Source organism: Microcoleus sp. Pol12B3, from assembly GCF_036701355.1.
GTDB lineage: Bacteria > Cyanobacteriota > Cyanobacteriia > Cyanobacteriales > Microcoleaceae > Microcoleus.
The window spans coordinates 1-57,671 of record NZ_JAUBQS010000043.1 but is presented as its reverse complement, the minus strand read 5'-3'; the positions used below and the strand labels follow the sequence as shown (position 1 = coordinate 57,671).

Genomic DNA, 57,671 nt, shown 5'->3' with positions numbered 1-57,671 from the left:
GACAAGGAGGCACTGATGGTAGCGCTGACTGAACGAGTCCAACGCAGATTGACGGTGGAAAAAGTCGAAATTGCCCCTGACACAACGGCAATTCGATGCCTGGACTGGGATAGAGACCGCTTTGACATCGAATTCGGACTCAAAAACGGTACAACTTACAACTCATTCATCATTCGCGGTGACAAAACCGCCCTCGTCGATACCTCGCACGAGAAGTTTCGCCAGCAGTACATGGAAACTCTGACGGGCGAAATTGACCCCAAAGAGATTGACTATCTAATTATCAGCCACACCGAACCAGACCACAGCGGTTTAGTCAAAGACGTGTTGGCGCTGGCACCCCAAGCGATTGTAGTGGGGGCGAAAGTAGCAATTCAATTTTTAGAAAATCTTGTACACCAACCATTTGAAAGATTGGTAGTCAAAAATGGGGACAAACTAGATTTAGGAAACGGCCACATTATCGAATTTGTATCGGCCCCGAACTTGCACTGGCCTGATACTATTTTCAGCTACGACAGCAAAACTCAAGTGCTGTTTACCTGCGATGCTTTCGGGATGCACTACTGTTCCGACAGCACCTTCGATGACGATTTAGCAGCAGTTGAGGAAGATTACCACTTTTATTATGAGTGTTTGATGGCTCCCAACGCTCGATCGGTACTCGCTGCGATGAAGCGGATGGCAGAGTTGGGAGAAATCGGTACAGTTGCGACCGGTCACGGGCCCTTGCTGCGGCACAATGTTGTGGAACTTACGGGACGCTACAAAAAGTGGAGCCAAGCACAAGCTAAGGCAGAAACTACTGTAGCGGTATTTTACACCTCCGACTACGGATTTAGCGATCGACTCAGCCAAGCGATCGCCCACGGTATCACCAAAACCGGTGTCGCCGTGGAAATGATGGATTTGAGAATCGCCGACTTGCAAGAAGTTGCGGAACTTGTCGGTAATGCTGCCGGTATCGTAATTTGTTCGCCGCCGAGTAGCGGTACTGCTGCTGCGAATGCCGAAGCTGCCATCAACACAGTTTTAGTTGCTGCTAACAACAAACAATCTTTCGGTTTGTGCGAATCCGGCGGTGGCGATGACGTATCTATTTACCCGCTGAGAAACAAGTTCAAAGAGTTGGGTTTAAAAGAAGCATTTCCCAACATTTTAATTAAAGAATCACCGACTGAAGCGAGTTATCAACTTTGCGACGAAGCCGGCACTGACTTAGGACAGTGGCTGACGCGGGACAAAGCAGTCAAACAGATGAAATCCCTCGACAGCGACCTCGATAAAGCTTTGGGACGAATCAGCGGCGGACTGTACATCATTACCGCTCAAAAAGGCGAGGTTAGCGGTGCGATGCTAGCTTCTTGGGTAACTCAAGCTAGCTTTAAACCGCTGGGTTTAACAATAGCAGTTGCGAAGGATCGGGCGATTGAATCGATGATGCACGCGGGAGATAAATTTGTTCTCAACGTGCTGGAAGAAGGCAATTATCAAACTTTGATGAGGCACTTTTTAAAGCGTTTTGCTCCTGGTGCCGATCGATTTGCCGGAGTTAAAACTCAACCCGCAACCAACGGTTCTCCGATTTTGACAGAGGCTTTGGCTTACATGGAGTGCGAAGTTGTCAGCCGGATGGAACTTTCGGATCATCATATCGTATATGCGATCGTCGATAGCGGCCGCGTCTCCAATCCCGATGCACTGCCTGCCGTTCACCACCGCAAGGTCGGAAATCACTATTAGGAAGCAAGTTCGGCAACGATCGGTGTACGGGGGGTTGAACGGATTTAACGGACTCTTTCTCAGGGAAGAAACGTGATTTCTTTTACGCAGCGACTCTCAAAGTAAGGTGCAACCTCAGCACCTTACCAGGCTCTCAAAGTAGGGTGCAATCTAAGCACCTTACCGGGCAAACCGTTGTCATTTTGACTGCATTTTAACTAGGGGAATTGCCAATGCCTGCCAATCTTTTAGAAGACCGAGATTACACAATTATTATTGCCAGAAGCGATGCCAGCCGAGACGCCCAACATCCTTGGTACGAGGAATGGGTAGAAGCACAGGCATCTCTGATAGACTTAGCAAAAAAATGTCAGGAATTTGACACCGACGGCATCACTCTTTACGAAGCTTCTACTCCTATGTGGAAGTATAAAAATTCCAATGTTGCCCGGTTAGCTGAAATTTTGCAGCGACAAAATACGGAACCGGATTCAGCAAAGCCGACTGCAATTAATTTGGAAGAAGCTCTTAAAGCAAGTTTTAGCGATTATTTCGCCAACAAAACAGATGGCAAAGGGAAGAAAGGAGCAATAATTGTTGCAGTCCTAGATCAAAAACCAGAAAATACCGCTGCAGTCGCTGAAATTCTTGTAAGTGCGGCAAATAAAATAGAGAAAGATGAAGAAATTGGAGTCAGCTTTATCCAAATTGGGGATGATTTGAAAACCAGGGAATTTCTGACTGACCTGGATACCAATTTACAGGGTAGAGGTGCAAGGTTTGACATTGTAGATACCAAGTTTTGGCACGAAATCAAAAGAAGTTCTGTAGTTCAGTTTCTCATAGGTGCAATTAATGACTAACACTTTGACTCCAAGACTGGCTTCTGATACCAAACCCCGCGACGTGCAGTTTATCCCGATCGCACTCGATACTTTTATTGTGCGATCGCGCACTTGGGATCGACTCAAATTTGAAGTCGAGTATTCGCTGCAAAAGGGTACGACAGCCAATAGCTATATTATTCAAGCTGACAAAACAGCTTTGTTCGACCCGCCCGGGGAATCTTTTACTCAAAATTACCTGGAATTTTTGCAGAAACGGGTGGACTTGACCAAGCTGGATTACATAATTTTGGGGCATTTCAATGCTAACAGGTCAGTCACAATTAAAGCTCTGTTAGAATTAGCTCCTCAAGTAGCTTTGGTTTGCACCAATCCCGCCGCAATTAGTTTACGAGCCGCTTTTCCCGACCAAGAATTAAACATTCTGATCGTTCGGGGAGAAGAAACTCTCAACTTAGGAAAAGGTCACGCCTTAAAATTCATCGCGACTCCGACTCCTCGCTGGCCTGATGAACTTTGCACCTACGATCCGCAAACTCGAGTTGTGTTCACAGACAAACTATTTGGAGCTCACGTTTGCGGCGACCAAGTATTCGATGAAGGGTGGAGCGTTTACAGCGAAGATCGGCGCTATTATTACGATTCCCTGCACGCATCTCAGGCAAAACAAGTGCTGGCCGCAATGGATAAATTAGCCGATTTACCAACAGCATTTTATGCTCCCGGTCACGGCCCGATCGTCCGTTACGGCCTTAATGAACTGAGCAATTTGTATCGGGAATGGAGCCAGCAACAAAATTCAAAAGACTTGACAGTTGCTTTGATTTATGCTTCGGCTTACGGAAATACGGCTACTTTAGCGCAGGCGATCGCCAAAGGAATTACTAAAGCCGGCGTTGCGGTGGAAAGTATCAACTGCGAATTTGCCGAACCGGGAGAAATTAAAGAGGCGATCGAAAAATGCGCGGGATTTATCATCGGAACTCCCACCCTAGCAGGACACGCTCCGACGCAAATTCAAACAGCTTTGGGAATTGTTTTATCTACCGCAACTAAGAGCAAATTAGCGGGGGTTTTCGGTTCTTTTGGCTGGAGTGGAGAGGCGATCGATTTAGTGGAAAACAAGCTGAAAGATGCTGGCTATCGAATTGGATTTGAGCCGATTCGAGCCAAATTCAAGCCGACGGCGGCGACGATTCACGAGTGCAAAGAAGCGGGAACAGATTTTGCTCAAGCTTTGATTCGAGCGCAAAAATTGCGGGCACCGAAACCGCAGTTAGCAGCAGGGAGCGATCGCACTGAACAAGCAGTAGGGAGATTGGTTGGTTCGCTGTGCGTACTCTCGGCGAAGCGGGGGGAGGTTAGCAGTGCGATGCTTGCTTCCTGGGTGTCGCAAGCAACGTTTAATCCGCCCGGTGTGACGATTGCGGTGGCAAAAGATCGATCGATCGAAGCTTTGATGTACGCCGGAGATAAGTTTGTGCTGAATATCTTAGCCGAAGGGCGACAGTTGCGGAAGTATTTCATGAAAAACTTTGCTCCGGGAGAAGACAGATTTGCGGGAGTCGAAACAATGGAAGCTAGCAACGGCTGTCCAGTTTTGACTGATGCTCTAGCTTATCTGGAATGCGAAGTGATAAGTCGGATGGAATGTGGCGATCACTGGGTAGTTTATGCGGCGGTTGAAAACGGTCATTTGCTGAAAAATGACGGGGTTACAGCGGTGCACTACCGGAAATCTGGGAGTCATTATTAAATCGAAACAATCTCGCAGAAACCTGTTGTTGTAGGGCGGTACCCTCGTACCCCCTCTTATTTCTTTTTACCCTGACCTTCTACTTCGCTCAGGAACCGAGACTTGACTGCTCGCGCAGCCGAAGCGCATTATTCCTGATGCTAAGATAGCTTTTTAAGTTCTTCTGCGGTTTCGTTGAGGAGTTGCGTACTGAGTTTAACTTGAGCAAGACTACTCCCAGTTTCTGTTGCTCCTAAATTAACATTGTTCATCGCCTCAAGCACTTGTTGAATTGCGACCGCCTGTTGGTTAGCATTCAGAGAAATCTGTTTGTTGTTCAAAAATACTGTGTCGATCGCATCTGCTACACCCGCAAAAATTTCTGTTGTCCCTTGAGCTTGTTTAATACCTTGCTCCGCTGTTTTTGCTCCTTCATTCGTTACTATCACCGTATGGTCGATCGCCACTTTAATTTCTGTCACCAGAGTATTAATTTTCTCGGCTGATTTTTTGCTTTCCTCAGCTAGTCGGCGAATTTCTGTCGCAACTACAGCAAAACCCTTACCATTTTCGCCAGCACGGACTGCTTCGACTGTGGCATTGAGAGCCAGCATATTGGTTTGGTTAGCGATATCGGCTACTAGGTCAGAAATTCCACCAATTTTAACAGCATTGTCGCTCAAATAGGTAATCTGTTTGGTGATCGCTCCTACTTTTTCTTGAATAGTTACTATCCCCTTCATGGTATTTTCTACGGATTTATTACCGGAATCAGCTAGTGTTAGCGCTTGATGAGCCGAGACTGCTGATGCTTCTGCTTGCTTGGCTGAAAGTCCCGAAGCAACACCTAACTCATTCATCGTCGCAGTCGTTTGATTCACAGCATTAGCTTGTTGAGACACAGTGTGTTCCTGCTGAGCCACGGCGGCGGCGATTTGCGTTGAAGAAGAGACAATCTTCCTCACAGATTGTACTATTGGGTTAACAATCTCACTGCTGACGATCGCAGTCAGGGATGCTGCGGACAACAAAGCGAAGATGAGAGTAAGCAGTAGCAGGACGGTCAAATGCCCAATCTTCGCTTCAATTTGATCGTGTTTTGTTGCGCCGACTTTTCGCTGAAGGTCGATTAGTGCTGAAAAGTTATTAACTGTTTCGGCACCGAAGGGAGTTGTCGTAGCTGCGCGATACTCTGCTGCTTCCTTAACTTTGCCTGCTTGCTGCAACTCAAACCACTTAGGTCTAGCTGCAACATACCTTTGATAAATATCTTGCACTTTTTTGAAAGCTGCTTGCTCTTCCGCTGTGAGTTCACCTTTAGCATATTCTCGCAGGCTATCGTCAATTATTTTGTATAACTGTGGCTCTTGCGCCAAAATTTCCGATCGCTTTTCTGGTTGAACTATAAACTGGGGGAAGCCGTAACGAAGCTTCCACAAAGCCGACTCGGCGTTGGCTAAAGCAACTGTCCCCTTAACTTGATATGTGTACAATTTCTCCGCATCTTCGGCTAGTTCAACTGTGTTTCGCCAACCAACAAACCCCACACCTGCGAGTAAGGCTATCAAAGCTCCAAAGCTAGCCAATAATTTAGCCCGAATCCCTAAGTTCATTGGATTTTAGATTTTATATTCAACAGAATAAGGAATAACGACGAACTAGGCTTTGTCAAGCTCAGCATTCTTTTCCGGCCACAGATAAATAGCGCCAGAAATCAAAGTTAAAGCCACAGAAACCCAAAAAGCAATTACTGCGGGAAAATTCCACGCTTCAGACAGAGGAGCAATTAAAAGTGCGATCGCCACAATCTGACTCACCGTCTTCAACTTCCCCCAAATATTAGCTCCCGAAATCGTAGTTTTATTAACACGCCACCCCGCAATTGTCAACTCTCTTCCCAAAATCAAAAACACTCCCCAAGCCGGGACTCTACCCAACTCAATCAACACTAAAAGCGGCGCGAGAATCAATAATTTATCCACCAAAGGATCGAGAAACTTACCCAAATCGGTAATTTGATTCAGCTTCCTAGCCAAATAGCCGTCCAGCCAATCAGTAGCCGCAGCTACCACAAAAATCGCGGTGCAAATCCAGCGGCTTTGAGCGCTTGGGTCGTACAAACCGTAGAGCAGGAAAGGTACTCCCAGCAAGCGAGAAAAAGTAATCAGATTAGGCAAATTCATAATAGATAGGACTAAGGCAAACTGGAAAATTAAACAAAGGTATGTAGTTGGGCTTTAGCGCTCTTAGTTTAGGAAAGAACCCTCAAGCGCAACTACCTACATAAAATTTAACGCTATTTGTGACAGTTGATCTTAATCTTCATATAAAGAATTTAGCCAACGAAACAGTGTAAGGTATTTAACGAATGTAACCTATCTCAGGAAGAAGTCAGAAGTCGATCGCGCAATTCATTAACTGTCGATCCAGTTCTATGATATAATCTCTGCCGTAAGATTGATTTTCTAATCCTTGTACCAAATTTTCTGGCAGGTCTTGGGCAATTTCACTGCTACAGGAACCAGCAGCTAAAGCAATAGTTGCTACTGTATCGACATCTCCCGAAAAGGCAATGCAATCTTGGAGAAGTTTGCTCATACTATCGTTTCGCATGACCGCAGTAATAGCTGCTTTAACACAGACCAAACCTTTAACGCTGACTTCTCCTTGCCAAGGTATCGACCACTCACCAGCTACGTGCTTTTCTAGAAAGTTTCCCAAATTCTTCTTTAAACCTAGCTGATAAATAAAGTAATGGGACATCAAGGCTGCTGCTATAGCTGCATTAATGCCATCAGGAGTGTTGTGAGTAATTGCAGCTTGAACGGTAGCATTTTCGATGACTTTTTCAATAGTAGGAAAAATGCCAATAGGACCTGCTCGCATCGCAGATCCGCTTTTATCGCTAGCGGAGTGAATTTTTTTTAAGAATTCTTTTCCGTCTTGAACTTGTAGCAAAAAATTGTAAAATTTACCAGCATAACCAAATCGCCGATCGCGGTGAAAAGCTGCAACAAATTTGCTGGCTAAAAGTTCCGGTGTCCAAGGTTCTCGGCTGACGATAGCTTCTGCGACGGCTAAACTCATCTGCGTATCGTCCGTGTAACATCCAGGCTGGATATCGTGACGGGGATGCTTGATGTAGCCGTTGAGATTGTTGTACATTTCGATCGTCTGCTGGTCAACAAATTCAAAACCCGCACCGTAAGCATCACCAAGCGCTAATTCTATTAACATATATTTAATCAGTTTCCAACTATTTCATCCCCGGTTTGGCCTAAAATTTAAAATCCAAAAACACCCCGAAACAGCAAGTCTATTAACACGCACCGTTTTTACTGAAGACAACCCAAATTGTTTGGCAAATCAGAGTGATGTCGTAAACAACAGACCACTTGCGCTGATAGTCGAGATCCATGAGTACAATCTCGTCAAAGTCTTTAACTCCAGACCGTCCGTTGACTTGCCACTCCCCAGTCATACCGGGTTTGACATTTAAACGTTGCCAGTGAAAATCGTCATAGGCAGCAACTTCATCAGGAGTTGGCGGCCTAGTTCCCACCAAACTCATGTCACCGACTAACACGTTCCAGAATTGAGGCAACTCGTCCAAACTCGTGCACCGCAAGAAGCGGCCGACGCGGGTAATTCGCGGGTCATTTTCATTCTTAAAAATGTGACCATTGGCTTGGTTCCTAACTAAATGTTTGAGGTTTTCTGCACCGACAACCATCGATCGAAATTTCCACATTCTGAAAAGCCGCCCTTTGAAGCCGCAGCGGACTTGACTGTAAAGCAGCGGACCCGGATTGTCCAATAGCATCGCCACTGCCACCGGCACCGCCACCGCAGCAGCAATTGCCAGTCCCAGCAGCGAGCCCAAAATATCGATTAACCGTTTTACCTTGCTAGTTACGGATCGGTGATGCTGTTTTTTTGATACACAGACTCTGTAAGTAAATTCTTGAAAAAATAAGGACAGCATTTCTGATAATGATGATTTCCACGAGGCACCCATCGGAAATTTCATATGATTTGTCTCAACTTTAACGATCTCTTACCTCCATCTTATTAGCCATCCCAAATCTGCAGAGCCTGAAATGCTGAGGTTTGCACAATCTTTAAAAATGTATAAAGTTTCTATGTGTTTTTTATAAGAACGTATAAAGTTTATATAAAGTTACGTAAATTTACAGAAAAAAGTTACTCCTGGACGCAAAAAAAACCTGGTTTCGACTAGGACTCTTCCCAAAAGACAGGGAGGATTCTACTGAGAAACCGGGTTTGTTGCCGTTTAGCGATAAATATCGGTGCCAACATCCCAAGCAAGTGTTAGCGGCTCTAACAATTTTTGCTGGCTGCTAGAGGCGAGTTTGCCTAAATATTCGCGGACAACAGAGGCGTGTTCGAGATTTAAACGATAACCCCGCGAGACATCTTCAAAGAACAGCGGCTCAGCCAAAATTGCTTCCCAATCAGGATTTTGTCTAGACTCCTCGGCCAACAGCATGAAATCTTCCTCCGCAGGCACAAGTCCCGCCGGCAAATTTCCTTCCAAAATCCGCAAAATCCGGGGTTCGCAGGTGCGGGTATTCACGCCCTGACGTTCCAACAACTGCAAAATTTCCTGAAAGCTCAAAGTTTCCTCACCCAAAACCTGCATTAATTCCCACAGCAGAAAAAAGTCGCTGTACTGCTGCTGCGACACATCCAAAATGTGAGGATATAGAGCCAAACTCGCCAACCCGCAGGCAACTCGACCAAATTTTTTAGAAAAATTGGTACTTTGAGATACAGAATTTAATGCAGAATTGTGAATCTCAAAAATATCTCGATCGACCTGCAATTCGTGGTCTTGAACTACGATCGCATTCGGCAACTTCTGCCGCAACCAGCGGGCGATCGCAGGCCAAGCACCCATACCACCCGCACAAATCGCCTGATTAATCCCCGCCGGCGACATTCCCGCGCGGCTGAGCAAAGCATTCAATTCGCGGTTTAACTGCTGCACAAAAGGCACTAAAACCAGACTTTCCAAATCTTTGCGCTTCACATCCCAATGCTGCTGGTCAATATCCAAAGCAAAACTTTTTTGATGTTGCAAAATAACTTTTATTTGCCTTGCTGCTTCTAACAATTGCAGGCCAAAAGCAGAACCTTGTAACCGCTGCTGCAATTGATAGCGACTCGGCAAATCTGGATGCCCCGGACGTGGCAAATCGATCGACATTCCCCAAGTTTCATTTTTAGCCAACAACTGACAGATAATATCCTGATCGAAAGCATCGCCAGCAAAACTAAAACTCTGGCAAGTAAAATCAGCACGAGTTAAATCTTGAAGATTCGACGGCAACTCAACTAAAGCTAATTCCACCGTCGCCGCCCCCGCATTCAAAATCAAAGTTCCCCCGCTAAAAGATGAAGCATTCACACTCAGCGGTGCAGCTTCTTCTGAGTCATTAGCAGAATCCACGGCTGACGACTCGACTTCCATGCCATTGTTCACAGGAGTTACAGCAGCCAGCAAAGTGGCGATCGCATCTTCCACCACAAAAATTTGCGAACCCGAAGCCACCAAAGACGCGCCCAAAACCGCCTCCCGCAGATTAAACATATAAACATCCGACCAGCCCGCTGGAGTCCCCAAAATGACACCCTGCAAGTCTAAAAGCGCCGCATCGAGAGTTTCTGGCGTTAGTCCCGAAGCCCTAGAGATTAAATTGGAAACTGGCAATCCTGCAAAAATCTCCCTTGGTGCAGAATCCAAAACTTCCCCCGATCCGTCAAATTTTTCTCCCCGCAAACTCGGATTCAAAGTAGCCAGCAGTGCCCGCACACTTTGCAGCGGCAAGGCGATCGAAAAAGCCTGCAAGGGCAACCACTGCAACAGCGGTTCGTACATCCCAGCAGCCTTCCGCTGATAAGGAATGCCCACCTTTAAAGGCAATTTAAAATTTTCCAGTAAAAATTCTCCTGCAGCCAAAGGCTGAGGTCGGAATCCCACCGACTTGACTGTCACCTCTGACCCTGGGCTTCCTGGGGCTGTTTCCGCCAGCACTGCAGCCGAGGGAACCCGAAAGCTGGCGTCTGCTGCCCAAGGCTCAACCTGCGACGCTTCCCAGTAAATTGGGTGCAACTGGCCGCTGGTGCGATCGAGCAAAGCTGCAGACAGGCCGCTGGAACCAAAATCAATGCCCAAATACCAGCTAGAATTCCGGCCTTTTCGGGATGGGGCGATCGCATCTGCTGCAGAATACCCAGCCGAGTCTTGCTGCTGTATCCCGGCAAACTCGCTAAAATCGGTTTTCCCCTCAACAACTCCTGCTTTACTCTCTATCGAAATTAGTTTTTTTTTTGACTTTCTGGAGGACTCGATCGCAGTTCGTTAGTTTCGGCAGTTTCTGGAGGGGAAGAATCAGTCGAAGGGCGATCGGTCTCGGTCAAACTAGCCAAAATCTCGTCTAGCGTCAAATTCGACTCGTCTTCCTCCGCAAACAAATCATCCTCAAGTTCGTTTTCCAAAACAAAGGGTTCATCATCAGATGAAAGTTCCAACACATCGGAGAACAAATCCTCCAGCGTTCCGAGTTCTTCATCTGCGGCCTCGGCAAAGGGATTTTTTGCAATGTCATCGGGAGAACTCGCCGATAAATCCAAGCTGTTAGCGGCTGAGAAATTCGATCGCCGGGAGCTAGTATTTTCCAATCCCTCCAGATTGTAGAGGTCTGCCTCCAAAAGTTCGAGAGTATTGTTGTCCAGATTTAGATCTCGATCGAGGTCATCTTCTAATGTCTCCACCGGCAGCAAATCCTCGTCCGGCGAAGCTTGGATGTACCCATCATCTAGCCGCTGCGAGGATGAGTCGAACTCGCCAGTTTGCGAGTCACCGACACTTGGTACAGCGGGCGTGGCACTGGGTCGGCGAGGGCTAATTTCTACAGGCGTTGTCAACGGCGAAGCTGTTGATTGAGGCACTGTAGCGCCGAACTGCTCGCTGATGTTTTGACCCGTTTCTATATTTTCTCGATCGTCCGCGTCAATTTGCACCTCAGCAGTTGAGGGTGATGCTTCTGAAACTGGAGGTACTGTTGCCTCTTGCGGTTGAAATAAATCTGCACTATCTAAAGTTAGACGCTCTACAGAATTCCGCATTACAAATTCTGAATTTTCCTCTACTAAAATCTCTTCCAGAGATTCGCTTTCATCCAGTAGATTTACAAACAAATCTTCAGTCAATTTTATCGATTCTGCATTTTCATTATCCGTCGCTGCTTGATATTCTAAGCCTTCTCTTTTTGTCTCAATTACATTATTTTCTACCGGAAAAGTTTCTATTTGTAATTCTACTTCAGGAACCGCTTCTCCAGCGAACAAGCTTGCATACAAGTCATCAACTTCTTCGTCTGTTTCTGTTACCCTGTTATCCAATTCACCGCCAGTAAACCGAGTTGCATTTCGAGATATTTCGGGTGTATCACCCAACACATTATCTTCCCCATCCGGGAGCAAACTTGGGGATTGAATGCGGTCGCGGTCGCGCCTCAACTTTCTGAATTGCGGAGAAATTTCTGTACCGGCATAGGGAAATCTGTCTTGGTCTCCGAATTCGCCGGTCCGAATTTCCTGCACCGATTCTCCCGCCAGAGTCTCTGGAGTATTTGAAAGGGCGGGAGCGATAGGAGATCGATCGGCTGCGGTTGGGGTGACGGTTTCGAGATTATTTGCTAAATCGATCGGCTGTTGAACGTAGGAAGATGCTTCTCGCCCCAACTGTGAAGCCAAATGGTTGAACAAAGCTGCGAACATCGCCTCGCTCTGCTGGCTCAAACCGTACATATTTTCGAGTTCTTGTCTCAAGGAAGCTTGATAGCTTTGCAGATTTGCTTGCAAAGCCTCGAACACGATAGCCATCCTAGAATCGAGACTCATCAGCAGACTGTCAGCACGAGATTGGAACAGTTGCATTTGCTCCAATCTCTGAGCCGGCGTCAGCAGCGGGTGTTCTTCTGAGGTTTGTCGGTTCAGTGTGACATCAATAGCCGACTGTTCATCAGGCGCACTGCCCAAAGAGTATGGTGCTGCGCTGCTTTGCAATAACTGATTTTCTAGCGAACTTAGAATTTGGGAGAAATTGCTAGTCAAGGTTTCTTCCAAGCGGGCAGTTAGTACCTGCAAGAATTCAGCAATGATTTGCTGTTGGTTGGCTTGTTGTTGAGCTAGGGATTGTTGCTGCTGCCGTTTTGCTTCTAGCTGTTTGATTTCTTGAATTAGAGCTTGCTGCTCTTGCCGCAAAGCTTCTATGTCTTCTTGGAGCGGCCCTGTCAGGCTTGAACGCAGATGGCTGATTTCTCCGGTTACGGCAAGCATGATTTGCTCTGCAGCTGAGGGGCGAGGGGCGGGCAGAGGCACTTTGGGCACTGGAACTGGTTGCGGGGGCACATTTGGGCGGGCGGGGGCCTTTGGGACTGTTAGCTTTGAGTCTGAGGAAACCAGATAAGCGCGCACTCGCTCTAAAAGTTGGCGCTGGTGGACAGTATCTATCGAACCCGTCCAAGGCAAGCGGGGTGCGGGCTTGCTGAGTACCTCGTCTATCTCAGCAATCAGTGCTTGAATTTTGTACTTCTGAGAATTCAAGGGCGGAACCTCTGGGAATGCGGCTTGGGAGAAACTTTACCGACAAAAGACTGAAGTCAGGCGGCAGCGATGCCAATAGATAGAATAATCTGAATGCGAGTCCGTCAATAATTTACTAATATTTTCTGACAACTGTTAATTAACCTTTTGCCTTCGGAGCGCTTCTATTGCCTATGATAGGTTAGTCGGTACTTCCGCACCAAATGCCCGCTTCTATCAATTCCAAGTGCTTTCAAATTCTGCGACTCAGGGCCGAGTTTCCCTGCCCGGAGGCTGATTCCTGCTCGGAATAGCTGCGAGCCCGACGAACTTTTGCCTTCACCTGCTTGAACGGCGGGCCGCACACTGTCACCGCGAGTTTCATTAGCATGGTGGCGCGCCAGTGTCTGTTCATTTTTCACCGACTTGGAAAAAACCTCAAACAATTTGGGCTTTGGGATACCGAGATTGGGGATTGTACCCGTAGACTGGGTTTGAGTAACCTTTTATCATAGCCTTTTATCTATATTCATGGCTAGATACTAATGGTACAATAATTTTGGGGTAGCAGAAAAGTTTGCTGGGAAGTGGGTGGGTTTAGCTCGCCAAGAGCGCCAGTCTTTAGGCTCGCAATGGCTGTGGATTTTGCCGATCGTGCTGACATTTGCCAGGTTCTAGGTAGTTGCTCGGATTTGGTAGCTCTCTACCTTGCTTGCAGGCTTGTACTCGTGGATTCTACCTTCTCGACAGCAGGGCCTAGTGACAACAAATCTCTCAGCAGTGTTAAGCTTGTCTTCGCGAAGTGCTTTCAAAGGTAATTCGATCGGCTCAGTGGTTTGCCACATTGCTAAAATTTTGTTAATAAAATTTGCTCAGTGGTATATATCTAAAAAATTATGGTATATTTTTTAGTTTCTAGCTCCCAATCAGAGCTTGAGGCTATTAATTCCCATATTGAGCCTTTGACCGCAAAACTTTAGAGGTAAAATTTCCGATTTTAGATCCTTGATTTTAGATCCTTGTTTCTCAAATCTTGAATCTCAAATCCAATGACTCGGCTGCAAGCTATTTGTAACTGCCCAGCGCAGCTCAAGCGCATAAATTAAAATGATGGCCTCATGGAAGACCGCTTTAACACCCGAGATCCGAATTCTAATATAAATCAATTGATAGTTTCTACTCCTTTTTTTGCAGGATTACCCGATTCTGTAATCGAGAGAGCAACTGTCCACATCGTTACCCGCAGTCATCCGTCAAATCAAGTGATTTTACTCGAAAATGACTGGGGAACATCAGTGTATTTTATATTGGATGGTTGGGTGAAAATTCGCACCTACAACCTAGACGGAAAAGAAGTAACACTGAATATTTTAGGGAAAGGAGAATTATTCGGGGAAATGGCCGCGATCGAAGAAGCACCGCGATCGACAGATGTGATCACCCTAGCCCCGACACTGATCGGTAATATGCCATCTCAGGATTTTGTGCAGCTTATTCATACCGAGCCGCTAGCAGGTATTCGGCTAGCTCAACTAATGGCCAGGCGCCTGCGACAAGTCAACCGCCGCCTGCGTTTGCGAGAGTCCGACAGTACCTCGCGAGTAGCAGATATTCTCTTATTTTTGGCCGAGGGGCAAGGCAAAAAAATCTTGGAAACAGGAGGTACAGAAATACCGAACCTGCCACACAGAGAATTAAGCAGCCTCAGCGGGCTGGCTCGCGAAACAGTAACGCGAGTGCTGAGCAAGCTGGAAAAAAAAGGAACTATTCAGCGCGAACGTGACGTTTTGTGCATTCCCGACCTGCACGCCTTAGAGCGTCTGTTAGTCTAGAAGTATCAGAGGTTGCTTTTATTGCTTCTAATTCAAAAGCACTCTCTGTTAACTAACTGATATTAATGATTTCACGCAGGAGGTAAAGCTGTGAGTTTTAAGAAAATTTTCGCCGCCTTAGATGATTCTGAACTTGGCCACCGCGTCTTCACTCAAGCTTTAGAATTAGCTCTGAGCGATAGCGCCCAGGTAATGCTATTTAACTGCGTTACTGTGAGCACGGTGGGTCAGACGGCAGTACCAATTCCAGTAGATTTGGGAATGAATGTCGAGTTAATGGATCAAGCTTATCAAGCTCAACGTTTGCGGCTGGAAAGCGATGTAAAACACGCTTCGGGTTTGCTAAAAAATTACTGCGACGCCGCAGCAAAAAAAGGATTGCAGGTGGAATTTGACTGCAAAATGGACGGAGATCCGGGGCATTGTATCTGTGAATCCGCCGAAAATTGGGGCGCAGATTTAATAGTGTTGGGGAGGCGCGGCCGCACGGGGTTCGCAGAAGCTTTCCTCGGCAGCGTCAGTAATTATGTAGTTCACCACGCATCTTGTTCGGTTTTGGTAATCCAGGAAGTCAAAATCGAAAAATAAATAATCCTGCTGAAAATTTTGGCTGAGAAAATCCATCTAACATAAGACTTGCGTTCCTACCTAAACCGGGTTTCTGCGAGCAATATTAAATTTGGTGGCGAGGCATCCAAACACTGAAACCGGGAATCAGCCGTATCGGGCGCAAGTCCCGTAAAATCTAAAATCTAAAATCTAAAATCTAACATCGGGAATCAGCCGTATTGAGCGCAAGTCCCGTAAAATCTAAAATCTAAAATCTAAAATCGGATGAGTGATTTTTTGTCAGCAGATGCTGCCTCTAATTCGGGTAGTTCACCCAATACAAATAACGAGCCACAAACCGCCGATATTTCAGCAATGGCTGGCGATCGCACCAATCCCGATCGGGAGAAGCGCACCTCTGGGGAAGCGCCTTTAAGGCTGGTAGAAACGGCTTTTTTGGCAAGTACCGCTAGCTTAATTTGGCTGGTAAATTATTACTTTCCGCTAGGGCCTTTGCTGCGGGTTTTTTTCCCCATACCCATCGCCCTAGTTTACTTGCGTTGGGGCAACCGAGCAGCTTGGATGGCATCTTTGGTATCGGGTTTGCTGCTATCGGTACTGATGGGCCCGACGCGGAGCATTTTATACGTGATGCCTTTTGGAATTATGGGAGTTGCGCTGGGAGGACTTTGGAGGCGCAAAGCGAGTTGGTCGCTCTCTATTAGTGTGGGCGCGCTAATTGGTACTGTCGGCTTCTTTTTTCGGTTTTGGCTGCTGTCAGCGTTGGTGGGTCAAGATCTATGGGTTTACGTAACCGCCCAGGTAACAGAGATGGTGGAATGGGTGTTTGTGAAGCTGGGCTGGCTTAATGTACCGAGTTTGAACACAATTGGGGCGATCGCCGCCGGGATGATTTTGGTTAACAATATTGTCTATTTATTTGTAGTGCATTTAGTAGCTTTGCTGCTATTAGATCGTTTGGGAAATCCAATTCCGCGGCCGCCAAGCTGGGTGCAAGTTTTGATTGATTATGAAGAGTAGTTATTGGGAATTGTTGACTGTTGACTGTTGACTGTTGACGGATAAATGATGACTAATAACTAATGACTAACTATGATTGGTATTTATACAGAAATTGAACAGGCCCAGCGGTGGCTCGATCGCTATGGGGGACGAAAACCGATATTTGCCTGCGTGTTAGGATTTACCGCTACTGGCTTAATTCCGGGGATTTCAGCAGCAGGAGCAACTCCGCACGATCGACAATTTACTTGTTTAGCCGATGCAGAATTTTTGTATAACGGCCCCCAACCCTCGCCCCAATATCCTTTGCCGCCCCTAGAAGCGGGTGCATCGCCGGTACTGATATCTCGCGCTGTAGTCGAAGCTTTGGAACTTCCCCTTTACCTATTTAATTCTGGTTTGCCCCTCCCACCTCCCGTACCTGCAATTGATTTGGGCGGCACTCCGGCAAAGTGTGTGATTTCTGGAAATGCTTTAGAACTCGAAACTGTCAAACATTTGCTCGAACAAGGATTAATTTGGGGAGCTAAATTGGCTGCTCAAACTAATGGCAGCTATTTAATTTTAGGAGAGTGCGTAGTTGGGGGAACGACTACTGCTTTGGGCGTGTTAATGGGTTTGGGTATTGCAGCGGCGGGCAAAGTTAACAGTTCTCATCCTCGCTGCAATCACGCTCAAAAATTGGCTGCGGTGACAGCGGGACTCAATAATGCTGAGTGGGAAATTAACGGAAAAAACAGCACTCCCCTGGAATTGGTAGCGGCGGTGGGCGATCCGATGCAAATAGTGGTGGCGGCAATGGCGATCGCCGCGAGTCGGACTTGCGGGGTGCTTCTGGCCGGGGGCACGCAAATGCTGGCAGTGTACGCTTTGATGCAAGCTTTAGCCCGTGAATATGCTCTGCTATGGAGTCCCGAACAAGTCGCGGTAGGGACTACGCGCTGGGTGGCAGAAGACCCTACAGGAGACACTGTAGGACTCGCTAAAGATATCGGCGGTGTGCCTCTGTTGGCCGCGCAGCTAAGTTTTGCTGGATCTCGCTACGGGCAACTGCAAGCTTACGATCGCGGCTATGTTAAAGAAGGTGTCGGCGCGGGAGCCTGTGCGATCGCCAGTGGCCTGACTGCAAATTGGACTCCTCCTCAACTCCTCCAAGCTGTTGAAGCTTTAGCCTCGCGGTGTGAAATTAAACATTAGAGAGTCCTGGAGGCAAAAAACCTGGTTTTTACTGAAAATATTGGGGTTTTGCAGGGACGAATACACTCGCAAACCGGATTTTTAGTTTTCTGGGCGTCCACGAATCTTAGGAATTAAACATTAAAAATTCAGATGCGGAACTCTAGCTGCGAACATGGTTGTGCTGCTCACCCAGCTTCCTTTTGGCTGAATAATTATATCATTTTCTGTAGCATTTATGCTCTCAGATTTACATAGTTTTCTACACAATATCTGGCTTTGATGCAGTATCCCCCCTGCTACTTGCGGGAGATAAAAAACTCTATGCAATGAATCTATAAGTAGACGAGCATAAAGCAACGCAACTTGTATTTTTTTTGATTAGTACCCGATCCCTGCTAGCAATATTTAATTAGGCCCGCCTAGATGTTGCGAGTGCATTCTTTTGGAGAGCAATTGTTCTTCCAAGGCTGCAATTCGATTGTAAGCTGCTGTTAGCTGAGCAGTTAAGCGCTGGATTTGAATCTCTGCACTCAGCTCTTTTTCTAAGCTTTGAGAATTCTTGTCGAAATAGCTGTCATCTAACAGTATGTCCTTGTGTTCGAGGAGGCCGTCGAGACTGCTGTAGCTTGGATAGGACGAGGTTTTGTCATTTCCTACCGTTCCAGAGCGATCGTTTCTCTGTTGCTGGGTCAGCTTCGTCTCCGTGGCAGACGCCAAGAGCTTTTCATTAAGGTTTTCTATGAGTTTGTAGAGGGCCTCGACTTGTTGGCTCAATACTGTAACTTGCTGGCGGAGCGCTTCCATACAATCATCCTTTGGCTCGTAACTTATATCTTTATATTTTAGGTAAATCTTTACATAACTTGGATTTATCACTAAATTATTTAATTTTTGACGTAATTGTTGTGTTCCCAATCCTGACGGTAGATTTAGGGAGGCAGCTTGAAGATAATCGATCGCCATTCGTGAGTCGATTGTAGATTGTAGATTTTAGGTTTTACATAGTCTTGGACACAGGAACCGAGTTGGTTAACCCCTATACTTCGTTCAAGCCTTCAATCAGAGTTAAAACGTCTGGTTTCTGAGAGTGGGATTGCAGAGCGTCCTATTAGATTGACTTCGCTCTCGCCAGTGCTTTCAGGATTCAGATGAATGGATTTTTAGTTTTTTTAGTTATTAAGCTGTCGCCGACTTAAAAAGGATTTTTCACTTCGGTTGTGTAAAAAGCGTCATCCAACTGCAAATGGCAGCGCTCTCTTTATTTCGTTATATTAAAAAATGTAACACAGATACAGTCGATCGACCCCGCTGGCGAACACAACTGGCTCAAAGGAACTTGGAACAGAGAAATTAGCCGTTAAGTTGACGGAGTTTTCGGCATCGGAAGGTCGATCGACAAGCTAGAAGGTAAAATCAGGGCAAGAGCAAAACAGACTCTTTTGGCAGCAGAACCGAGTACAATGGCTCTGTGTTTGAGGAAGAAATAAGACAAATCGGCGCCAACTACCGGACTCGACAAACAATTATTTCCCGGGCTGTAGAACACAAAACGATCGGTCAATATTTAGAAAAGCGGATTCACAGGTGAAACGAAGGTCTTTGCTATTGGGGGCCGCCACCCTAACTTTAAGTCAATTGGCGGCAGGGTGCGACTCGAAGCCGATTCTCAAAATTCGATCGCTCAAAAACGGTATTCCGGCCCAACTGGTAAGCAAATTTAGCCGCGATGTACAACCGTCTCCGCTTTTGCAGGTAACGCAAGAAGGACAATTAAAAGAATTATTCGCCCTGTTGCAGGAGTGGAAACGGGTTCCCCAATCAAAAAATCAAGCTAACTTGGTGATGTTGGGAGATTACTGGCTGACTTTGGCAATTAGGCAAAAATTGATTAAGCCGATCGATCCTGCTAAGTTTGCTAATTGGCCACAATTGCCAGAAAGATGGCAAAAACTCGTCAGGCGCAACGATGAGGGTAAATTAGATCCTGAAGGTAAAGTGTGGGCTGCACCTTACCGCTGGGGAAGTACGGTAATTGCCTATCGAACCGACAAATTTAAGGCTTTGGGGTGGACTCCGACAGATTGGAAAGACTTGTGGCGAGTCGAATTGCGCGAGCGAATTTCTCTGCCGGACAGTGCCAGAGAAGTTATCGGTTTAACATTAAAAAAAGTCGGAAAATCTTACAATACGCAGCAATTAGATCGAGTCCCAAATCTTAAAAAAGAACTCGCAAATCTGCACCAACAAGTTAAATTTTATAGTTCTGACGCTTACCTGCAACCATTAATTTTAGGCGATACTTGGTTGGCAGTAGGTTCATCTGGAGACTTGCTCCCACTGCTGCAAACTCAAAAGGATATTGCTTTAGTAATTCCAGTTTCGGGAACTGCACTTTGGACAGATTTGTGGGTACAACCAGCATCAGGCAATCCAGTTTCTTTAGTGGAAAAATGGATTGATTTTTGCTTGCAGCCTCGGGTTGCTCCTCAATTATCTTTGCTGGCTAAGGCTAGTTCGCCGATAATTGTCGGCATGAAACCGGAGGATTTGCCGGAAGCTGTTCGCACTAATTCTGTGTTGTTGCCGGATGCTAAGATTCTTGCTGCTAGCGACTTTATGCTGCCGTTTGGGGATGCGGGGATTGCCCAATATCGATCGCTCTGGCAAGAAACTAGGCAAGTAGTGAGAAGTTAAAATGTAGGGTGCGTCAGCTTTTGATTTATCCATTATTCATCAAATTACTCGCTGCTGGTGCACCCTACTAAAATCCTTTCACCCTTCCTCGAATACCTGGATTTGAGAGAGATTCTAAATCAATCCGACAGAAGCGCCGATCGCCCTTGCACGAATAAACTGCCAAAGCCGTGCCTTGACGGTTGCAAACTCGCACATTGTAACCGTATTCGCTGGCAACAGTGCCAAAGCGGTTGACAAACTGATAGCGTTCCATATAATCGAGCAAACTCCAAAGTTGGCGGTTAACTATGATAATTACCCAAGTATTGCCTGGATCTACAAACCAGCGATCGAGCAATTTCCCGCCATAGAGTTTTTGAGCTAACCACAGACTCGGCACACTTTTTTCGGTTTGCGAAAGCGGGGGCGACGGCAAATTAGCAGCGTTGCCAGTCGGGCAGCTCGGCTGCTGGGAATATGCGGCAGATTGTCGCCACAGCAAGGCTCCGAAGCACGCAGAACCGGCAATCAGGAACAAAAATAAACTTTTTGTCAAAATGCAATTCTTGCGGGTATCAGCATCGTATTTCATAATTATTGTTTGCTTTTTTATATATTTTCTATAGGTGCAGGTTTTACCAATCATTCATATAGGAAAATCGCCATCTAGAAAACCCGTCCCCGCATAGGATATAATCTACATCAACCTTACATTTTATTATATGCAAAAGATGTACATGGCAATTTTGTGTTGTGTGGCTGCGGGTTTATAAGATTGTTTGTTTTTGCTTTTATTATTGGTAAAGCCCGCCCCTGAAGTCATGTTAAAATTCCGATCGCCTAAACAATGAAGCAGGCAGACAAACAGTAAAAGTAGAACCGCAATCTAAATCGCTAGTAACTTCAATATCGCCGCCCATCATCTGACAAAAACGCTGACTGATAGTCAGTCCCAAACCAGTACCGCCGTACTTGCGAGTAGTTGAATTGTCGGCTTGAGTAAAAGGTTGAAACAGTCGCTCTTGCTGCTCTTTTGTCATGCCGATGCCCGTATCCGTCACTCGGAAAATTAAAAATTCTGCATCCAAAATTAACAGTTGAGCAACTCTCGGTTGATATTTATTTTTTAATTCTTCACTGGTAATTCTTTCGACAGTAAGCACGATCGTCCCATTTGCCGAAAATTTAGCAGCATTGCTGAGCAAATTCAGCATTACCTGCCGCACTTTCATCAAATCGCCGTGCATCGCGCCGATATTGTCAGAAGTCAATACTTGCAAAGTATTGCCGTTTTTATCCATGAGCGGTTTGATAGTTGTTAACACCTCATCGATTAAGCCTCCAACATCGAAGCTTTCGAGGTAAATCTCCATCTTGTCAGCTTCAATTTTGGAGATGTCGAGAATGTCGTCAATTAGCCGCAGCAAGTGTTTGCCAGCAGTGCGAATTTTGTCTAAATCCGAGACAACCTGTAAGTTGCCTAACTCTTCGGCATCTTCCACCAGCATATCGCTGTAGCCGATAATCGCATTCAGGGGAGTTCGCAACTCGTGGCTCATGTTTGCCAGAAAAGCACTCTTGGCGCGGTTGGCGAGTTCTGCGGCTTCTTTGGCCAACTGCCACGCTTCCTCAGCGTCTTTGCGTTCGGTGATATCTCGCAGTGTCGCCACCACCGCTTCGACGCTGCCGTCTGTCGCACAAACCGGGCTGAGAATGTACTCGTAGTCGCGGGTTCCCCAGCTTGCGGTGGGGACAATTACTTCGCCTTTCTTGGGCTCGGCTGTGGCAAATATGCCGTGGCATTCTTGGTGAACTCGCTGCATAATTGTTGGCGACCAGCCTAATTCCTGCCAGGTTTTGCCAATCATTTCTCTGGGGTTCATGCCGGCAGCTTGAGCGGCGGTGCGACTGACATAGGTGTATTTTCCCGATCGATCCACTAGAAAAATTAGGTCAAGAGAAGCGCCGAGAATCCCGTCAACTGTTCTGGCGTGTCGGGCTACCTGAGCACTCATTTGTCTGACAGCGATCGCCCCCCGGACTTTGGCTGCGAGTTCAAACTGCAAGAGTTCGTTGGTTTGTTGGAGGAATAGGGTGCGCTGTTCGACTTCTCTTTCTAGTTCTGCTTTGGCCTTTTCTAGGGTGAGTTCGGCAAGTTTGCGATCGCTCACATCTGTAGAAATTGTACCGACTGCATAAGCTTTACCTTCGGAGTTGCAGAGGGGAAATTTCAGAGAAATATAAGTGTGCGGGCCGTCGTCTTGAGGGATGATTTCTTCGAGGGTTAGGGGCGAGGAGGATTCGATAACTTTCAGGTCATTTTCTCGCAAGGCTGCTGCTTTGTCTTGGGGAAAAATATCGCCATCGGTTTTGCCTGTTATTTGCTCTTTGGCGATGTCGAACAAATTGTCAAAATGGCGGTTGGTGAGCAGGTATTTTCCCTCAACATCCTTGATGTAAATTACTGCTGTTGAGTTGTCTAAAATCGCTTGCAGCAGTGCTTCGCTCTTTCGCAGGGCTTTTTGAGTGTTTTGGCGATCCAGTATTTCTGGCTGCAATTCCAAGTTGAGGCGATTTAAGTCTTGCCAAGCTTCCTGGACTAGATTTAAGGCGATCGCACTTTTTTCTAGTTCTGTATTTACGTGCCGCGACTGATTTGAGACGGAGTTTTCTGCCAATTCTAGGGGTTGGAAAGCGAGCGGGGTCTGGGGATTTGCGATCCTCTTCGAGGGCTTCGCTAACGGGAGAGCGCCCGGATTTTTTTTATATCGAAAATCGACCGCTAATTTACCGTTTAAACTCGATTTTTTAGGGAATAAATCTGGAAATTCGCCTAAATTTAAATTGTCATAAATTAAATCCAAATTCCGGGCTCGCTGCTGCGGTTCGGCAGAGGAGTTAAAGGCCCAATTCCCCTCTGCTGTTGATAAATCCGAGTTACCGGGTTTGGCAATCCGGCGGGTGACAGCAACTGCCAAAGCGAAGGGGACAACGGCAGCAGCAGACAGTGCCAGCAGCCAGTTGTTGCCCCACCAGGTTTCGATCGAGGTTGTGGGGATGAATCGCACTAAAATTGCTGCGGGTTTTCCGGCTAAATTGCCGAGGGACTTGGCAGCTACTGCATGAGTTTGACTGCCTGTGTGTACGTTTCCGGCGACTAATTTGCCGTCGGCGGCGAGTGCAGATTTTAGGAGAGATTTGTCTATTGAATTTAAGTCTGGCAACTGTTGGTTTTTTGTAACTGCTTGCGAACCTGCCAAGACAAATTTGCCGTCAGCCAGCGGTATGTAGATAGCGTGATATCCGCCACCCTGTAAATTGAGGGTTTCGCTGTTAGCGACTGCCGACGTTTGGCTGATAATTTTTCTTAAGACTAAAGCAGCAATCACTGTCTGATTTTTGGGATCTTTTACGGGAATTGCTGCGTAGCGGACGAGCACAGGGCGATCGACCTTTCCGGGCGACAAAGATCCCAATTGTTCCTGAACTTCGGATTTGGCAATGATTTCGGTAGCTGTAATGGGGTTTTTTGCACCAAATGCTCGATCGACTATTTTTGGCAGGTTAAAACTTTTTTCCTTCTGGTTGGGGTTCACGCTAACAACTATCTGTCTGTTTTTTCCAACTAAGACCGCGCTGTCTATTTCCCCTGTCTTGACTTGATTTTCTAGAATTTGCTTGACAGATTTTTGCAAATCTGATATTTTTTTTCCGCTGTTGTAAGCTAAGGCTGTTTGGGCGATCGTTTTGCTGTCAGAGGAGTTTTGCAAACGGTCGGCGGCGCGATCTAGTTTGAAATTGTAGTTAATTTTACTAAGGCTCAGTTCTGATTTAGCTTGATTTTGCAGTTCGTTGTTTCCAACTGCCGATGTTAGCCAAAGTGCTGCTCCCGTTAGTCCGACTGGCAAGATTGTTTGTAACGCCAGCAGTCCAATTAGCTGTTTTCTGGTAACAGATAAGTTATAGGTGCACGGCTTGAAAGCTGCTTTCACTCTTCTTTCGGAAGTGGCAACTTTAGTTGGCTGCGAACAATTTGGCTTGCTGCCCTTTAACTGAGTTGGAGCCATAGTAGTAGATGAATCGGTAGTAGATAACAGGCGATAAATTAATTTGGAAAACAATCAATTTTAGAGTTGAGATTTTAGATAGAGTTCGGTTAATCAATCTTCATAAAATTCTTCGCTATCGTCAGGTATAACAGAGTAAGAAAATGACAGGGGTATTTTCCAAAAAATCAGTTTCTCGCTGTTAAATCAGATTTTTTTATTGAGTTGTTTTTACATATACTGTCGCATCTATTTAAAGTGTGTTGCGAGAATCCAAATGGGTGCTTCCACAGGAGTGTTCGCGCTTATATGTAGGCTTGGCTGTACAGGACGATCGCACTTCTGTGAAAACGCTTTTTGCAAAATCGGGATGCTCCAGCAGACAGTCGCCAGACTAAGTAATTTTTCGAGCGACGGTATCGTAAATTTACTTAAACCAAAGTTTAGCCTAATTATTGCAAAACTTTAGATAAGCTCGATCGCCTTTTGCCTTCATCACCTTTTTTTCAATCCCACAACCGCCTGCCTGCTTTGCCCCCAAGTCGCTGGTGAGTATCTTTGAGCAAGGTTGGGATGTCTAACTCTTCGGGACACCGAGGTAAACATTCGCCGCAATCGGTGCAGCGGTTGCCTTTGCTGCCGGGAAACCAGTGTCCGGCATTTTCAAACATGGCGTAGCGGTATTTGCCAAAGTCAGTCATGTCGCACCCGACGGCGAGATTGCGGAGTCGCAATACTTCGGGAATGTTGATGTTTTCCGGGCAAGGCAAACAGGCATAGCACTGGCTGCATTTGTCGGTTTTCAAAGTGTCTGCAATAGCCGATTCTAGCCGATCGAACGCAGCGATTTCGACGTTGGTGAGGGGAAAGTCGCGATCGCAATATTGCAGGGGTTGCTCTAATTCTGTCGCATTTGCCGCCCCCACACTCAAAGTCCCAATCCTAGTATCGCTAAGTAAAAACCGATAATTTAACTCTAAGGGCGAGAAAGGCGAGCACAATTGTGCGAGAGTTTCCGGGGGCGTGTAGAGTTGCCCTCCTTTATCGGCTGGGGAAATGATGAAAACGCCCATATCTTTGTCTTTGGCGAGTTCAATTGCCGGGGCGTTGCGCTGAAAAAAATAGTAGTAATGCAGGTTGACAAATTCAAACAAATCTGTATTTATTGCATCCAAAATCAGATCCAGAGGCCCGTGAGTCGAAAAGCCGACGTGCCGAATTCGGCGATCGGCCAGGGCTTTGCGTACAGCTTCCATGCAGCCTGTGGTCGATCGCACAATCGCCAAATGTTCCCAAGTATTCAAACCGTGAATTGCCAGACAATCGATATAGTCTAAATTCAGGCGTTTGAGGGATGCGTCGATGCAGCGTTCCATAGCTGCTGCATCCTCCGTTGGGGAAATTTTTGTAGTGACGTGAAGGCGCGATCGATCGACCGACAAACCAGCCGAAAGGGCCGCGCCAAGATATTCCTCGCTGCAACCGTAACCTGCAGCCGTTTCCAGGTGATTGATTCCCTGAGACAACGCCTGTTGTACAGTCTGACAGGCAGTTTCCTCAGAAGCCAAATAGCGCATGGTTCCCAAGGAAAATACCGACAGGTGCAACTCCGTTTTGCCAAACCGTCGATAGCGCATAAAGTTTAGGAAGTTTCGCCCGGGCCCAAGCCGCTTCTCTTAATCAAATCCTCTGGACGGAGGTTTGAGATAAATTCCCGGAAGGCCCGGCGTTCGGCCTCATCAGCATCTCGATCGACAGGTATCGAAGCATCGGCGACGACTTCTTCCATCACCCAGATGGGGCAGTTCGTTCGCAGGGCTAAGGCGATCGCGTCGCTAGGTCGGGCATCGATCTCTTTTTTAACTTCTCCCTGACGGACGATCAGGACGGCATAGAACGTGTTATCTTGCAGCGAGTGAATAACTATGCGCTCCAAGGTAAGACTCCATGCCTCTAAAAAATTGACCATCAGATCGTGAGTTAAGGGCCGAGGAGGCTTGTGGCCTTCGATCGCGCTAATAATAGCCTTTGCTTGCTCCTGACCGATATAAATAGGCAAAGCCCGTCGCTCAGTAGCGTCTCTCAATAGGACAATAGGACTGCGCGTGGCTGCATCTAAGGCAATTCCAGCGACTTTCATTTCAATCATTCGATCGGCCTCATAGAATTAAGAAACTGTAAGGCAGTAGAGAACTTGGACATAAAGATCACCTAAATCCAGTATGACTTGATCTTCGCCTGAATCAGCAACTGATCGGGGACTGTCGATTTTAGATTTTAGATTGACTCCGGGGGACAGGGAGACGGCAAAACCTCCTGTCTCTGGTTTGTCCCTGTGATTTGATGTAAATAAGCGATCGACTAAGGAAAAATACTTATGTTTACAGGACTAATTCAATCTCTCGGAAAGCTGAAGTCGCTAGGCAACGATTATTTCCAAATTTCCTGCACATCAAACAACTCCTACCAGATTTTACAAGATTTAGCCATTGGGGACAGCGTAGCCGTGGATGGAGTCTGTTTGACCGTGGTGGAAGTTCTGCCCCAAGGTTTTGTCGCCGTCGCTTCCCCGGAAACCCTGCGCCGTACTACTTTGGGAGCATTCCCCGATGCTTGGGTCAACTTAGAAACCTCCCTGCGCGCCGGTAGCAAATTGGGGGGACATTTCGTGACGGGACACGTAGATGCGATCGGCACTTTAGCAACCTCAACCCAAACCGCCAACGCTTGGGAGATGCGGTTTACTGCCCCACCGGCAGCAAATTCGGGATGGCAACGTCAAATCGCACCTTACATCGTTTCCAAGGGCAGTATCGCCGTCAACGGCATCAGCTTAACCGTGGCAGATTGCGATGCTGACGGCAATTGGTTTGAAGTTGCTGTCATTCCCCACAGTTTTGGTGAGACAAACCTCAGCTATTTGCAACCAGGAAGTTTAGTTAATTTAGAAGCAGATATTCTGGGTAAATATGTCGCCAAATTTCTCCGCAGCGGCTCAAAATCCCATCCCGAACCGTGGGAAGAAACCCCCACAATCAACAGTTTGGGAACAATTACACCAGAATTCTTAGCAGAACACGGATTTATTTAATCTTCGGGTGCGCGCGGCGCACCTTGCTAAGATAAAACTCGGGGGTTGAAAGCTACTACACAAACGAACTCCTAATTGCAAGCTCATGAAAATTCCATCATGGCCCGCGTGGTTTCCTTATCCTATCTCATGGTTAAGGGGTTTTGGACTTGTCTACATTCTCTCCGCCCTGGTCAAATCTCAACTCCAAAGTGGTGACAACTTTTTAGTCATTTTCATTGGGGCTTGGCTTACAGTACCGTTTGTATTCACCTTTTTCCATTGGGCGATCGCAGCGACAGTGAAGTTTCTACTGACTTATTTGCCAGCGCACCCAAAACTCAGCTCTGTCCGCCAGTACCTAACCGATCGCTGGACTGGACTAGAGCGGTCACACTGGAGAGAAGGACTGAACGCTTTCATTGTCAGCTTTGTAGCTTTTCTCATTTCAGTTTTGGTAATAGCGTACCTGCTACCAGTTCCCAGTAAAGCTGAAGCGTCGGAGTTCGACACTTATTTATTGAGGCGCAACATTCTCGTACTCAGACGCGATCTAATTCCGATCGGCATGCTCCTCCTCTCACCCTACCTTTATCAGTACGATTTGTGGGTTCGACATCGGCGGGCGGTCAAATTGGCTGCCAAAGCTAAAAAGCAGAAACCAACAAAAACGCGATCGCCTGCTGCCACAAACTTACCCGCTCCAAATCCAATAGAACAAGAACTCAATCAACTGAGTGCCGATGCTGGAGCAACTCGGATGCGACCTGCGAGACTAGCAGCCCCCGAAGTTGATAACTGGTACGTGTTCCGCTCTGGTAAAGCCGAGGGGCCGTATACCGCATTGCAACTGTGGGAGATTCAGAAAATTACGGCTCGCACAAAAGTCAGGCGAGGAGAGGGTGACTGGCAACGCGCTGGTGAAGTTTCAGAACTGACCAAATATCTTACACAACAATAGACCTCTTGCACAATAATCTTGTGCTATTAAGGAAAGTTTAGCCAATTTTATAATCTAGCAGGCTGGGCAAGTTTAAGGAGATGCCAATCAACCCAATAATTCAAAGTTTGACTTAAACTTGAGCCTAATTTTAAGGATAACACATATTTTTTTTGCAAGAGGTCTAAAGAATAAACTTGTAGTTGTAGGGTGCGTAATCCGCGAATTATTTTATCAATAATTGACGACTAAAAACAGACGCACCCTACTAACTCTTAATTCTCTCTCTGCGTTCTCTGCGTTCTCTGCGGTTCAATAATCCCACTCTATTCCTCAACAAAATTGTTTTTCTCCCAAAACAACCCCGCAGCAATTCCCGCCTGAGAAACTAAAAACAATGCAGCAATTAATAGCTTTTGAAAGCCCGGTGCGTGGAAAAATGGATAAGTTAGCAAATTCAAATAAAATGACGGATGTTGTAGTTTCCCATTAGCCCCGCGTTTCGAGATAATTTGCTGAAACAAAAAAGCACCTCTACCATAATTGAATTGCTGTTTCCAAAATTTGCGAAGAGTTAGTGCATGGGAGTGATAGACTATAACTTCGGGAGCGTAAATGGCGGCATTGCCCGAATGCAACCACCGATCGCAAAATTCGCGGTCTTCTCCAGCCGCTAGAGAAAAAGTCGTGTCAAAGCCGCCGATTTTTTGGAAAGCCTCAGCGGGAAGGGCAAAATTGTTAGAAGTGAAAAATTGCGCGCGATCGCCAATAGCATTATAGTAACTGTAAAGGTAATCGATCAGTTGCTGGCTGGCAGTAGAATAGATGTTATCCGGCAGCGCGTTTACAGTTCGACCTCCGATTAAGCAATCTGGTGTTTCCACAAATCGCTTTTCCAGATTTTGCAGCCAATCTACCCCCACAGTACAGTCATCGTCTGTAAACACTAAAAATGTGCCTTCTGCTGCAAAAGAGCCAGTATTTCGCGCCGTTGCAGGGCCGGAGTTTGGTTGTGTCAGAAGTGTGATATTTAGCTGATTTTTAAAAGGCAAAATTGTATTTTCTACAGAGATTTCGGTGCTATCGTTGACCACGATAACTTGAAATTTATCGCGCGGATATTCAATTTCAACAAAAGACTGAATACACGCCGCTAATTTATCGGGGCGATTGTAGGTCGGAACAATAATTGAAAATAGAGTTTTAGCTTGGTTCATGGTAACTAATAACTTTTAATTTTTCAAGCGATATAGCACCGACTCAGTATTAAAATCTTTACCGAAAACTGGTTGCAGCGGGCCCTGAGCACTTGTCAGCCAAGATAAAGATTTTCTGGTAGCTGCGTTTGTCTCAGTCAGGGGCCCGAATCCCACAGTCCTAATTTTATTTTGCCGCAGGTTGTCAATCCATGCCGAAAGTCGATCGGCTCTAAATGGTACATATAAAACTTGTCTGTCCAAATTTCTCCCGTAAAACAGGTAGCTGCGCGAACTTAAAAAGAAGCCTATTCTTTCATCTGGTAGTGTATTTTTATCAATATATTCGTAAATACCGCGATACAGTTCGGTGCGTGCAAAATCTCGCTTCTCCCTCCAATGACCAATTACTATCAATCCTATGCACACAGCAATTATTACTATATAAATTGATTTTTTGCGACTTGGAAATAGTTGATTCAGCCATCCGAAGCTTGGATTTATTTTCAACAAGCTCGCAGCCAGAGTCAGTGACACAATATAAAATATCGGATCTAGCAATATATCTTGCCAACTCGGAGCTAATATTTTCCAGATACTATTAATAGCTTCTACTGGATTAGACTTAAAATTATCAATCAACAAACTCCCCCAAATAATACTATCTCCGGTGAAAGAAGCATTTTTAATATAATCAAAAATTTTGTTGCTAATAATTCCGCAAAAACCGCTAATCAAAACCACTGCCAGAACAACTTGGTTTTGAGTTTTCAAGAGAGTTGCTGTAGCTGCTGCGGCGATGGCGAGTACGCTTAAAAAGGGAAATCCGTATCTGAGGTTAAAACCGAGTATAGGGCTGAGTTTACCGATCGACTCTCCGACAGTCCCGGAGGTGTAAGGTGTAATTAAATACAGAACTGCTGTGCTGGCGAGAAGTATAATTAAAATAATATTATTTTGATTAATTATTCTACTTTTACCCTGAATAAATGCAAGAGGTGCTGCCAATACCTGAAGTGCGATCGCCAGAAAGGGCAGTTGCAATCTAATGATAATTTGTAAGCCGACAGTTTGCCAGTGGGAAAAATTGCTGGGATTAAATTGAGCTGCTAAAGTGCTTTGCCAAATCTTTAGAAGTGGCGAAGCGGGCGGCTGCTGTACCGGAGGTGTTGGCCCAGGTACCGGAGGCGGTAAGGGAACAGGCTCTAAAGGAATTTTAATATCCCCGACTTCGCTGACAGGATAATTGATTTGCAGCAAGTTTCTCGCATACCAAAAACCTCCTAAAAGCAAGCAAAAAGCTACGCCGCACAGCAAGACTGGTTTGAGAAAGTGGCGAATCCTAAAATTAGCAGGTGTAGATTTTTTATTAACCGCGAATCTTTTAATTTCTAATATTGCTAATCCTCCTAAAAGTGATGCTGCATAGACTATTCCAGTGATTTTTATTCCGGCTAGCATTCCTGTGGCTGCCAAAAATAGGGAGAGTTCCGAGTGCGATCGGCTGCTGTGATAGGATAAACCAAGATACAAACCTACTGTAAATATTGCAGCTAGCGGTAAGTCTGGGTGAATAGTGTTAACTTGGTTGAGCACCATCGGTACTGTCAATACTAAAGATGCTGCTGCCATACCGTGAATTCGGGTTGCTCCAAATTTTACGCTTAATAGATAAACGGCAATTCCCTCAAGTACCCACGCAATTAGCAGGGGAAAAGCTGCGAGAAAATCTTCTCGGAATGGGAGTACACACAAAGCAGATAAAACGTGCCAATTGTAAGGATATACTCGGGCTTGTTCTTGTTCAAAAATCCAATTTCCGGCCGCATCTAATAAGGTAAATGAATGGGTTTGATACCATCTGGCGATCGCAGGTAGGTGAAACCACAATGAATCATAATTGGTTGTGGGTTTGGTTGCGAGAATTTGTAACAGCAAAAATCCTGCAATAGCGGTGGCAAAAATAATTAGGCGTTCGGATTTTGCCAGAGGTTGCTTGAGCTGGGGAATCGGCCACTCGGAGAAGGTAAAAGTTTTGTGATTTTTTGTATAAATCAGGATGAAGCCGATCGCACCCATCAAAATTTCTGCTATAATCACCGCAGCAATATTTAGGCGATCGGCACTTCCTAAAATCAAGCCGATACAAACTTGTGCAATACTCCATCCCGTCAGGAGTACAAGGAGAAAATGGGGAAATGAATAGTTATTGTTTTCTTTCTGATTCTCAAAGGCCAGAGACAAGCTTAAGGGAATCGGCCCGACTAGAATAATCAGAAATAAAATTAATTCCCACAAATGCTGCGCTATTAGCATAAGCTCCAAGTTACCATTTTTTATCAGTTTTTCCTCCTTACCCGAAAGAGCCTGGTAACGAGGAAAAGCAACGAGTTCGCCTGTTCGTTGCACCAAACATAAATTTTCTTGTGGGCTGGGCTTTTCGACCGTTCCACAAGAAAATTAATTTAGGCAATCCCTAATTTTTACCTGTTAGCTTGCTTCTGAGGTTTGGGTTTGACTGCTTCAGTATCTTTGGGCTTAGAAATGTCAGCTTTTAAAAGTTCGGGGAATGGCGGCTGGAGGTTGTGAACTTCGATGTCCATTCCCAGCGGCAGAGGTGGAAGCTGGGGCAGATCGTTTTCCAAATCCTTGAGTCCGCTAGCGGTTTGTATTTCCACCATTTTCGGCATTTGCGGTACTTTGGCGGTTTCCAAACTGCCGATCATTTTTGCCAGAGCGAATTCTAGCTGAGAACCCGGATCGATCGCCACCCAACCCTGGTCAGTCATTTGCCGAACCTCGAAGTGGAGGTGAGGCCCTGTAGACATTCCCGTACTGCCGACGCGGCCGATAGTCTCTCCCTGTTTCACCCACTCTCCCGGTTTCACAAACAGTTCCGAAAGGTGGCCGTAGAGAGTTTCCTGAGACTTTTTGCTGTGGTTGAGAACCACTGTCAAACCGTAGCCGCCCAACCAATCGGCGATCGCCACTTGACCCGCATAGGCCGCCAGTACGGGCGTTCCCATCGGGGCTCCCAAGTCAGTTCCGGTGTGAAACCTGCCGTAGCCCATAACCGGATGAGTCCGCCACCCAAAGGGCGAAGTAATTGCCGAAGCAATAGATAGCGGAAACAGCAAGCTGGTGTTGCCATTTCCGGGGAGGCCTGCGGGACGCGGCGTGAGATTGTAGTAAGCAAAACCGGTATTGCTGCCGCTGCTGACACTAACGGCACCGACTTGAATCGGCCCGAGTCCCATGCTGGGCGCTGGAGGGCCGCCGCCGTAAGATGCAGATCCGGCATAATACCCAGCGTCTGCGGAGTATCCAGGGTTAGCCGAGTAGCCGATGTTAGCAGAGTATCCAGTGTCTGCGGAATATCCTGCGTCTGCGGAGTATCCAGGGTTAGCCGAGTAGCGCGGGGGTGCGTAAGCAGATTCCGGCGGGTTGGAACTCCCCCAAACCTGGCTGCCTATTTGTTGAACGGCTTGACCGATTTTACTGACAGGATTTCCGCTACTATTTCCTGCCACAGTTTCCCGAACATCGCCCGGAAGGCTTTCTGGCAGATTTCGAGGAGGAGGGGCTGCAATATAGCCGTTGCCTGCGCTCGGAGTTTCCCTGCTGTAGCTTGGTTCTCCTGCATCTGCCGTCACCGGCTCGGAAACAGGAGGAGGCGCGCACAAATCGCCACCTCCTTCGCAGCCAGTCGATCGTTCTGCAAACTCTATTCTGGTTGGAGCTTCGTACTCGTTGGTAGCACCAACACTGTAGTCTGTTTGGTCGATTTCAGCGTGGGCTGGGTTAACTGGCGCTTCAAAAGGCGGCTCCTGGGCCGTCGCTTCTGGCAGGGGAATCAGCGCGGGTTCTGGCAGATAATATTGGGTGGGAGGTGGTTCGCTGGCGTACTCCGGCTCACTGGGCGGTGCGGCATCGAAAGGCTCGGACGGCGGAACTTCTGCCTGCGGTTCAGGGTATGGTTCGGGCGACCCTTGGCTGTATTCGGGTTCCGGGGGCGGGAGAGGAGCTTCAAATAATGGCTGGAGGTCTGCTGCGCCGGGGACGGCTTGTTCTGCTAGCGGAGTTTCGGCTTGAGCCCAAACTAGGCCTTTGCTGAGCAGTCCCAGACTGGCAAGGCAACCCAGTCCCACCAGCAGTGAGCGATCGGACAAAAGGCGCGATCGAGTTCGGGTGCCTGTAGGGTTCTTTTTTTGCTGTTTGGTGTTCAAAGGGGCTGTTATTTGCTTGTCTGGAACTGGTTTCACGATTTTTTTTCCCAACTCAACAGGGGGCACAAGGATCTCGAAGTCAGGATCGAATGTATGGCAATCCTTGTCTTTATATACAGGCCTAACTGATTTTACCGGGCTTGAGGCAATTTTTTTTGCACATAGAACAAGCTCAAATGCCTTACGCATTCACTCGCGATCGATATCCGGTTTTTTTGATCCCGATGGCACTTGCCTAGAAGTCTGTGACGGCCACACTGATGATAGCGCTTTGGCGTTCGTCTATGTTAATTAGTTGCCTATATTTCTGGGGTTTTGCAAAATTTGTGCGCTGTCGGTCGTCCTCAAACCGCAGACCGAGCGCGATTTTTTCCTAAAAGCTAGCCCGGCTTTTAAACTTCGCGGACAAAATTTTTGATTGTTTAGAATACAAGCTAAATGATGCGCTTGGGTAAGGATAGGTTTCATGACTGTAGCTGGCGATCGCTTGACAAATTTTCCTGAGTCTGAATGTGCCGGAGGACCTGACGGTATCAGTTGGGACTGGCAGAGTTCTGAAGGCTTGCCTTATCTGACTTGCAGCTTGCTTTCTCGCTGGTCTCACGGCTTTTTTACGCGCGATTTCTCGCCCCTGGGGCCGATCGATCTGACGGCAGTTCTCGAACCGGGAGCTAAAGTTTACCGACTCCAACAGGTACACGGCAATGCGGTAATCAAAACGAGTGATTTGTCCCCGGTTGTGGCTCCGGCCCCGGAAACCGCTGCCCCAAGCTATGCTGAGGCTGATGGCTTGGTTGCCGATCGAGAATTGGAGGCGCTCTGGGTTTGCTCGGCTGACTGCGTGCCGGTGCTGATTGCTGACGATCGCACGGGACTCGTTGCTGCAGTTCACGCGGGTTGGCGCGGGACTGCTGCTAAGATATTACCAGAGGCGATCGCTCAACTTGTGGCACAAGGCAGTCAACTAGAAAATCTGAAGATTGCTATGGGGCCGGCGATCGCTGGAGAGGTTTACCAGGTATCTGTGGAAGTAGCAGCGGAACTGGGAGCCACCATTGCTCCTAAGAGTGCCGTTAGTGCGACAGCCGACGGCATTCTAGAGTTTTTGCACCAACTCCCGGAAACGCCTGTATTAGCGGATCCAGAACCGGGAAAAGTACGCTTGGATGTTCGCCTCTGCAATGCTCTGCAATTGCAGCAGTTGGGAATCGATCTTTCTCAAGTGGCGATCGCTCCTTTCTGTACTTATTCTGACTCGGCTCGCTTTTTTTCCTACCGCCGCGATCGACTTAAAAAAGTCCAGTGGTCGGGAATTGTGAGTGCCTGCGGGAAAAGTCCCTTCTGAGGGCATTTGGCAGAAGGTAAAATTTTAGACGGCCAAGATAAAAATAAAAATCTTTGGATTCATTATTTTTTATTTACGAATGCCAAATGCCTTCTAGTTTCTATTTTCGTAAGGTTTGCTGGTTCCTGTTTTAAACCACCAAAAACTAGCAGCAAAACTTTTGGGAAAGCGGCCCAAGCCCCCGCCCCGCTTTCCTCTCTTGTTAAGATTGCTCTATAACGAGAGTCTTCAGCGGGTTATTACCATGAGTGAGCCAACTCCCTATCAACTGCTTGAAGTCGATGAAGATGCTTCCTTTGATGAAGTGCAAGAGGCCCGCACGCGCCTAGGTGAGCAGTACAGCGGTGACAAGAAACGTTTGGAATTGATCGAAGCAGCTTACGACGCGATCCTCATGGATCGCCTGCGGCAGCGACAGGAAGGTAAAATTAAAGTACCCGAACGCATCCGCTTTCCCGAACGGCTGACTCCGCCACCTCCAAGCTTTACTCCCTCTCCTCCTAGTGGCAGCCCAGCTTGGTTGCAGCGGCTAATCGATACTCCTAGTAAATCGGACATTTTGTGGCCGGCTGGGGTATATGTGGGGTTAGGCGGACTGAGTATTTATCCGGCGGCTAATGATGGTTTACTACAGTTGACTCTGGCTCTTGGGGTCGGCTCTTGTCTTTATTTTGTTAATCGCAAGGAACAAAAATTTGGTCGGGCTGTGCTGCTGACTGTGGCTGGCTTGGTTATAGGCTTGTTGCTGGGAGGCTTTTTGGGTTCTTTGGTCAGTCCGGCATTTATAACAACAGAGAAATTTATCGCTTTGTTTACGTTTTTAATTCTGTGGCTGGTCAGCGGTTTTCTGCGATAGTCAGCAGTCATTAGTCAGCAGTTATTAGTCAGCAGTTATTAGTCAGCCGCCAACCACTAATAACTGTGGGATCAAGACCTCCGACAAATAACCTCAGCTAACAATTAATAACTAATAACTAATGACTAATGACTAATGACTAATTTTTGCGACCTAAAATAATCTCGACTGCTTCGCTCAAATTGTTGGCAATTAAATCCGGTTGGTGCATTTCTAGTTGGGTACGATCGCGAATTCCGCACAAAACACCAATTACCTTGACACCGTGCGTTTTTGCTGCGATAATATCCGCCTCCGTATCGCCAACCATCCAAGTGTCAGAAGTCGGCGGCAGTTCGGCGAGAGCTTTTGCCATCAACAGCGGCTTATCTTTGACATCCCCGGTTTTAACGTAATCGTTGGGGAGGCAATAGCGGCGGTTTTCTGGGAAAAATTGCCCTAAATTGCAGCGGTTGAAGGCTTCATCTAGTTCCCTAACGCGGCGCATGGTCATCACCGCTAAGTCTACTCCAGCGCGCTGCACCTTTTGGAGGGTTTCCAGAGCGCCGGGCGCTGGTCGATCGTAAACCATGTAGGGTAGGGTGTGGACTGTTTGACGGCGTTTCTGAGCAAAATCGCGGGCTTGATCTGCATCTAATCCTGAGAGGATGCCAATTTCGGTTTCGGGAACCCGCGCGCGCTTCATGTCCCAAAACTCGGCTTTGGGGAGTTCGCGCACTGGTTGGTCCGAACGCTTAGTCTCGGCGAGACAATACTGGTAAACTCGGTAGTAGCGATCGGACACGTCCATGATCGGGCCGTCAAAGTCGGTAATAAGTCTCAGCATTTAGCAGAGTATTTTTAAGCTTTTATACAAATTCTTCGATACTATATCACTTAAAGTAACACTTTCTTTACAAAAATTGACACAAATACCCAGGGGAGGTAAGGTCTATAGGAATGGTGCTAATTAAAGGAAACATTTGAATTAAACTGTGCTACTTCTTAACTTTAGCGGTTGTCAGCCATATCGCGGAATTTAAAATTAAAATATGCCGCACAAATAGTGCAAACCGCTACGTATTGTTCATAAATCTCAACCTCAATAGAGGATGATTGTGACTGCGCTTTCTCAAAAAAAAATTGGCAAAATTAATATTTTGCCTCATTTTTAAAATAAGCAAAAAACTGCTTGGAGAATCCAAAGTGTACTGTTTGCATAAATTAGCCAGCGGTACCAGATGGTGACATCTGCCAGTATAAAAATTTATATGAGAAATAGCAGCCAAAAAACAACTAACTTTACCTGCTAATTTTTGAGATTGATGCTCTACAATAACGAGATGCTTCCAATATTAACTGTAGAGAGCAGCCCAAGAAGTATTAATATTCTTCTTTATAAGCTGTTATCCTTACGCAGGATTGAATACCTCACAGTCGATCGAGAACTTAAGATTCAAGAAATATCTTTGAAACTGCAAGAGTTTGCCGACATTCATGAGGAAGTAGGCGAAGGAAAAGACGTGCGCGATAGTTTTCCCGAACTGATTGGAATTGAAGAAATCCTTGAAGGTATTATTGAACAACGAGAGCAAGACTTTCAGTTAAAATCAATTACCAGAGTTCTCAAAGACGGCTCTTATTTATATCTAGATTTGTACATCTTTGGTTATCATGGAGAAGCCAATGCTGACAGATTGATTATTTTATGCGAAGATGTTACCGATAGCATTGCAGCTCAGCAAAGAATGGTTCAGGCTGCCAACGAAAACAGTATTAAAGTCGATTACTTAGCTGCGGCTGGCGATTATATTGACAAAATTATTAATTCCCTAGGCGATGTTTTGTTAGTAACAGCAAAGTCGGGAAAAATTAAAAAAGTGAATCAAGCTGCACAGCAATTATTTGGATATACCGAATCGGAATTAATCGGCCAATCCATATCCATGATTACCGCGGAGGAGGAATTGTTACGCAAAGTCAGCCAGCTACCTCCTGCACTTAAAAGCGAATATTGGCCTCAAGTAAAAGTAGCTTGCAAAACGAAAATAGGTTTAAAGGTGATTGTGGCGTTTTCATGCTCTACTTTCGAGACAAGCACAGGAAGCAAGTATGGAGATAGCGAGGTTATACAAAATTTTGTTTATATCGGCAAAGATATTACCAAGCAACAGCGCATAAAAAATTGTCAAGAAGCACAGTATGCTGTTACTCATATTCTGTCAGAATCAACTTCTCTAGATAGCGCAACTCCGAGAATTTTGCAAGCTATTTGCCAAAGTTTTGGCTGGGATATTGGCGAACTTTGGACGCCCATAGAGGGGGAGAAAGAAACTAGATTTGGTGCGGAAATAAAACGCGAAAAACAGCCGCTTTTGTGCCTGCCACTTTGCTGTCCGATCGAAGAAACTCCTGGTTGGCGGCGGGTGGTTGTTTGGCAGGCGGCGGAGGAAGTTAGCGAGTTTGCCGAAAACCACCAGCAGATTACTTTTGCTGCGGGTGAGGGTTTACCGGGAGCGGTTTCCAGTAGCGGTTCTCCGCAGTGGATTACTGATATTGTGGGCGATCGCAATTTCGTGCGATCGCGCTTGGCCGAGGAAGCCGGACTGCGATCGGGATTCGGTTTTCCCATTCACGCTAGGGGTCAAGTTGTAGGAGTAATGACTTTTTTTTGCCGGGAAGAACTGCCGCCGGATAAAGATTTACTTCAGATAATAGCTGTTGTAGGTTCTCAATTAGGGGAATTTGTCAAGCGCAAATATGCGGAGCAAGAATTGCAAGAAGCTCAAGCTTCAATCAGATTTTTGTACGAAGAAGAAAAACGCCAAAGTGAAGAATTAGCTCGGCAAAATTTAGCTTTAGAACAAGCAAAATTAGAATTAGAAGGAGCTAACAGGGAATTGCAGCGGCTCGCTTCTGTGGACGGATTGACTCAAATTCCCAACCGCCGCTGTTTTGACAAAAAATTAGAGTTAGAATGGCAGTGGATGGAGCGAGAACAAGAGTCGCTGTCTTTAATTTTGTGCGATATCGATTTTTTCAAACTTTACAACGATCGTTACGGGCATCAAGGAGGTGACGAATGTTTAACACAAGTGGCCCAGATTTTAGCTAGCAACGCTCAACGGGCAGGAGATTTAGCCGCCCGCTACGGCGGCGAAGAATTTGCGGTAATTTTGTCGCGAACTGATATGCAAGGAGCAATGCGGGTAGCTGAATCAATTCGCAGCGATTTGAAAGCTGCTGCAATTTTTCATGCTGCTTCCCAGGTAAGTAAGTTAATAACTCTTAGTATGGGTATCGCTACTACGGTACCTGCTGCTGGTTTATCGATCGAGGAGTTAATTGGACAGGCCGATCGAGCCCTGTATCGAGCTAAACTAGAAGGGCGCGATCGTATAGTTTGCCTAGAGTTGAAAAGAGAATTTCAGGGCCCGAAAGGAGTATTTTCTGATGATTGTGAGAGAAGCTAAAATCGCTGACGCACCTGCAATCGCACGGGTTAATCTAGATACTTGGCGGACAGCTTACCGAAAAATTGTACCCACAGATTACTTCGCGCAACTGTCCTATGAAAAAGCAGAAAGCCGCTGGCAAGAAATCCTGGCAAACGTCAAAAATACTGGGGTATTTGTCTGCGTTGCTGAGAATGACTCCGGACAAATTGTGGGTTTTGCGGCAGCTGGTGACGAGCGGACGGGCAAATATGTATATCAAGGAGAATTATTTGCCATCTATATTTTGGAGGAATATCAGCGTCAAGGAATTGGACGGCAACTCGTGAGAACAGTTGCAACAAAATTGGCAGAATTAAGTTTGAACTCGATGCTGGTTTGGGTACTAGGAGACAATTCAGCCTATAAATTTTATGAATTTTTAGGAGGTGAAAAAGTAGACGAACAGCAAACAAGTAGAGCCGGAGTTGCACTTAAAGAAATTGCCTACGGGTGGAAAGATATCGCATGGCTGATTAACAAGTCTGTATGACTTAAAAACTGGAAGTTTTGTCAATCATCTATCAAACTTCCCCTATTCATTTGTTCGCGTTCAATTGCCTCAAACAAAGCTCGAAAATTCCCCGCCCCAAAACCTCCAGCTTGCACCTGTTTGCCGTTCACTAAACTAACTCGGCGTTCAATAATCTCGAAAAAGAAAGTCGGTTCTGCAAAAATTGGCTGGGTAAAGATTTGCAGCAGCATCGCGGCGGGAGTATCTTCTTGCCAATCGGCTAAAACTTGACAAGCTGCAATTTCTTGCCAATCAGCAGGCAAATAGTTTTGCCGCTGCTGCAATTGGGAGTAGTATGTTGGAGGAACCGGCAGAAAAGGCAAACCGCACGATCGCAAATCGGCAACAACACCCACAATATTATTAGTTTGCAAAGCCATGTGCTGAATTCCCGGCCCCCGATTTGCGCTCAAAAACTCTTGAATTTGAGAATTAGCTGATGCCGGTTCATTAATCGGGAATTGCACCCCACCTTCAGTGTGTACCATAACTTGGCTCCGCAAAGCCGATTTCTCAGTCTGAATATCAAAATTTTGTTGCGGTTGAAAACCTAATATTTTTTGATACCAACTAACAGCACTTGATAAATCCCCAGATTCAACATTTAACACTACGTGGTCAATCCGGGTAAACAACTGCAGCTTATCCGAAGCCGATAGCAGTGAATGGCTGCCAATTCGCTCCACGAGCGTATGGCTTAAATCTCCCCAACCCGCGATTTTTGCCCGCTTAAAATAGCCTCCTGCATTTAGGTCTTCTTGAATCGGTTCCAGGATTTTAGCGCCTTTAGCAGCCGCTCTAGCTACCGCTAATTCAATATTGTTTACCCGAAAACCCACATCGGCAATCCCTGGAGGATGAAACTTCAACCAACTAGCAGCCGGACTAGCGGGTGTCAGGGGTGAAGATAAAACAAAACATACATTGCCACTGCTGACAACTTCAGTGTGAGTGTGGCTGTTGGCATAACCTGCTGTTGATTGAAAGCCTAACTGGCTGACAAACCAGTCGCGGGATACTTTAGCGTTTTCAACGTAAAATTGAATGCGATCGAACTCCATAATCAATAATTGAAAATGGAAACTGAAAAATGGAAAATCTGCTGATTTTCAAGGCGAAATTGCAAGGGAGAGACTGAGTAATGGATATTTTTCATACTTTTTATTGCGCGCCCACTTAATAATAACCTAAAGATTGAATCTCTTAGCTCCCTCTGAAGGCAGAAATAAGCCGGCACTTAAAAAAAAACCGTGTCTGCGATAACTTAGCTTTGAGCGCTAGACCATCGCCGATAGGACTAAGGCAAAAAAATGGTTTGACGCACTACTAATATGGGTAAGGTGCGCGAACCCCTGCACCTACATAATTAAGTGCTGTACAAGTTCTCAAACCTAAAAATATCATAATTTTTCTTTCCTTCAGCTTCCGCTGCCTTCTGCCTTAAAATCACTCCTCAATCGCTAAAAGAACAAATGACTTTCTGGCTGAATATTAATCTCCATCGGCACAGCTTGCGGGTCAGCCGAAAGAGCAAACATAATCGCATTGGCTGCAGTGTCGGTAGTCAGCATTTTTGACCTGTCTACCTTCAAACTCACATTATCCCAAAACGGAGAATCCACCCCGCCAAAATAGAATAGCGTAAACTTAATACCGTAGCGCCGCAGCTCATCTGCCATGCACTTGCTGAAACCAACTACCCCAAACTTTGAAGCGCAATAAGCCGTTCCCATCGCCATCGAATGCTTGCCCAAAATCCCGATGACATTGCAAATGTGGCCGGATTTGCGCTCTTTCATCACATTCGCCGCTGCTTGAGACGTGTAAAAACTGCCTTTTAAGTTCAAGTCAAGCATTGCATCTAAATCAGCCGGTTCTAACTTGTTCCACTGCTTGAGAATTCCGGCACCGGCGGCGTTTACGAGGGCATCAATTTGTCCGAAATTCCCCTCAGCTTTGTGCATCAGCGTCTCGACTTGCGGTAAATCGGTGATATCTGTTGGTACGCACAGTACCTCTGCTGTCGAAAGTTCGCTAGCTAAAGCGTCTAATTTACTGCTGTCTCTGGCGGCGAGCACTAGCCTCGCACCCGCATCAGCGAGTTTGCGGGCTACCGCTGAACCGATGCCGCCAGTTGCACCCACCACAACCACTACTTTGTCCTGCATATCCCTTTACATTTCTTTACGTCCCGATTGTATGATAACTCAAGTTGCTAGTAATGGGGAGGTTGATATATTTTAATTTTTAATTAATGGAGGGAAACTTGCCAGCCTTTTTCGGCTTTTTTTAGCTGGAGAGAAGCGCAGGATTGCAAAAACTTAGTAAATTTTCTACCGAGATTAAAATCTTTAATTATTTGGGTAATTTGTTTGCCGTATTGTCGGTGAAATTCGCTGCCTACATTGGAGAGAAATACAGAATTGTCAGGAGAGTTGTCTGTTAAGTCACCAACTATTTTGACAAGAGCTCTTTCCAAGTCTTCCAGAGAATTAATATCTGTCAAAGTCGCAGGTGCTATCTGGTGGTTGTTGGTAATTTCTTGGCTAAGTATGGGCGGTGGGGGAGATAATCTTACTTCAAAAAGAGTGACATAAGTTTGAGAAGTTTCTGATGGTTTGTGGAGTACAAAATCGGTAGGATATTTGAGAAAGATATCCCTGGTTTTAGTACCTAGCAAATGATTGACAACAACTTGATTGAGGACTAAGCCGTAATTTTCCCTAAATAAAGCTGAAACAGTAGAAACTTTGATCCACTGAGTTGAGGTGCGCTTTTGCTCTTTTTTGATTAATTCTTTTAGTTGAATAACTAATTGTTCTAAAGGTGTAATTTCCGGTATGGTTACAAGCGAATGGGTTTCCATTTGTCCGGTTTTGCTGTTTAAAACTATGATTTTATCTATTTGTTTGCGGACTTGAAATACTGTTAGTCCGTGGGCTTGCAGTGTATTGCTGAGGTGAGTGAGGGCGCGATCGGACGAACAGACAAAAATCTCTTTGGCTGTGGGATAATGTACGAAAATCGATGCGCCGACTGTAGCCATTTTTAAGTCGGCGCTGTCTTTGCCGGGCGGGACGTGAATTAGTTGATAGCCGCGCTGGTGAAATTCGGCATCTTTTTTGCCCATGCTGCGCCAGTTGGCAAAGGCAACTTTGATTTGGATTGGATAGTGGCAAATTCCCTCTAGGAATTTTTCGGTTTCGACGGTGAGTTGCAAGTTTTCGACATCTAGCAGCAAGATAGCAATGCCGATTGGGAGCGAATTTGTTTGATGGGTGGTGGGAGTGGGAGGCTGTGACGAAACTGAGTTTTGTGATTTAGGCGTTGCTGTTTGAGATTGGGCTAGCTGCTGAATTTTGACCGATAATTTGCTGAATTGAGGTGAATTAACGAATTCTGGAACCAACAAAATTTGTAGGTATTTTTTCGCAGTCAGCAGCAGGGAATCTGTATCGCTGGCTACTGTGAAACTTTTTGTCAATTTTCCAATCAAAACTGACTGAAAATCAGGTTTGGCCCAGGGGGTTTTCCTGTATTTTTCAGTTATCCATTCGGGATGCTGTTCCTGAATGGTAATTAGGGTTTGAGCTATATAGCGACTGATGGCGCTGAATGCGAGAGATTCTTGAGTCGCCAGCAAGGGGGTTCGATCGGGCATGGCCCTCTACAATGCGGGATGCTGTTTCAATTTATCACAATTCTAGTTTCTGGCCGGGAGTCGGACGATCGCCCGCCAAATTAAACCGGCGGCAATTAATGCCAATCCTGTCAGCCAAATTTGCCTCTCCACCCAGAAAGCCAGAAACAGACAATTCCCCAAACCCACCCAAGCCAACCACTGCGGATAAAGCCTTTCGGCGGGGGAAAGTTGCAGCGCGGCGAGGTTGGTGATAGCGTAGTAAATCAAAACGCTAAAAGCGCTAAATGACCAAGTGGTTTTGACATCGCCGACGAGGATTAAAAGTGCGATCGTAACTTCGACAACCACCACAGCCACGTAGGGAGTTGTCCCCGAAGGATTCAGCCGCGCCAAGACTCTGGGCATATCCAACCGCCGCCCCATAGCCAGCCAGATGCGCGACAGCCCTAAAATTAAGTTCAACAAAACTCCCAACATAGCGGTAATTGCGCCGACGGCTAGCAGTTGAGAAACTCCTGGAATTGGGAAACTGCGGGCGATGACTTCCAGGGGTGCAACCGTACCACCTGGTTGTACAGACAATTTATCGGCTCCTCCCGCGCCCGCCACAACTACTGCTACCCCCACGTAAAGCAGCATTGTCAGCACCAAAGTAAAAATTATAGCTTTGGGAATGGTTTCCCTCGGTTCCCGCACTTCCTCGCTCATTGTGGTGATGCGGGCGTAACCGCTATAAGCGACAAACATCAGGGCGGTGGCTTGGAGGATGGAGCCGATCGAGCTATTATTCTGTACGGTGGCCATTTCCCACCTTACCTCTGGCAAACCGACAGCAACAAACACCGCTAAGGATAAAAGTGTAACTGAGACTATGGCAGTATTGGCAATATTCGATCGCCTAATTCCCGTCAATACAATTAAAGTGAGAATGGCGAGGGCGACTACAGCTGTTAGGATCAGGTAAGTGCGATCGGCTACACCAACTGCATTTAAAAAATACCCTGCAAAACCTAAAGCCGCAGTAGCCGCAGAAGCCGTTTTCGCCAACAGAAACATCCACCCGGCAGTGAAACCCAGCCAAGGATTGAGATATTTGTAGCCATACTCATAAGTACCGCCGCTAACAGGATGATTGGCCGCTAATTGAGCGCTGCTAAGGCCATTGCAAACAGCAACTAAAGCCGCAATACCTACAGCCAAAATCACTCCCGGCCCAGCAACTTTCGCAGCAATCCCGATACTCACAAATACTCCGGTACCGAGGATTGATCCCAGGCCCATGAGAGTTGCGCCGAAAACACTTAACTCTCGCTTCAGAAGAGGTAAAGACATATAGCCACAAATCGATGTGAAGAAAGAAATTCCCCCCAATGGTTTCAGCAATTAATAACGTCCACTGGAACCTTTAGAAACTTGGCGGTTGCCCTAACTATAGCAGGCAAGATGCCTGCTCCACAAAAATATTTGTCTAGTCTGTTGTGGAACAGGCATCTTGCCTGTTCTGAAAGAGGTTCAAGATGTAAGTATTAACCGAAACGGCCTTGAATGTAATCTCTCGTACTCGAATTGCCGGCAGAAGTAAAAATCTTACTTGTCGGTCCAAATTCCACCAGCCGGCCGATGCGACTTTCATCAGTATTAAAAAATGCAGTGTAATCAGAAACACGAGCTGCCTGCTGCATATTGTGCGTCACAATCACAACAGTTAACTGCTGGCGCAGAGTCTGAAATAATTCCTCAATCTTCATCGTTGAAATCGGATCTAGAGCAGAACAAGGTTCATCCATTAGCAAAATTTTTGGCTTTACTGCCAAAGCGCGAGCAATACAAAGCCGCTGCTGCTGTCCCCCCGAAATCCCCTGAGCGGATTTCTTCAAATCGTCTTTAACTTCATTCCAAAGCGCCGCACTTTTAAGTGCAGATTCTACAATTTCATCTAATTCTGCTTTGCTTTTGCGACCAAAAATTCTCACCCCGTAAGCAATATTATCGTATATGCTCAGCGGAAAAGGATTTGGTCTTTGAAACACCATCCCAATTTGGCGGCGCAAACTATTAATGTTTACTTTTGGGCTGTAAATATCCTGTCCAAAAAACTCTACTCTTCCTTTAATTTGAACTTTTCCCTCCAATTCACCAATCCGGTTGAGAGCTTTGAGAAAGGTAGATTTGCCGCAACCTGAAGGACCAATAATCGCCGTAATTTGCGGGTGAGGGATATTCATCGATAAATTTTCTAAGACTTTATGAGTTCCGTAATAAAAGCTCAAGTCCTGAATCCGCAGTGCTGGCATTGCATTGGGGTCTATTTCCGGGGTGGCATCATCTAGGAATTGAGCTGTATAGTTTTCGGAGTTCAAATTAGCTTTAGGTTTCATTATTTGGCTGGTTATATTGTTAATATTTGACTGAGAGATGCACTTTAGTTATTGAGTTATCGGTTTTGCAAGCGTTTCCGAGTTACTGTACGGGATGCGACGCTAGCGATCAAAACCATGCCCAAAAGGACCGAGGCAGCAGTCCACGCCAATTCGTTCTGCTCCTTGTAAGGAGAGCTGGCGTAGCTATATATTAATACCGACATAGAAGGAGTCGGAGTCAGCAGTGTTTCGGGAATTTCTTTTAGTTTTGACATAGTTTCTGCACCTATCGGAGACTGCATTATCTCGCCCAATTTATCAACTAAAGGAGGCCAAAATTGACTCGACAAAGCCGTTACAATCAGCGGGGCGGTTTCACCGGCTGCCCGCGAAGCAGCTAGTAAAATACCTGTGGTAATTGTGGGAAGTGCTGAAGGTATGATAATGCGAAACATAGTTTGAAAGCGTCCGCCTCCCAAACCAGCAGAAGCGAGGCGGTAAGAAGTAGGCACTAATTTTAATGCTTGTTCTGTTGTCAGAGCAACAACTGGAAGCATGATGGTGCCGAGGGCAAAACCGCCTGCTAATGATGAAAATGCTTTGGTGGTAACGACAATTAGGGCGTAGGAAAAGACGCCAACTACGATCGAGGGAACGCTGCTGAGAATGACGGTGATAAAGCGAATACTATTAGCCATCGCTTTGTTTTCTCTACCAAACTCAGACAAAAATATTCCCGTCATTACGCCGATAGGCACGCTGATTAAGGTCGCAATTCCCACCATTAAAGCAGTGCCGAGAATCGCATTGGCAAAGCCGTTCGGCTGGTCTTCAACTCCGACGGGTGCGGGCAAAGATACTAGCACTTCCCAGCTCAAATGTGTAAGTCCTTCCCCCAATATTTTGTACAAAATAGCGAACAAAGGGAGCAGGGCTAGAGCTGTCAGAGCGAAGGCGATAAGTGTCATTCCTCGGCTGAAAAGAGTTCGGCTTAGCGACAGGGGGTTGTTAATTTCTGCATCCAGAATACCGTCTAATTTTTGGGCTTGAGTCATGGAATTTTAGATGTTAGATTTTAGATCGATTCGGCGATTTATCAAGCTTGTTCTCAGGATGTTATACTTTTCTATTTCTCCGTCTTGAGCGTGGGAAATAATACATAAAAAGGCTTGTTACTCAATTAATTTCGAGCGTGTTAATTCTTAGCTCCTTTGACGCCAATTAGCTGAACTAACAATACTGCGATCGCATTTACCAACAGAGTGATGACAAATAAAATTAGGGCTAAATACATCAAAGCGCCGATGTGCAGCGGTTCGAGAGCTTCCCGAAATTGACTTGCCAAAACCGCAGGAATTGAGTAGCTGGGAGCTAGCAGGGATTTGTTTATTTGAATCGAGTTGCCAATCACCATTGTTACGGCCATTGTTTCCCCTAAAGCGCGTCCTAATGCCAAGATTGTAGCACCTATAATTCCTGAACTAGCTGCTGGTAGTAACAGCTTAAATATTGTTTCCCAGCGGGTCGCACCAAGGGACATCGAAGCACTTCGCAAATCGACTGGAACTGACATCAATACATCGCGGCTGATGGCGGCTACGGTGGGCAGAATCATAATCGATAAAAGGATTCCAGCGGGCAGCATTCCGGGGCCTAAAGGTTCGCTGCTGAACAGGGGAAACCAACTGAAATTATCGAATAATGACTGCTGCAAAGGCAACAAAAAGGGAATCAAAACAAAGATTCCCCAAAGGCCAACTATTACGCTGGGAATAGCCGATATTAATTCAACCATGAATCCTAAGGGCGATCGCACCCAGACGGGTAAGAAGTTCTCGCTAGTAACTATAGCTACTGACAGCCCTAAAGGAAGTGCGATGATTATGCCGATCGCAGAACTAATTACAGTACCGTAAATAAACGGCAAAGCCCCAAACTGCAACTCGCCGATATCCCACTTGGGATTCCACAAGAAGGAGAGTCCAAATTTGCTAATAGCAGGCCAAGCATCTTTAAAAATTACCGCACTCATCCAAAACAACGTACCCGCTGTCGCTAGGGCAAAACCCCATACAAATAATGTAAATCCTGACTCCATCCATAAACCTTCACCAGTAGTATCTGTCAAATCTACTTCTGTGTTTATTTCTGCCGGTTGCCGAGTCTGTTTTTTCAGTTTTTTTGAAAGATTGGTCATACCGGAATTATTATTGCGTAAAAAGTGAAATATTTGCTGGGAAAACAAGTAATTTAAATGGCAGCGCACCTGGTTTGTAGGGTGCGCACAGCGCACCTTACACAGTAAATCTAGCGCACATCAACCTGATAATTTATGAGTTTTGAGTCCTGCATTGAACTCATCAACTCATAACCCCGTGCGATCGCCCAAATTAATTTCTGGCAACCACACTCTGATTAACTGTTTGAACCACCTTTTGAGCTGTAGCTGAAGGAATTGTAGTATACTCTAGCTGTTTGTTGATACCTTGACCTGTAGTCATCACCCAATTAACCATCTTTTTAATAGCCTCTGCTTTCGCAGCAGGATACTGTTTGTAGATTAACAGCCAAGTCAAGCCAACAATCGGATAACCGTCGTTAGGATTTCCTTCTACTAAACGGAAGTCTGCGGGGAATGTTTCCCCTGCTAAAGCTTTCTCTGCTTCAGCCAAACTAGGATCTACAAACCTACCAGCTTTATTTTGAAGAAATGCTGTTTGGAGATTGTTTTGCCGAGCATAAGTATCTTGAACGTAGCCGATCGCACCCGCTGTATTCTTCACCAAAGCAGCTACGCCGGGGTTTCCTTGACCGCTGACAGCGGTGTCTGGCCACTTCGGCTGAGCGGCAGCTTTGATGCTGCTGCCGATCGCCTGCAAGTGGTTAGAAAAAATAAAGGTTGTACCGCTGCTGTCTGCGCGTACAGCTACTCGAATTGGAGTATTTGGCAAATTTTTAGCTTGTCCAGAAATTCCCGCTATTTTAGCATCATTCCAGCGAGTAATCTTCCCTTCAAAGATGCCTTTCATTGCATCATTATTTAGCCTCAGATTGGTCACTCCGGGCAAGTTGTAAACAACTGCAACAGCGCCGCCAGCAGTCGGAACCGCCATGACACCGCGCTTTACTTCGGCTATTTGCGCTGCCGTCATCAGCGCGTCGCTGCCTGCGAAATCAACAGTGCCTGAAATTAATGCTTTGATACCAGCACCGCTGCCAGTTCCTTCGTAATTTACAGTAATTTGATTTGCACTTCTCATCTGAGAGAAGTAGCGATCGTAAAGAGGTTTGGGGAAAGTGGCTCCCGAACCGTTTAGTGTGACAGCAGCTACAGCAGAACTAATCAAAGTCAGCGAGAATGCTGCTACTGCTAGTACCACTATAAAACCACGTCGCCAACGTGCAGTGAAAAAATTCATACTCCTCCTCTCCTTTAATAGCAGGCTTTGCAAATCTCCTCCATAGGATAGACTGAAATCCGCCAAGAAAGGGATAGCTTATAATAAGCTTTTTTTAAATTTTGATTAATAGTAGATTAAATAACAATAGAATAAGCTTTGTTTAAATTATGGTTAAGAGTATTGCAAATAAAAATTAGTTAAAGTCAATTTGTTATCGACCGTATAAATACCAAGTCCTAGCGTAACGATAATAAGAGAAATTTATTTAGCGATCGCTCGATCGCCCCCACCCCGCACTCCATCCCCCGATCGCCGCATAATAGTAGGGACACTTAACATTTCTTTAACAACAATGGCAAGAGACTTGCGGGGATTCCTAAAACTGCTCGAAGAACGGGGACAACTGCGCCGGATTAGCGCCTTAGTCGATTCCGACCTCGAAATTGCCGAAATTTCCAATCAAATGCTGCAAAAAGGCGGCCCCGGACTGCTGTTTGAAAACGTCAAAGGGGCAGATTTCCCCGTCGCAATCAACCTGTTGGGCACGGAACAGCGCGTTTGCTGGGCGATGAACATGGAAAAGCCAGCAGAACTAGAAGAGCTCGGCAAAAAACTGGGAATGCTGCAACAGCCAAAACCGCCGAAAAAGATTTCGCAAGCGATAGAATTCGGCAAAGTGCTGTTCGACGTAGTGAAAGCCAAACCCGGCCGCGACTTTTTCCCAGCTTGTCAGCAAGTGGTAATTGAGGGAGAAGGGCTGGATTTGAACAAAATCCCGATGATTCGCCCTTATCCGGGAGATGCGGGCAAAATTATCACCCTCGGTTTGGTAATTACCAAAGATTGCGAAACGGGTACGCCGAATGTGGGGGTTTATCGGTTGCAGTTGCAGTCAAAAAACACCATGACTGTACACTGGTTATCCGTGCGGGGCGGCGCGCGGCACTTGCGGAAAGCGGCGCAGGCTGGTAAAAAATTGGAAGTTGCGATCGCCCTTGGAGTCGATCCCCTGATTATTCTCGCCGCAGCAACCCCAATTCCTGTAGATTTATCGGAATGGTTATTTGCCGGACTTTACGGCGGTTCCGGCGTGCAATTGGCGAAGTGCAAAACCGTAGATTTGGAAGTACCGGCGGACTCGGAAATTGTGTTAGAAGGAACGATTACGCCCGGTGAAGTTCTGCCCGACGGGCCCTTCGGGGATCACATGGGTTATTACGGCGGCGTGGAAGATTCGCCGCTGGTGCGGTTCCACTGCATGACGCACCGGAAAGACCCGATTTATCTGACCACATTTAGCGGGCGGCCGCCGAAAGAAGAAGCAATGATGGCGATCGCGCTTAACCGTATTTATACCCCTATTTTGCGACAGCAAGTATCGGAAATTGTTGATTTCTTCTTACCGATGGAAGCGCTTAGTTATAAAGCGGCAATTATCTCGATTGATAAAGCATATCCCGGTCAAGCGCGCCGGGCTGCTTTAGCATTTTGGAGTGCTTTACCGCAGTTTACTTACACTAAGTTTGTGATTGTTGTCGATAAAAGTATCAACATTCGCGACCCGCGTCAAGTAGTGTGGGCAATTAGTTCTAAAGTCGATCCGGTTCGGGATGTATTTATTCTGCCGAATACGCCCTTTGATACGTTAGATTTTGCCAGTGAAAAGATTGGTTTGGGAGGCAGAATGGGGATTGATGCTACTACGAAGATGCCGCCGGAAACGGATCACGAGTGGGGGGAAGTTTTGGAGTCCGATCCGGATGTGGCGGCGATGGTAGAAAGGCGTTGGGCTGAGTATGGTTTGGCTGATTTGAATTTGGGAGAAGTCGATCCTAATTTGTTTGGATATGAGATGAAGTAGGGGAATCAACCGTAAAATCTGAGATGTCGCACATCCTCGATCGACCTGTAGGTGCGGGTTTTTCCAACCCTTTGTGACACAGATAGACAATCTCAAAAACCCGCCCCCACCCAACGAAAAATCGCAATTTACCTCTTGTTAATGCGATCGAGACTCATGCACTCCGACAAAGAAACCGGGTTTTATATCGAGTCTTTGCCCTGTAACGAAGTATTCTGGAAAAAACCCGGTTTCTGGGCCCCATGCGTAAGTTTTGTAGGAAATTGGCAACAATCGCTCTAGCAGCAACAGCTACTCCGTCTCCCGAAGTCGCTTAAGCATTGCTTGCGTTGTTGGATGCTGGGACAGTTGTGAATCTTGACCCGTTGATATCGCCTTCTGGAGACAAGCAATGAAATTTCTCCTAGCAGTTTGGGTGTTGGGATGATTTTCTCCCAATCGGTTCCAAAAAATTTCTAATGCTCTGAGGTAAAGCGGTTCCGCCTCCGCGTAGCGTCCCGTTGACTCGTCGTACAGCCGTGCCAGATTGTTCAAACTCTCAGCCGTATGGGGATGGTCGGCTCCGAGCTGTTGCTCCCTGATTGAGAGCGATCGCACATACAAGGGTTCCGCCTCCGCGTAGCATCCCATTGACTCGTCGTACAGCGCTGCCAGATTGTTCAAACTCTGAGCCGTATGGGGATGGTCGGCTCCGAGCTGTTGCTCGCAGATTGAAAGCGATCGCACATACAAGGGTTCCGCCTCCGCGTAGCGTCCCATTGACTTATACAGCACTGCCAGATTGTTCAAACTCATTGCCGTATCGGGATGGTCGGCTCCGAGCTGTTGCTCCCTGATTGAGAGCGATCGCGCGGACAAAGGTTCCGCCTCCGCGTAGCGTCGCATTGACTGGTACAGCCCTGCCAGATTGTTCAAACTACTTGCGGTATCGGGATGGTCGGCTCCGAGCTGTTGCTCCCTGATTGAGAGCGATCGCACAAACAAAGGTTCCGCCTCCGCGTAGCGTCCCGTTGACTTGTACAGCTCTGCCAGATTGTTCAAACTCATTGCCGTAGAGGGATGGTCGGCTCCGAGCTGTTGCTCAATGATTAAGAGCGATCGCACGAACAAGGGTTCCGCCTCCGCGTAGCGTCCCGTCAACTCGTACAGCCCTGCCAGATTGTTCAAACTCATTGCCGTAGAGGGATGGTCGGCTCCGCAGCGTTGCTCAGTCATCTGGAGGCAAGCTGTCAACCGCTTCTCCGCTTCTGCCCACAAACTCTGTCCCTGAGCAACCCGCGCTAAGCCTGTGGAAGACCACGTAGCATCAGTGCTATTTTCCAGCAAATGCGACCATTGCTCCGCCACCACCTCCAAATGGGGCAGCGCCTCCTTCACCCGTTCCTGCACCTCCAGCGTCACAGTCTGCGGAATCGTCTTCGCCACCGCTGTCAGCACCACCGAAAAGCTTCTCCGCAAATTCTCAGCATCAGCGCGTCCCGGCAATTTTGCCGCAAAAAATTCCCGAATCAAAGCATGAAGTTGATACTGCTTTTGCTCCACCCGCCCCAGCAAACTCAATTCCACTAAACGCCGCCGACTCTGGCTCAAAACCCGATCGTCCAGTAGCAAATACCACTGCTGGGGTGCTTGCACCTTTCCCCACACCACCAACAATTTCTTCAGCCAGTTTTGCTTTGGCGCTTCTACTCTACAAACTACGACCACTGACTCGACCAACTGCCAAGGCATGGGAGCCAAAGCAAACACACTCAGCAATACCGCCAACTGCTGTTCGGCAGCATTTAACTGCACCCAACTTAACTCAAAAGCCGCCGCTACAGGAGTCAGCACCTCATCCTGCAACAGCTTTTGCTGCAACTGTGTCAATAACTCTGCTACCGACACATCTGGCTCTACCTTGAGAAAGGTTGCCACCAGTTCAATCCCCAAGGGCAAATACTCCAACCAAGCACACAATTTCTCAGCAACAATCTGTTCCTGAACAATGCGAGTCTCTGCCTGACTAACTTCATACAGTAACTTAAAAGCATCCAAGGGTCTGAGCTTCTTTAAATCCAATCGCTGCAAGGTTTTTTCTTCCAGTCGCTCTCGCGCAGTCAGCAACACCTTAAAGCGGGGATTTCTAGGCAGCAACCGCTGCACCGCCCGGTAATCGTTGACATCATCCAATACCAGCAGAGCATTGCCAGAGGTTTTTTTTGCCCACTCTTCGTAGCAAAATTGCAACCGTTCCTCCAGATTGTCGAGAGTATCCGGCGGCTGAATTCCCATTCGCAGCGCTTTCTGCAACACCTGCGGCGCTAAATCTATTTCCCGCACAAACAGCCACCAAATCCCTGCTGGATAGGTGTTGTGTTCGCGGTGAAATGTTGCATACTGCCATGCCAATTCTGTCTTGCCGATGCCGCCCATTCCCGACGCAGCGGCGATCGCAACGCGGCTCCCATCCTGCAACAATCCGTGCAATTGCTGCATCTCCTCATCCCGTCCGACAAAGTTTTTTGAACCGAGTTCGGAGGGAATATCGTATAGTTGGTAAAAACTTGTGAAACCTGGATTAAGTGTTTTTCTCTCCAGGTCTAGGGCTTTTTTGCTAATACCTTAATCAATTTCCGAAACGTTTTCCGAAACGTTGGGCAATGCTGCTGGAAAAAATTCTCTGTATCCAATTCTGCCTCGTAGGAAATTCCCACAAACGGCGGAATGCTTGAGATTACGACTTTAAGTTTCGCCGCCGCTGTCGCTCCCGGTTGGTTTACCTTGTCCCGAATCTCCTGCAAAATCTGAAGCCCTTCATCTGAATACTGTCCCTGCACTTCAATTTGTCCAACTTCTTCGACAATCTCGGCAACAATAATCTCAGCCTCATGTTCGGGAATTTCCACCGTTTGCGTTTGCTGAGCGACAACCTGCCAATCCTCCTCTTCCTGCTCCCTAATCTCCTTGCGTAGCTGTCGGATTTGCTGTTTAATTCGGATCTTTTCTTCTTGCGGTGCTAAATTTAGAGCCTTCTGCTTGCCCACTAATTGCTCTTGCAGCAATTCAAAGTTTTCTTCTATGTCAGACAGACGATTAATTGGCATTGATATAACTCCGGCAGACTGAACAACTCCTGACTTTAGTCTACAGCCGGAAAATTCCAATATACGCAAGTATCGTGTAAAAAGTGCTAACGCAAGAGCCCTCGTTTACGCACAATCAGTTTACTGTTCCAAAATCTCGACTAAATCTTCGATCGCAATATCGAAGGCACGAGCCATCTTGTCCAAAGCTGTGTAGTCAACAGTTGCCATACCTGGAGAACTGGCATAGGTGGCGATCGTAGTGTATGGAATACCCGTTCTGTTGGAGACTTCCCTAAGAGTCCAACCCTTCTCTTGAGCAAGTTCTCGAACTCGCAGTCTAATTCGTCCCATTCCGCCCTTGACAATTACGACTACTCGTAATTTAATGAATATACAATTAATAGCGATCGCCCTCGGACCTGAGAAATCTAGAGCGATCGCCTTTCATTCACCACCCACAAAAGTGGGAAGGATTTTCCTATGATACCAAAACAATCGACATATCGCGATCGACTTCAACCTTGGCATCTAATTCGCCACCTCCCCAACTGTCAGCGGTTAACAGTCGCCCGTTTCGTCCGCCGCCCCGATGCCGAATCTTACCTAAATGCACTGCGCCGCTTAATGCCCGCAGTCCCGCATACAATTGTTTTCGTAAATGCGGTGTCTGTCTTAGATGAAAATAGCGTTCCAATTGAAACACAATTGCCGATAGAAGTTTAACCGTTAACAAGTGCGATCGCCCTTCCACAAATAGGAATTATTCTATTTGGCAGGAAGTGCGATCGACCCTAATTTCCCCAAAAAAATGTTGCTAAACTATAAATAGACTTGAGTCAAGGAGTCACATCAATGCCATCTCCCTTTCCTGGTATGGACCCGTATTTAGAGCATCCCGAACTCTGGCCCGCCCTACACCACTGGCTAATTATTGAAATTGCCAGGTTTTTATCTCCCCAACTGCGTCCTAAGTATTTAGTGTCGGTGGAAGTGAGAATGTATGAAACTGCTGATGAAGATTTATCAATTGGCATTCCCGATGTAAACATAATACAGTCGCAAATAGCAACAGAAACACCAGCATCAAACCTAGCAGTTGCAGCACCGCCCACACAACCAATAACAGTAACTCTTCCCCTGCCCTACCAGGTTCGGGAAGGCTATTTAGAAATTAGAGAAAGGGCAACCAAAGAATTAATAACAGTTATTGAAATCCTATCGCCTACTAATAAGCGCAGAGGCAAAGGGCGACAAATGTACGAAGAAAAGCGAGAAGAAATTTTATTCAGTCGCACTCATTTAATTGAAATAGATTTATTGCGGCGCGGTCAAAAAATGCCAGTTATTGGCAATGACATTGAAAGCCACTATAGCGTTTTGGTGTGTCGGGGAAATCGCCGTCCCAGAGCAGATTTGTATGCTTTTAACCTGCAAAACCCGCTGCCTGCCTTTCCTTTACCGCTGCGATCGGGCGATACCGAACCTATAATCAATTTGCAGGAATTATTCACTCAAATTTACGACATAGCAAGTTACGACCTGAAGATAGATTATCGCAACTGGGAAGTCATACCACCGCTGTCAGAAACCGATACAATTTGGGCAGATGCTTGGTTGCGCGATCGGGGATTGCGAGATTAATTTGGGCTGGAGCCAAAATCTGGTTAAATACCCTATTTATTTCTTAGTCTGCGGAGGCAGAGTTCGTTTGACTTGCAGAGCGGTTTCCCTCGCAGAATGACTTAATTCTCAAATTGCTTGACAGCTAAACATCTTGGCTTTGCATCAACCGCTGCTTCAAACGCGCCGGATCTCCCCGATCGACCACCTCGCCCTTTTCCAACAAAAAAGCCCCATCACAATAATTCAACTCATCCAAACGGTGAGTCACCCACAAAGCTGTAATCCCGCGATTTTTCACCAACCGCTGCACCGCCGCCACCAAATCCAACTGAGAATCAGGATCTAACAAAGCCGTCGGTTCATCCAACAGCAAAATTTCGCAGTGACGGGCGATCGCCCCAGCCAGGGCAATTCGCTGCTTCTGGCCCCCACTCAAAGCATAAATCGGCCGCCGCTGCAAATCCAGCAAATTCACAGCCTCCAAAGCCTCCGCCACCCTCTCCCGCACCTGAACGTTAGAAAGCTTTTCCTCCACCAAACCAAAAGCTACATCCGCACCAACCGTCGGCATCACCAATTGGTGATCCGGGTTTTGGAACACAAAACCCACCCGCCCGCCGAGGTCAATTTCCCCCGACTGGGGGTGCAGCAGCCCAGCCATCAGCCTCAACAGCGTAGACTTGCCGCTGCCGTTAGTGCCCAAAAGCATCCAAAACTCGCCCTTCGGTACATCCAGAGAGCAACCTTGCAACACTCGATCGCCCGACGGCCAGCAAAAACCCAAATCCCGCACAGAAACGGCTGACTGGCTCATATCGGCACCAACACCCCCAGCCCTCATTCTGCTGTCATCGAGACAAAGCCAGGGGATCTGCCTGTAGATGACGCCCCCGATTTCTGAGAAACCACCACCCCAGAAATCTCGCTGCTGAGTACAGCCACCTTTTTCTCAGGATTTTTCTCGCAGGTGAGTTCCAAAATTTGCGGTTGGGAGTTGCGAATCGCCGCCAGCACCTGCTGGTAAACAGTCTCAGCGTCCTCCTCCAACTTCCGCTGCACCGACAGCGAGACGGGCGTATTCTTCACAATGATGTCAATGCTGAACATATAGTCTTAAAAACCTAAGTTTGGAGCTCTATCCTCAGTATATATATAGGACTTACCCACGGAAACCCAGTTTCTTAGAAAAATCAGAGGTTGAGGCCGATATATCTCCCAAGCCACCGGGCTTCTGACGCAAAGCGCAGAGACTCCTATATAGTAGAAGTTCCCCAATGTAGGGCAAAGACTTCGGGGACTTCGAGGCTTTCGGGGACTTCGGAGAAGTCCAAGGTCACAAGTCGGAAATTTTTTAATAAAAACTTGCTCTTGTAAAGAATTACCTCTATAATCGTCAATACGGTAAAGAAAAGTAAAGTCTGTTCATAATCCCACTCGTTTTCTGCTAAGCAGAGGCAACGGTGGAAGACTCATGACTAGATACAAATCCGTTGTAATTATATCCATTTGGAGATTTGCGTAAATGACAATCGCAGTCGGACGCGCCCAGACCGAAAGAGGCATATTTGATGTCCTCGACGACTGGCTCAAACGCGATCGCTTCGTCTTCGTAGGCTGGTCTGGCATCCTGCTATTCCCCTGCGCCTACCTAGCCATCGGTGGCTGGTTAACAGGCACCACCTTCGTCACATCCTGGTACACCCACGGTTTGGCAAGTTCCTACCTCGAAGGAGCCAACTTCCTCACCGTAGCAGTCTCCACCCCAGCCAACAGCCTCGGACACTCCCTGCTGTTCCTGTGGGGCCCCGAAGCACAGTGGGACTTCACCCGCTGGTTCCAACTCGGTGGGCTGTGGACATTCGTAGCCCTCCACGG

47 protein-coding genes and 1 pseudogene are annotated in these 57,671 nt (G+C 46.6%); 19 read left to right on the top strand and 29 right to left on the bottom strand.

The genetic code is table 11. The annotated features are described in order from the left end of the window. Positions 1 to 15 precede the first annotated feature (15 nt). The 3 genes from QUA53_RS20260 to QUA53_RS20250 all read left to right on the top strand — a co-directional run bounded on the left by QUA53_RS20260 (position 16) and on the right by QUA53_RS20250 (position 4,323). Positions 16 to 1,743: a diflavin flavoprotein gene (locus QUA53_RS20260; RefSeq protein ID WP_333099450.1), complete on the top strand. Its 1,728-nt coding sequence runs from the start codon at positions 16 to 18 to the stop codon at positions 1,741 to 1,743. 212 nt (positions 1,744 to 1,955) lie between these two features. After that, positions 1,956 to 2,585, top strand: coding sequence for a hypothetical protein (locus QUA53_RS20255; protein ID WP_333099448.1), 630 nt, complete (start codon positions 1,956 to 1,958; stop codon positions 2,583 to 2,585). After that, positions 2,578 to 4,323: a diflavin flavoprotein gene (locus tag QUA53_RS20250; protein ID WP_333099447.1), complete on the top strand. Its 1,746-nt coding sequence runs from the start codon at positions 2,578 to 2,580 to the stop codon at positions 4,321 to 4,323. The genes QUA53_RS20255 and QUA53_RS20250 overlap by 8 nt, the downstream gene beginning before the upstream one ends. A gap of 140 nt (positions 4,324 to 4,463) precedes the next feature. Here the strand turns inward: QUA53_RS20250 and QUA53_RS20245 are convergent, their stop codons facing one another. The 7 genes from QUA53_RS20245 to QUA53_RS20215 form a co-directional block, all read right to left on the bottom strand. After that, entirely contained in the window at positions 4,464 to 5,915 is a 1,452-nt protein-coding gene (locus tag QUA53_RS20245; protein ID WP_333099446.1) for a methyl-accepting chemotaxis protein, read from the bottom strand. Between the two features lie 45 nt (positions 5,916 to 5,960). Continuing rightward, positions 5,961 to 6,485 carry a CDP-diacylglycerol--glycerol-3-phosphate 3-phosphatidyltransferase gene (pgsA, locus tag QUA53_RS20240; RefSeq protein ID WP_333099445.1) on the bottom strand — a complete coding sequence of 175 codons (525 nt, stop codon included), beginning with the start codon at positions 6,483 to 6,485 and terminating at the stop codon, positions 5,961 to 5,963. Positions 6,486 to 6,693: 208 nt separating this feature from the next. Further along, on the bottom strand, positions 6,694 to 7,539 hold the full coding sequence (locus QUA53_RS20235) for an ADP-ribosylglycohydrolase family protein (RefSeq protein ID WP_333099444.1): 846 nt from the start codon (positions 7,537 to 7,539) through the stop codon (positions 6,694 to 6,696). An 82-nt stretch (positions 7,540 to 7,621) separates the two neighbouring features. Next, a complete protein-coding gene (locus QUA53_RS20230) occupies positions 7,622 to 8,287 on the bottom strand; it encodes a sugar transferase (protein ID WP_333220826.1) in 666 nt (221 codons plus the stop codon). Positions 8,288 to 8,596: 309 nt separating this feature from the next. Further along, complete coding sequence (locus QUA53_RS20225; RefSeq protein WP_333099442.1) at positions 8,597 to 10,501, bottom strand: hypothetical protein; 1,905 nt, start codon at positions 10,499 to 10,501, stop codon at positions 8,597 to 8,599. Positions 10,502 to 10,644: 143 nt separating this feature from the next. Beyond that, positions 10,645 to 12,936 carry a hypothetical protein gene (locus QUA53_RS20220; RefSeq protein WP_333099441.1) on the bottom strand — a complete coding sequence of 764 codons (2,292 nt, stop codon included), beginning with the start codon at positions 12,934 to 12,936 and terminating at the stop codon, positions 10,645 to 10,647. A 232-nt stretch (positions 12,937 to 13,168) separates the two neighbouring features. Next, the gene (locus QUA53_RS20215; protein ID WP_333099439.1) at positions 13,169 to 13,330 is read right to left on the bottom strand and encodes a hypothetical protein; all 162 of its coding nucleotides are present in this window, start codon (positions 13,328 to 13,330) and stop codon (positions 13,169 to 13,171) included. Positions 13,331 to 14,033: 703 nt separating this feature from the next. On the opposite strand from QUA53_RS20215, the gene QUA53_RS20210 reads away from it, so the two are divergent. From QUA53_RS20210 to cobT, 4 genes are all read left to right on the top strand, one after another. Continuing rightward, positions 14,034 to 14,747: a Crp/Fnr family transcriptional regulator gene (locus QUA53_RS20210; RefSeq protein WP_333099436.1), complete on the top strand. Its 714-nt coding sequence runs from the start codon at positions 14,034 to 14,036 to the stop codon at positions 14,745 to 14,747. A 90-nt stretch (positions 14,748 to 14,837) separates the two neighbouring features. Beyond that, positions 14,838 to 15,335 (top strand): universal stress protein, encoded by a 498-nt coding sequence (locus tag QUA53_RS20205; protein WP_333099435.1) that lies wholly within the window; start codon positions 14,838 to 14,840, stop codon positions 15,333 to 15,335. A 246-nt stretch (positions 15,336 to 15,581) separates the two neighbouring features. Beyond that, the gene (locus QUA53_RS20200; protein WP_333099433.1) at positions 15,582 to 16,337 is read left to right on the top strand and encodes a DUF2232 domain-containing protein; all 756 of its coding nucleotides are present in this window, start codon (positions 15,582 to 15,584) and stop codon (positions 16,335 to 16,337) included. A 72-nt stretch (positions 16,338 to 16,409) separates the two neighbouring features. After that, positions 16,410 to 17,516 (top strand): nicotinate mononucleotide-dependent phosphoribosyltransferase CobT, encoded by a 1,107-nt coding sequence (gene cobT, locus QUA53_RS20195; RefSeq protein WP_333099431.1) that lies wholly within the window; start codon positions 16,410 to 16,412, stop codon positions 17,514 to 17,516. Between the two features lie 387 nt (positions 17,517 to 17,903). On the opposite strand, the gene QUA53_RS20190 is transcribed toward cobT, so the two are convergent. Continuing rightward, positions 17,904 to 18,461 carry a hypothetical protein gene (locus tag QUA53_RS20190; RefSeq protein ID WP_333099430.1) on the bottom strand — a complete coding sequence of 186 codons (558 nt, stop codon included), beginning with the start codon at positions 18,459 to 18,461 and terminating at the stop codon, positions 17,904 to 17,906. 505 nt (positions 18,462 to 18,966) lie between these two features. Here QUA53_RS20190 and QUA53_RS20185 point away from each other — a divergent pair. Further along, positions 18,967 to 19,086, top strand: a complete 120-nt coding sequence (locus QUA53_RS20185; protein ID WP_333067056.1) for a hypothetical protein — start codon at positions 18,967 to 18,969, stop codon at positions 19,084 to 19,086. Next, positions 19,083 to 20,192 carry an extracellular solute-binding protein gene (locus tag QUA53_RS20180; protein WP_333099429.1) on the top strand — a complete coding sequence of 370 codons (1,110 nt, stop codon included), beginning with the start codon at positions 19,083 to 19,085 and terminating at the stop codon, positions 20,190 to 20,192. Before QUA53_RS20185 ends, QUA53_RS20180 begins: the two co-directional genes overlap by 4 nt. A gap of 67 nt (positions 20,193 to 20,259) precedes the next feature. Here the strand turns inward: QUA53_RS20180 and QUA53_RS20175 are convergent, their stop codons facing one another. The 4 genes from QUA53_RS20175 to QUA53_RS20160 form a co-directional block, all read right to left on the bottom strand. Beyond that, a complete protein-coding gene (locus QUA53_RS20175; protein ID WP_333099428.1) occupies positions 20,260 to 20,766 on the bottom strand; it encodes a hypothetical protein in 507 nt (168 codons plus the stop codon). Positions 20,767 to 20,998: 232 nt separating this feature from the next. Beyond that, positions 20,999 to 24,241 carry a PAS domain-containing protein gene (locus tag QUA53_RS20170; RefSeq protein ID WP_333249038.1) on the bottom strand — a complete coding sequence of 1,081 codons (3,243 nt, stop codon included), beginning with the start codon at positions 24,239 to 24,241 and terminating at the stop codon, positions 20,999 to 21,001. A 485-nt stretch (positions 24,242 to 24,726) separates the two neighbouring features. Continuing rightward, positions 24,727 to 25,857 carry an aldo/keto reductase gene (locus QUA53_RS20165; RefSeq protein ID WP_333099425.1) on the bottom strand — a complete coding sequence of 377 codons (1,131 nt, stop codon included), beginning with the start codon at positions 25,855 to 25,857 and terminating at the stop codon, positions 24,727 to 24,729. A 5-nt stretch (positions 25,858 to 25,862) separates the two neighbouring features. Next, entirely contained in the window at positions 25,863 to 26,369 is a 507-nt protein-coding gene (locus QUA53_RS20160; RefSeq protein ID WP_015176672.1) for a bifunctional nuclease family protein, read from the bottom strand. Positions 26,370 to 26,597: 228 nt separating this feature from the next. Between QUA53_RS20160 and ribE the strand changes: the two genes are divergently transcribed. After that, positions 26,598 to 27,311, top strand: coding sequence for a riboflavin synthase (gene ribE, locus QUA53_RS20155; RefSeq protein ID WP_333099424.1), 714 nt, complete (start codon positions 26,598 to 26,600; stop codon positions 27,309 to 27,311). A gap of 85 nt (positions 27,312 to 27,396) precedes the next feature. Beyond that, positions 27,397 to 28,251 (top strand): DUF4339 domain-containing protein, encoded by an 855-nt coding sequence (locus tag QUA53_RS20150; protein ID WP_333099423.1) that lies wholly within the window; start codon positions 27,397 to 27,399, stop codon positions 28,249 to 28,251. A gap of 305 nt (positions 28,252 to 28,556) precedes the next feature. Here QUA53_RS20150 and QUA53_RS20145 read toward each other — a convergent pair whose 3' ends face one another. The 3 genes from QUA53_RS20145 to QUA53_RS20135 form a co-directional block, all read right to left on the bottom strand. Next, a complete protein-coding gene (locus QUA53_RS20145; protein WP_333099422.1) occupies positions 28,557 to 29,447 on the bottom strand; it encodes a glycosyltransferase in 891 nt (296 codons plus the stop codon). Between the two features lie 15 nt (positions 29,448 to 29,462). Continuing rightward, positions 29,463 to 31,835: a hypothetical protein gene (locus tag QUA53_RS20140; protein WP_333099452.1), complete on the bottom strand. Its 2,373-nt coding sequence runs from the start codon at positions 31,833 to 31,835 to the stop codon at positions 29,463 to 29,465. A gap of 74 nt (positions 31,836 to 31,909) precedes the next feature. After that, positions 31,910 to 33,688 (bottom strand): peptidoglycan DD-metalloendopeptidase family protein, encoded by a 1,779-nt coding sequence (locus QUA53_RS20135; protein WP_333099421.1) that lies wholly within the window; start codon positions 33,686 to 33,688, stop codon positions 31,910 to 31,912. A gap of 430 nt (positions 33,689 to 34,118) precedes the next feature. On the opposite strand from QUA53_RS20135, the gene pgeF reads away from it, so the two are divergent. Then, positions 34,119 to 34,997: a peptidoglycan editing factor PgeF gene (gene pgeF / locus QUA53_RS20130; protein ID WP_333099420.1), complete on the top strand. Its 879-nt coding sequence runs from the start codon at positions 34,119 to 34,121 to the stop codon at positions 34,995 to 34,997. A gap of 244 nt (positions 34,998 to 35,241) precedes the next feature. Further along, the gene (locus QUA53_RS20125; protein WP_333067066.1) at positions 35,242 to 35,853 is read left to right on the top strand and encodes a CPP1-like family protein; all 612 of its coding nucleotides are present in this window, start codon (positions 35,242 to 35,244) and stop codon (positions 35,851 to 35,853) included. Positions 35,854 to 35,992: 139 nt separating this feature from the next. Here QUA53_RS20125 and QUA53_RS20120 read toward each other — a convergent pair whose 3' ends face one another. Next, the gene (locus tag QUA53_RS20120; RefSeq protein WP_333099418.1) at positions 35,993 to 36,679 is read right to left on the bottom strand and encodes an HAD family hydrolase; all 687 of its coding nucleotides are present in this window, start codon (positions 36,677 to 36,679) and stop codon (positions 35,993 to 35,995) included. A gap of 496 nt (positions 36,680 to 37,175) precedes the next feature. On the opposite strand from QUA53_RS20120, the gene QUA53_RS20115 reads away from it, so the two are divergent. Further along, complete coding sequence (locus QUA53_RS20115; RefSeq protein ID WP_333099417.1) at positions 37,176 to 39,305, top strand: diguanylate cyclase domain-containing protein; 2,130 nt, start codon at positions 37,176 to 37,178, stop codon at positions 39,303 to 39,305. Beyond that, a complete protein-coding gene (locus tag QUA53_RS20110; RefSeq protein ID WP_333099416.1) occupies positions 39,286 to 39,819 on the top strand; it encodes a GNAT family N-acetyltransferase in 534 nt (177 codons plus the stop codon). The genes QUA53_RS20115 and QUA53_RS20110 overlap by 20 nt, the downstream gene beginning before the upstream one ends. Before the next feature lie 20 nt (positions 39,820 to 39,839). Here QUA53_RS20110 and hppD read toward each other — a convergent pair whose 3' ends face one another. The 8 genes from hppD to pstS form a co-directional block, all read right to left on the bottom strand. Next, positions 39,840 to 40,901, bottom strand: coding sequence for a 4-hydroxyphenylpyruvate dioxygenase (gene hppD, locus QUA53_RS20105; RefSeq protein ID WP_333099414.1), 1,062 nt, complete (start codon positions 40,899 to 40,901; stop codon positions 39,840 to 39,842). Positions 40,902 to 41,300: 399 nt separating this feature from the next. Beyond that, entirely contained in the window at positions 41,301 to 42,008 is a 708-nt protein-coding gene (locus QUA53_RS20100) for an SDR family oxidoreductase (protein ID WP_333099413.1), read from the bottom strand. Positions 42,009 to 42,091: 83 nt separating this feature from the next. Next, positions 42,092 to 43,501 carry an NYN domain-containing protein gene (locus tag QUA53_RS20095; RefSeq protein WP_333099411.1) on the bottom strand — a complete coding sequence of 470 codons (1,410 nt, stop codon included), beginning with the start codon at positions 43,499 to 43,501 and terminating at the stop codon, positions 42,092 to 42,094. A gap of 42 nt (positions 43,502 to 43,543) precedes the next feature. After that, positions 43,544 to 44,815 carry an APC family permease gene (locus tag QUA53_RS20090; protein WP_333099410.1) on the bottom strand — a complete coding sequence of 424 codons (1,272 nt, stop codon included), beginning with the start codon at positions 44,813 to 44,815 and terminating at the stop codon, positions 43,544 to 43,546. A gap of 194 nt (positions 44,816 to 45,009) precedes the next feature. Next, on the bottom strand, positions 45,010 to 45,861 hold the full coding sequence (gene pstB, locus QUA53_RS20085; RefSeq protein WP_333099409.1) for a phosphate ABC transporter ATP-binding protein PstB: 852 nt from the start codon (positions 45,859 to 45,861) through the stop codon (positions 45,010 to 45,012). A 56-nt stretch (positions 45,862 to 45,917) separates the two neighbouring features. After that, complete coding sequence (gene pstA / locus QUA53_RS20080; RefSeq protein WP_333099408.1) at positions 45,918 to 46,898, bottom strand: phosphate ABC transporter permease PstA; 981 nt, start codon at positions 46,896 to 46,898, stop codon at positions 45,918 to 45,920. 140 nt (positions 46,899 to 47,038) lie between these two features. Continuing rightward, complete coding sequence (pstC, locus tag QUA53_RS20075; protein WP_333099407.1) at positions 47,039 to 48,040, bottom strand: phosphate ABC transporter permease subunit PstC; 1,002 nt, start codon at positions 48,038 to 48,040, stop codon at positions 47,039 to 47,041. A gap of 193 nt (positions 48,041 to 48,233) precedes the next feature. Continuing rightward, positions 48,234 to 49,262 (bottom strand): phosphate ABC transporter substrate-binding protein PstS, encoded by a 1,029-nt coding sequence (gene pstS, locus QUA53_RS20070; RefSeq protein WP_333099406.1) that lies wholly within the window; start codon positions 49,260 to 49,262, stop codon positions 48,234 to 48,236. A gap of 334 nt (positions 49,263 to 49,596) precedes the next feature. Here pstS and QUA53_RS20065 point away from each other — a divergent pair, with 334 nt between their 5' ends. Continuing rightward, complete coding sequence (locus QUA53_RS20065; protein WP_333099405.1) at positions 49,597 to 51,105, top strand: UbiD family decarboxylase; 1,509 nt, start codon at positions 49,597 to 49,599, stop codon at positions 51,103 to 51,105. 291 nt (positions 51,106 to 51,396) lie between these two features. Here QUA53_RS20065 and QUA53_RS20060 read toward each other — a convergent pair whose 3' ends face one another. From QUA53_RS20060 to QUA53_RS20050, 3 genes are all read right to left on the bottom strand, one after another. Next, positions 51,397 to 53,583 carry a tetratricopeptide repeat protein gene (locus tag QUA53_RS20060; protein WP_333099404.1) on the bottom strand — a complete coding sequence of 729 codons (2,187 nt, stop codon included), beginning with the start codon at positions 53,581 to 53,583 and terminating at the stop codon, positions 51,397 to 51,399. Between the two features lie 104 nt (positions 53,584 to 53,687). After that, a complete protein-coding gene (locus tag QUA53_RS20055) occupies positions 53,688 to 54,191 on the bottom strand; it encodes a hypothetical protein (RefSeq protein WP_333099403.1) in 504 nt (167 codons plus the stop codon). Positions 54,192 to 54,311: 120 nt separating this feature from the next. Beyond that, positions 54,312 to 54,524 (bottom strand): helix-turn-helix domain-containing protein, encoded by a 213-nt coding sequence (locus tag QUA53_RS20050; RefSeq protein ID WP_172192515.1) that lies wholly within the window; start codon positions 54,522 to 54,524, stop codon positions 54,312 to 54,314. A 129-nt stretch (positions 54,525 to 54,653) separates the two neighbouring features. Between QUA53_RS20050 and QUA53_RS20045 the strand changes: the two genes are divergently transcribed. Both QUA53_RS20045 and QUA53_RS20040 read left to right on the top strand, forming a co-directional pair. Next, a complete protein-coding gene (locus tag QUA53_RS20045; RefSeq protein ID WP_333099401.1) occupies positions 54,654 to 54,896 on the top strand; it encodes a hypothetical protein in 243 nt (80 codons plus the stop codon). 129 nt (positions 54,897 to 55,025) lie between these two features. Further along, positions 55,026 to 55,814, top strand: a complete 789-nt coding sequence (locus tag QUA53_RS20040; RefSeq protein WP_333099400.1) for a DUF4058 family protein — start codon at positions 55,026 to 55,028, stop codon at positions 55,812 to 55,814. Between the two features lie 124 nt (positions 55,815 to 55,938). Here QUA53_RS20040 and QUA53_RS20035 read toward each other — a convergent pair whose 3' ends face one another. After that, positions 55,939 to 56,610, bottom strand: a complete 672-nt coding sequence (locus QUA53_RS20035; RefSeq protein WP_333099399.1) for an ABC transporter ATP-binding protein — start codon at positions 56,608 to 56,610, stop codon at positions 55,939 to 55,941. 23 nt (positions 56,611 to 56,633) lie between these two features. Further along, a complete protein-coding gene (locus QUA53_RS20030) occupies positions 56,634 to 56,903 on the bottom strand; it encodes a hypothetical protein (protein ID WP_190663726.1) in 270 nt (89 codons plus the stop codon). Positions 56,904 to 57,318: 415 nt separating this feature from the next. On the opposite strand from QUA53_RS20030, the pseudogene QUA53_RS20025 reads away from it, so the two are divergent. Continuing rightward, positions 57,319 to 57,671, top strand: a pseudogene (locus QUA53_RS20025) (photosystem II D2 protein (photosystem q(a) protein)); the annotation flags it as partial.

What these genes read in the sequence shown, in the direction of transcription:
- QUA53_RS20260 (WP_333099450.1), top strand. Translation starts at nt 16, where the DNA reads ATGGTAGCGCTGACTGAACGAGTCCAACGCAGATTGACGGTGGAAAAA.
- QUA53_RS20255 (WP_333099448.1), top strand. Translation starts at nt 1,956, where the DNA reads ATGCCTGCCAATCTTTTAGAAGACCGAGATTACACAATTATTATTGCC.
- QUA53_RS20250 (WP_333099447.1), top strand. Translation starts at nt 2,578, where the DNA reads ATGACTAACACTTTGACTCCAAGACTGGCTTCTGATACCAAACCCCGC.
- QUA53_RS20245 (WP_333099446.1), bottom strand. Translation starts at nt 5,915, where the DNA reads ATGAACTTAGGGATTCGGGCTAAATTATTGGCTAGCTTTGGAGCTTTG.
- pgsA (WP_333099445.1), bottom strand. Translation starts at nt 6,485, where the DNA reads ATGAATTTGCCTAATCTGATTACTTTTTCTCGCTTGCTGGGAGTACCT.
- QUA53_RS20235 (WP_333099444.1), bottom strand. Translation starts at nt 7,539, where the DNA reads ATGTTAATAGAATTAGCGCTTGGTGATGCTTACGGTGCGGGTTTTGAA.
- QUA53_RS20230 (WP_333220826.1), bottom strand. Translation starts at nt 8,287, where the DNA reads ATGCTGTCCTTATTTTTTCAAGAATTTACTTACAGAGTCTGTGTATCA.
- QUA53_RS20215 (WP_333099439.1), bottom strand. Translation starts at nt 13,330, where the DNA reads ATGAACAGACACTGGCGCGCCACCATGCTAATGAAACTCGCGGTGACA.
- QUA53_RS20210 (WP_333099436.1), top strand. Translation starts at nt 14,034, where the DNA reads ATGGAAGACCGCTTTAACACCCGAGATCCGAATTCTAATATAAATCAA.
- QUA53_RS20200 (WP_333099433.1), top strand. Translation starts at nt 15,582, where the DNA reads ATGAGTGATTTTTTGTCAGCAGATGCTGCCTCTAATTCGGGTAGTTCA.
- cobT (WP_333099431.1), top strand. Translation starts at nt 16,410, where the DNA reads ATGATTGGTATTTATACAGAAATTGAACAGGCCCAGCGGTGGCTCGAT.
- QUA53_RS20190 (WP_333099430.1), bottom strand. Translation starts at nt 18,461, where the DNA reads ATGGCGATCGATTATCTTCAAGCTGCCTCCCTAAATCTACCGTCAGGA.
- QUA53_RS20175 (WP_333099428.1), bottom strand. Translation starts at nt 20,766, where the DNA reads ATGAAATACGATGCTGATACCCGCAAGAATTGCATTTTGACAAAAAGT.
- QUA53_RS20170 (WP_333249038.1), bottom strand. Translation starts at nt 24,241, where the DNA reads ATGGCTCCAACTCAGTTAAAGGGCAGCAAGCCAAATTGTTCGCAGCCA.
- QUA53_RS20165 (WP_333099425.1), bottom strand. Translation starts at nt 25,857, where the DNA reads ATGCGCTATCGACGGTTTGGCAAAACGGAGTTGCACCTGTCGGTATTT.
- QUA53_RS20160 (WP_015176672.1), bottom strand. Translation starts at nt 26,369, where the DNA reads ATGATTGAAATGAAAGTCGCTGGAATTGCCTTAGATGCAGCCACGCGC.
- ribE (WP_333099424.1), top strand. Translation starts at nt 26,598, where the DNA reads ATGTTTACAGGACTAATTCAATCTCTCGGAAAGCTGAAGTCGCTAGGC.
- QUA53_RS20150 (WP_333099423.1), top strand. Translation starts at nt 27,397, where the DNA reads ATGAAAATTCCATCATGGCCCGCGTGGTTTCCTTATCCTATCTCATGG.
- QUA53_RS20145 (WP_333099422.1), bottom strand. Translation starts at nt 29,447, where the DNA reads ATGAACCAAGCTAAAACTCTATTTTCAATTATTGTTCCGACCTACAAT.
- pgeF (WP_333099420.1), top strand. Translation starts at nt 34,119, where the DNA reads ATGACTGTAGCTGGCGATCGCTTGACAAATTTTCCTGAGTCTGAATGT.
- QUA53_RS20125 (WP_333067066.1), top strand. Translation starts at nt 35,242, where the DNA reads ATGAGTGAGCCAACTCCCTATCAACTGCTTGAAGTCGATGAAGATGCT.
- QUA53_RS20120 (WP_333099418.1), bottom strand. Translation starts at nt 36,679, where the DNA reads ATGCTGAGACTTATTACCGACTTTGACGGCCCGATCATGGACGTGTCC.
- QUA53_RS20115 (WP_333099417.1), top strand. Translation starts at nt 37,176, where the DNA reads ATGCTTCCAATATTAACTGTAGAGAGCAGCCCAAGAAGTATTAATATT.
- QUA53_RS20110 (WP_333099416.1), top strand. Translation starts at nt 39,286, where the DNA reads ATGATTGTGAGAGAAGCTAAAATCGCTGACGCACCTGCAATCGCACGG.
- hppD (WP_333099414.1), bottom strand. Translation starts at nt 40,901, where the DNA reads ATGGAGTTCGATCGCATTCAATTTTACGTTGAAAACGCTAAAGTATCC.
- QUA53_RS20100 (WP_333099413.1), bottom strand. Translation starts at nt 42,008, where the DNA reads ATGCAGGACAAAGTAGTGGTTGTGGTGGGTGCAACTGGCGGCATCGGT.
- QUA53_RS20095 (WP_333099411.1), bottom strand. Translation starts at nt 43,501, where the DNA reads ATGCCCGATCGAACCCCCTTGCTGGCGACTCAAGAATCTCTCGCATTC.
- QUA53_RS20090 (WP_333099410.1), bottom strand. Translation starts at nt 44,815, where the DNA reads ATGTCTTTACCTCTTCTGAAGCGAGAGTTAAGTGTTTTCGGCGCAACT.
- pstB (WP_333099409.1), bottom strand. Translation starts at nt 45,861, where the DNA reads ATGAAACCTAAAGCTAATTTGAACTCCGAAAACTATACAGCTCAATTC.
- pstA (WP_333099408.1), bottom strand. Translation starts at nt 46,898, where the DNA reads ATGACTCAAGCCCAAAAATTAGACGGTATTCTGGATGCAGAAATTAAC.
- pstC (WP_333099407.1), bottom strand. Translation starts at nt 48,040, where the DNA reads ATGACCAATCTTTCAAAAAAACTGAAAAAACAGACTCGGCAACCGGCA.
- pstS (WP_333099406.1), bottom strand. Translation starts at nt 49,262, where the DNA reads ATGAATTTTTTCACTGCACGTTGGCGACGTGGTTTTATAGTGGTACTA.
- QUA53_RS20065 (WP_333099405.1), top strand. Translation starts at nt 49,597, where the DNA reads ATGGCAAGAGACTTGCGGGGATTCCTAAAACTGCTCGAAGAACGGGGA.
- QUA53_RS20060 (WP_333099404.1), bottom strand. Translation starts at nt 53,583, where the DNA reads ATGCAGCAATTGCACGGATTGTTGCAGGATGGGAGCCGCGTTGCGATC.
- QUA53_RS20055 (WP_333099403.1), bottom strand. Translation starts at nt 54,191, where the DNA reads ATGCCAATTAATCGTCTGTCTGACATAGAAGAAAACTTTGAATTGCTG.
- QUA53_RS20050 (WP_172192515.1), bottom strand. Translation starts at nt 54,524, where the DNA reads ATGGGACGAATTAGACTGCGAGTTCGAGAACTTGCTCAAGAGAAGGGT.
- QUA53_RS20045 (WP_333099401.1), top strand. Translation starts at nt 54,654, where the DNA reads ATGATACCAAAACAATCGACATATCGCGATCGACTTCAACCTTGGCAT.
- QUA53_RS20040 (WP_333099400.1), top strand. Translation starts at nt 55,026, where the DNA reads ATGCCATCTCCCTTTCCTGGTATGGACCCGTATTTAGAGCATCCCGAA.
- QUA53_RS20035 (WP_333099399.1), bottom strand. Translation starts at nt 56,610, where the DNA reads ATGAGCCAGTCAGCCGTTTCTGTGCGGGATTTGGGTTTTTGCTGGCCG.
- QUA53_RS20030 (WP_190663726.1), bottom strand. Translation starts at nt 56,903, where the DNA reads ATGTTCAGCATTGACATCATTGTGAAGAATACGCCCGTCTCGCTGTCG.